Annotated in this window: 43 protein-coding genes and 1 tRNA gene; 22 read left to right on the forward strand and 22 right to left on the reverse strand. The window is 70.1% G+C overall.

All coding sequences use genetic code 11. The features are described from left to right. Positions 1-112: 112 nt before the first annotated feature. The gene (locus ACWGIC_RS18755; RefSeq protein WP_452077202.1) at positions 113-1,471 is read right to left on the reverse strand and encodes an aspartate aminotransferase family protein; all 1,359 of its coding nucleotides are present in this window, start codon (positions 1,469-1,471) and stop codon (positions 113-115) included. After that, a complete protein-coding gene (locus ACWGIC_RS18760; RefSeq protein ID WP_452077203.1) occupies positions 1,468-1,752 on the reverse strand; it encodes a hypothetical protein in 285 nt (94 codons plus the stop codon). Before ACWGIC_RS18760 ends, ACWGIC_RS18755 begins: the two co-directional genes overlap by 4 nt. Before the next feature lie 1,119 nt (positions 1,753-2,871). Between ACWGIC_RS18760 and ACWGIC_RS18765 the strand changes: the two genes are divergently transcribed. Continuing rightward, entirely contained in the window at positions 2,872-3,549 is a 678-nt protein-coding gene (locus ACWGIC_RS18765) for a LysM peptidoglycan-binding domain-containing protein (RefSeq protein WP_452077204.1), read from the forward strand. Positions 3,550-4,097: 548 nt separating this feature from the next. On the opposite strand, the gene ACWGIC_RS18770 is transcribed toward ACWGIC_RS18765, so the two are convergent. Next, complete coding sequence (locus ACWGIC_RS18770) at positions 4,098-4,913, reverse strand: helix-turn-helix transcriptional regulator (protein WP_452077205.1); 816 nt, start codon at positions 4,911-4,913, stop codon at positions 4,098-4,100. A 78-nt stretch (positions 4,914-4,991) separates the two neighbouring features. Here ACWGIC_RS18770 and ACWGIC_RS18775 point away from each other — a divergent pair, with 78 nt between their 5' ends. The 8 genes from ACWGIC_RS18775 (at position 4,992) to ACWGIC_RS18810 (ending at position 10,922) form a co-directional block, all read left to right on the forward strand. Continuing rightward, positions 4,992-5,732 (forward strand): SDR family NAD(P)-dependent oxidoreductase, encoded by a 741-nt coding sequence (locus tag ACWGIC_RS18775; protein WP_452077206.1) that lies wholly within the window; start codon positions 4,992-4,994, stop codon positions 5,730-5,732. A 25-nt stretch (positions 5,733-5,757) separates the two neighbouring features. Then, on the forward strand, positions 5,758-6,498 hold the full coding sequence (locus tag ACWGIC_RS18780) for an SDR family NAD(P)-dependent oxidoreductase (RefSeq protein ID WP_452077207.1): 741 nt from the start codon (positions 5,758-5,760) through the stop codon (positions 6,496-6,498). Positions 6,499-6,556: 58 nt separating this feature from the next. Next, the gene (locus ACWGIC_RS18785) at positions 6,557-7,222 is read left to right on the forward strand and encodes a M23 family metallopeptidase (RefSeq protein WP_452077208.1); all 666 of its coding nucleotides are present in this window, start codon (positions 6,557-6,559) and stop codon (positions 7,220-7,222) included. A gap of 73 nt (positions 7,223-7,295) precedes the next feature. Beyond that, a complete protein-coding gene (locus ACWGIC_RS18790; RefSeq protein WP_452077209.1) occupies positions 7,296-8,243 on the forward strand; it encodes a cation diffusion facilitator family transporter in 948 nt (315 codons plus the stop codon). Positions 8,244-8,258: 15 nt separating this feature from the next. Further along, positions 8,259-8,435: a hypothetical protein gene (locus ACWGIC_RS18795; RefSeq protein WP_452077210.1), complete on the forward strand. Its 177-nt coding sequence runs from the start codon at positions 8,259-8,261 to the stop codon at positions 8,433-8,435. Positions 8,436-8,456: 21 nt separating this feature from the next. Then, entirely contained in the window at positions 8,457-8,804 is a 348-nt protein-coding gene (locus ACWGIC_RS18800) for a BlaI/MecI/CopY family transcriptional regulator (RefSeq protein WP_452077211.1), read from the forward strand. Further along, complete coding sequence (locus ACWGIC_RS18805) at positions 8,801-9,700, forward strand: M56 family metallopeptidase (RefSeq protein WP_452077212.1); 900 nt, start codon at positions 8,801-8,803, stop codon at positions 9,698-9,700. Before ACWGIC_RS18800 ends, ACWGIC_RS18805 begins: the two co-directional genes overlap by 4 nt. A gap of 49 nt (positions 9,701-9,749) precedes the next feature. Further along, positions 9,750-10,922, forward strand: a complete 1,173-nt coding sequence (locus ACWGIC_RS18810) for an Ig-like domain-containing protein (protein WP_452077213.1) — start codon at positions 9,750-9,752, stop codon at positions 10,920-10,922. A gap of 85 nt (positions 10,923-11,007) precedes the next feature. Here ACWGIC_RS18810 and sbnA read toward each other — a convergent pair whose 3' ends face one another. The 8 genes from sbnA to ACWGIC_RS18850 all read right to left on the reverse strand — a co-directional run bounded on the left by sbnA (position 11,008) and on the right by ACWGIC_RS18850 (position 22,944). Then, positions 11,008-11,982 (reverse strand): 2,3-diaminopropionate biosynthesis protein SbnA, encoded by a 975-nt coding sequence (gene sbnA / locus ACWGIC_RS18815; RefSeq protein WP_452077214.1) that lies wholly within the window; start codon positions 11,980-11,982, stop codon positions 11,008-11,010. Between the two features lie 41 nt (positions 11,983-12,023). Continuing rightward, a complete protein-coding gene (sbnB, locus tag ACWGIC_RS18820; RefSeq protein WP_452077215.1) occupies positions 12,024-13,091 on the reverse strand; it encodes a 2,3-diaminopropionate biosynthesis protein SbnB in 1,068 nt (355 codons plus the stop codon). After that, entirely contained in the window at positions 13,088-14,101 is a 1,014-nt protein-coding gene (locus tag ACWGIC_RS18825; RefSeq protein WP_452077216.1) for a TauD/TfdA family dioxygenase, read from the reverse strand. Before ACWGIC_RS18825 ends, sbnB begins: the two co-directional genes overlap by 4 nt. A gap of 44 nt (positions 14,102-14,145) precedes the next feature. After that, a complete protein-coding gene (locus ACWGIC_RS18830; protein WP_452077217.1) occupies positions 14,146-16,623 on the reverse strand; it encodes a non-ribosomal peptide synthetase in 2,478 nt (825 codons plus the stop codon). A gap of 32 nt (positions 16,624-16,655) precedes the next feature. After that, entirely contained in the window at positions 16,656-19,157 is a 2,502-nt protein-coding gene (locus ACWGIC_RS18835; RefSeq protein ID WP_452077218.1) for a Pls/PosA family non-ribosomal peptide synthetase, read from the reverse strand. 1,632 nt (positions 19,158-20,789) lie between these two features. Further along, positions 20,790-21,374, reverse strand: coding sequence for a nitroreductase family protein (locus tag ACWGIC_RS18840; protein ID WP_452077219.1), 585 nt, complete (start codon positions 21,372-21,374; stop codon positions 20,790-20,792). A gap of 338 nt (positions 21,375-21,712) precedes the next feature. Further along, on the reverse strand, positions 21,713-22,099 hold the full coding sequence (locus ACWGIC_RS18845; RefSeq protein ID WP_452077220.1) for a histone-like nucleoid-structuring protein Lsr2: 387 nt from the start codon (positions 22,097-22,099) through the stop codon (positions 21,713-21,715). Beyond that, positions 22,072-22,944, reverse strand: coding sequence for a hypothetical protein (locus ACWGIC_RS18850; RefSeq protein ID WP_452077221.1), 873 nt, complete (start codon positions 22,942-22,944; stop codon positions 22,072-22,074). The genes ACWGIC_RS18845 and ACWGIC_RS18850 overlap by 28 nt, the downstream gene beginning before the upstream one ends. Positions 22,945-23,057: 113 nt before the next feature. Between ACWGIC_RS18850 and ACWGIC_RS18855 the strand changes: the two genes are divergently transcribed. Continuing rightward, the gene (locus ACWGIC_RS18855) at positions 23,058-23,249 is read left to right on the forward strand and encodes a DUF2795 domain-containing protein (RefSeq protein WP_452077222.1); all 192 of its coding nucleotides are present in this window, start codon (positions 23,058-23,060) and stop codon (positions 23,247-23,249) included. A gap of 18 nt (positions 23,250-23,267) precedes the next feature. Here the strand turns inward: ACWGIC_RS18855 and ACWGIC_RS18860 are convergent, their stop codons facing one another. The 8 genes from ACWGIC_RS18860 to selD all read right to left on the reverse strand — a co-directional run bounded on the left by ACWGIC_RS18860 (position 23,268) and on the right by selD (position 28,420). Beyond that, on the reverse strand, positions 23,268-25,049 hold the full coding sequence (locus ACWGIC_RS18860) for a complex I subunit 5 family protein (protein WP_452077223.1): 1,782 nt from the start codon (positions 25,047-25,049) through the stop codon (positions 23,268-23,270). 2 nt (positions 25,050-25,051) lie between these two features. Next, complete coding sequence (locus ACWGIC_RS18865; RefSeq protein ID WP_452077224.1) at positions 25,052-25,405, reverse strand: NADH-quinone oxidoreductase subunit K; 354 nt, start codon at positions 25,403-25,405, stop codon at positions 25,052-25,054. Further along, the gene (locus ACWGIC_RS18870) at positions 25,402-26,118 is read right to left on the reverse strand and encodes an MnhB domain-containing protein (protein ID WP_452077225.1); all 717 of its coding nucleotides are present in this window, start codon (positions 26,116-26,118) and stop codon (positions 25,402-25,404) included. The genes ACWGIC_RS18865 and ACWGIC_RS18870 overlap by 4 nt, the downstream gene beginning before the upstream one ends. Then, the gene (locus ACWGIC_RS18875) at positions 26,115-26,351 is read right to left on the reverse strand and encodes a Na(+)/H(+) antiporter subunit B (RefSeq protein ID WP_452077226.1); all 237 of its coding nucleotides are present in this window, start codon (positions 26,349-26,351) and stop codon (positions 26,115-26,117) included. Before ACWGIC_RS18875 ends, ACWGIC_RS18870 begins: the two co-directional genes overlap by 4 nt. Beyond that, the gene (locus tag ACWGIC_RS18880; RefSeq protein WP_452077227.1) at positions 26,348-26,647 is read right to left on the reverse strand and encodes a cation:proton antiporter; all 300 of its coding nucleotides are present in this window, start codon (positions 26,645-26,647) and stop codon (positions 26,348-26,350) included. Before ACWGIC_RS18880 ends, ACWGIC_RS18875 begins: the two co-directional genes overlap by 4 nt. Next, the gene (locus tag ACWGIC_RS18885; protein WP_452077228.1) at positions 26,644-26,895 is read right to left on the reverse strand and encodes a hypothetical protein; all 252 of its coding nucleotides are present in this window, start codon (positions 26,893-26,895) and stop codon (positions 26,644-26,646) included. Before ACWGIC_RS18885 ends, ACWGIC_RS18880 begins: the two co-directional genes overlap by 4 nt. After that, a complete protein-coding gene (locus tag ACWGIC_RS18890) occupies positions 26,892-27,350 on the reverse strand; it encodes a hypothetical protein (RefSeq protein WP_452077229.1) in 459 nt (152 codons plus the stop codon). The genes ACWGIC_RS18885 and ACWGIC_RS18890 overlap by 4 nt, the downstream gene beginning before the upstream one ends. A gap of 74 nt (positions 27,351-27,424) precedes the next feature. Continuing rightward, positions 27,425-28,420 carry a selenide, water dikinase SelD gene (gene selD / locus ACWGIC_RS18895; RefSeq protein ID WP_452077245.1) on the reverse strand — a complete coding sequence of 332 codons (996 nt, stop codon included), beginning with the start codon at positions 28,418-28,420 and terminating at the stop codon, positions 27,425-27,427. A 45-nt stretch (positions 28,421-28,465) separates the two neighbouring features. On the opposite strand from selD, the gene ACWGIC_RS18900 reads away from it, so the two are divergent. From ACWGIC_RS18900 to nrfD, 6 genes are all read left to right on the forward strand, one after another. Then, positions 28,466-28,560, forward strand: a tRNA-Sec gene (locus tag ACWGIC_RS18900). Next, entirely contained in the window at positions 28,560-29,849 is a 1,290-nt protein-coding gene (gene selA / locus ACWGIC_RS18905; protein WP_452077230.1) for an L-seryl-tRNA(Sec) selenium transferase, read from the forward strand. The genes ACWGIC_RS18900 and selA overlap by 1 nt, the downstream gene beginning before the upstream one ends. A 322-nt stretch (positions 29,850-30,171) precedes the next feature. Further along, positions 30,172-31,935 carry a selenocysteine-specific translation elongation factor gene (selB, locus tag ACWGIC_RS18910; RefSeq protein ID WP_452077231.1) on the forward strand — a complete coding sequence of 588 codons (1,764 nt, stop codon included), beginning with the start codon at positions 30,172-30,174 and terminating at the stop codon, positions 31,933-31,935. 4 nt (positions 31,936-31,939) lie between these two features. Continuing rightward, positions 31,940-35,152, forward strand: coding sequence for a formate dehydrogenase (gene fdh, locus ACWGIC_RS18915; protein ID WP_452077232.1), 3,213 nt, complete (start codon positions 31,940-31,942; stop codon positions 35,150-35,152). Continuing rightward, on the forward strand, positions 35,145-35,972 hold the full coding sequence (locus tag ACWGIC_RS18920; protein ID WP_452077233.1) for a 4Fe-4S dicluster domain-containing protein: 828 nt from the start codon (positions 35,145-35,147) through the stop codon (positions 35,970-35,972). The genes fdh and ACWGIC_RS18920 overlap by 8 nt, the downstream gene beginning before the upstream one ends. Continuing rightward, a complete protein-coding gene (nrfD, locus tag ACWGIC_RS18925; RefSeq protein WP_452077234.1) occupies positions 35,969-36,895 on the forward strand; it encodes an NrfD/PsrC family molybdoenzyme membrane anchor subunit in 927 nt (308 codons plus the stop codon). The genes ACWGIC_RS18920 and nrfD overlap by 4 nt, the downstream gene beginning before the upstream one ends. On the opposite strand, the gene ACWGIC_RS18930 is transcribed toward nrfD, so the two are convergent. From ACWGIC_RS18930 to ACWGIC_RS18940, 3 genes are read right to left on the reverse strand one after another with little or no spacing between them, the layout of a single operon-like run. Then, positions 36,892-37,515: a diguanylate cyclase/phosphodiesterase gene (locus ACWGIC_RS18930; protein WP_452077235.1), complete on the reverse strand. Its 624-nt coding sequence runs from the start codon at positions 37,513-37,515 to the stop codon at positions 36,892-36,894. The two genes, nrfD and ACWGIC_RS18930, sit on opposite strands and share 4 nt — an antisense overlap. After that, positions 37,512-38,702, reverse strand: coding sequence for a zinc-dependent alcohol dehydrogenase (locus ACWGIC_RS18935; RefSeq protein ID WP_452077236.1), 1,191 nt, complete (start codon positions 38,700-38,702; stop codon positions 37,512-37,514). The genes ACWGIC_RS18930 and ACWGIC_RS18935 overlap by 4 nt, the downstream gene beginning before the upstream one ends. Positions 38,703-38,745: 43 nt before the next feature. After that, complete coding sequence (locus ACWGIC_RS18940) at positions 38,746-39,363, reverse strand: UdgX family uracil-DNA binding protein (protein WP_452077237.1); 618 nt, start codon at positions 39,361-39,363, stop codon at positions 38,746-38,748. Positions 39,364-39,440: 77 nt separating this feature from the next. Between ACWGIC_RS18940 and ACWGIC_RS18945 the strand changes: the two genes are divergently transcribed. The 6 genes from ACWGIC_RS18945 to ACWGIC_RS18970 all read left to right on the forward strand — a co-directional run bounded on the left by ACWGIC_RS18945 (position 39,441) and on the right by ACWGIC_RS18970 (position 44,526). Continuing rightward, positions 39,441-39,998, forward strand: coding sequence for a hemerythrin domain-containing protein (locus tag ACWGIC_RS18945; RefSeq protein ID WP_452077238.1), 558 nt, complete (start codon positions 39,441-39,443; stop codon positions 39,996-39,998). A 17-nt stretch (positions 39,999-40,015) separates the two neighbouring features. Then, a complete protein-coding gene (locus ACWGIC_RS18950; RefSeq protein WP_452077239.1) occupies positions 40,016-40,828 on the forward strand; it encodes a family 1 encapsulin nanocompartment shell protein in 813 nt (270 codons plus the stop codon). Positions 40,829-40,905: 77 nt separating this feature from the next. Next, the gene (locus ACWGIC_RS18955) at positions 40,906-42,030 is read left to right on the forward strand and encodes an NAD(P)-dependent malic enzyme (protein ID WP_452077240.1); all 1,125 of its coding nucleotides are present in this window, start codon (positions 40,906-40,908) and stop codon (positions 42,028-42,030) included. Positions 42,031-42,043: 13 nt separating this feature from the next. Further along, positions 42,044-43,489: a CYTH and CHAD domain-containing protein gene (locus tag ACWGIC_RS18960; RefSeq protein WP_452077241.1), complete on the forward strand. Its 1,446-nt coding sequence runs from the start codon at positions 42,044-42,046 to the stop codon at positions 43,487-43,489. A 76-nt stretch (positions 43,490-43,565) separates the two neighbouring features. Continuing rightward, positions 43,566-44,060 (forward strand): hypothetical protein, encoded by a 495-nt coding sequence (locus ACWGIC_RS18965; protein WP_452077242.1) that lies wholly within the window; start codon positions 43,566-43,568, stop codon positions 44,058-44,060. A 31-nt stretch (positions 44,061-44,091) separates the two neighbouring features. Further along, a complete protein-coding gene (locus ACWGIC_RS18970; RefSeq protein WP_452077243.1) occupies positions 44,092-44,526 on the forward strand; it encodes a DUF6292 family protein in 435 nt (144 codons plus the stop codon). Positions 44,527-44,726: the final 200 nt, after the last annotated feature.

Consider the following 44,726-nt stretch of genomic DNA (forward strand, 5'->3'; position numbering starts at 1 on the left):
CCTCCTCCAGTACGTGGGCACGCGGGTTTTTGTTTTCACCAGTGTGTCCGGTTTTTGCTCTCCCACCCCGCCCCACACCCCCGGGCGGTGGCGCAGCCGCGCTTGTTTCCGGTCAGCGCGCCTCGCGGGTCGCCGCGTCGAGCGCGGCCAGCAGGATTCCGGCCGCGGTGCGCACGACTTCCGCGGTGACGTTGAGCGGCGGCAGCAACCGCACGACGCTGTCGCCGCGTCCGCCCAGTTCCACGATGAGCCCGCGGCGCAACGCGTGGTTCTGCACAGCCAGCGCGAGTTCCGACGCCGGAGCCCCGGTGCGCGGGTCGGTCAGCTCGATGCCCCACATCAGCCCGGTGCCGCGCACGTCCGTCACCCACAGATGGCTGGCCAGCGGGGAGAACAGCTCCTCGAACTGGTATCCGCGCTCGACGACGTTCTCCAGCACGCTGTCGCGGTTGACGACCTCGATCGCCCGCGCACCCGCGGCGAAGGCGAGCTGGTTGCCGCGGAAGGCGCTGGTGTGCGCGCGAGGGGCCCAGTCGTCGAGGCGCTCGTCGTAGATGATCAGCGAGACCGGCGAGCCGATTCCGCTGAGCTCCTTGGACGCGACGATCACGTCGGGTTCGATGCCGTAGCGCTCGAAGGCGAACCAGGTCCCGGTCCGGCCGCAGCCGGTCCGCAGTTCGTCGACGATCAGCGGGATGTCCAGCTCCCGGGTCAGCTCGCGCACCCGGTGCACGAAATCCGCCCGCGCCGGGACCACGCCGCCCTCGCCCTGCACCAGTTCGAGCACCACCGCCGCGGGCAGCGGGAGGCTGTCGCCGGAGCCGTGCAGCGACTGTTCGAGCAGCTCCGGGCAGCTCGCCGCGCAGGCGTCCGGATCGTGCCCGGCCGGGCAGCGCGGGCACGAGGAGTACGGCGGGTACTGCGTTCCGGGCAGGGCGCCCGCGCCCGGCCGGCCGGTCAGGCCCAGCGCGGCGTGCGCGCTGCCGTGGAACCGGCCCTGCAGCGACACGACGCCGCCGCGCCCGGTCGCGGTCTTGCACAGCTTCAGCGCGGCCTCGACCGCGTTGGTCCCGGCCGGCCCGCAGAAGTGCAGTTTCATCCTCGGCCGCAGCGCCTCGGGCAGCATCGCGAGCTGGGCCTCGGAGAACTCGTCCTTGACCGGGGTCGCGAAGTCGAGCGCGTGGGTCAGCTTGCTCAGCTGCGCGGTCATGGCCGCGACCAGCTCGGGATGGTTGTGCCCGAGGGAGAGCACGCCCGCCCCGGCGAGGAAGTCGATGAACACGTTGCCGTCGGCGTCGCGCACGAAACTGCCCGAACCCTCGGTGATCGCGATCGGCAGCCGCCGAGGGCCGCCGCGCGCGTTCGGTTCCCGGCGGTCCTGCCGGGCGAGGTACTCGGCCGAACGCGGGCCGGGCAGATCGCAGTAGACGGCGGGACCGGTGAGCGGCGCGGGATGCTCGAGGATGGTCATCTGGACTGTTCTCCCCTGACAGTGGTGGTGGCGCGGCCGGATCCGGCCGCCGGGCGCGCGACGCTGTTCCCGCCGAAACGGACAATGGGGTCCGGGGCGAACAGTTCCTGTTCAGTGCTCGCGGAGAGCCGCCGGGCGCGCTTCCGCACGAATAAACGGAACGGCCGTTCTCCCGGTCGCCGCGGTATTGCGTCGCCCTTCGCGGGAAAGATCGCTCCGGTTCCGGCTCGCGGATGCGTGCCGTCGACGTCGCGCGGCGCGTCCGGCGTCGAGTCCGTCATGCACTCCTCCTTCTTTTTCGCAGGGATTCGCGGGCCGCCGGGAAACGGCCGGCGAGGGGGAAACGGCGAGTCGCGAGCAGACCGGGGAGGGCCGCGCCGGGCGCAGCCCTCCCCGGTTGACCTCGCTGGATTACCGCGGGCCACAGCCTAGCGCAGCCGGTTCCGGCCGACCGGCGCTTCGGCCGGAGGAAGGCCGCGGCCGGCTCCGGAAAGAAAAGAATCGGCCAGGATCGGGCAAGGCAATGCGCCAGGAGAGTGAATGCGGCGATTTCGCGGAGTTCGCTGTACTGGGCTGAACGACTGAAACGGCAACGGCGTTCCCGGCGGCGCGAAACGGAAGGTGAATATTCACGTTTCGTTTCCGGCGTGTGAATCAGCGGAACAAGACCGGATCGCGGGACAGTTTCGCGACGGTTGCCGATGGCGTTCGAGGATATGTCGGATGGGGGAAATGTCGAGGTCGCCATTCGGTTTTGACGTTTTCGCTGCCGGAATCCGGTTTCGGGTGCTGTTTCCGCTGGGGGCGGGGCGCGGACTGCGGTTTCGGCGGCCGGGGCGTGGCGCGGATGGTCCAGACCAAGCCGGTGGTCTGGACCGGTGGTCCAACTGGTCCGGACCACTGGGGCGGGCGGCGGGCGCGGGCGCGTCCGGGGGAGCGGGTTTCCTCCGGCGGGACGCGTGCTGCCGGGCCGGGTGCCGCAGCGCGGGGTGAACGCGGGCGGCGTGTTCGGGTTTATCTCGGCCGTAACCAGTGTAGTGGCAGGCAAGTTACTTACAGTGAGTGCTGGGTGAAAGTTGCCAACTTAGCGATATTTGGCCCCCTAGACTGCTGTTTGATGAGAGAAGAGCTTGCTGTGAAGCTGTTATTTCTTTTCCAAGAAGGACGCAGTGAGCATGACGCACTGTCGTCTCGCTGCTACGCGCCGAGGCGATCTGTGGCCGATCCCACTGCCTCTGTACACCTGCCGTTTCCGTTTCGTAATCTTCTCGCGCTTTTGCGGTGACCTGCGATCTACCCCGAGGATCAGCGACCCGAAGCCGCCGCGCACCGTCGCTGCTCGCGCCTCCCCCGGGCGTGAGGACGGTGGTGCGGCGTGACAGAGAAGGAGCCCACCCGACGTGGGACGGCACAGCAAACCCAGCAAAACGAAGACAGCTCTCCAGCGCACCGGCGCCACCGCGGCTCTCGCGGGTGCCACCCTCGGCGGCATCGGCCTCGCCGGGGCCGGTCCGGCCAACGCCTTCCCGGGGCAGGCCGGCATCGTCAAGTGCGAGAGCAGCGGCAACCCGACGGCGGTCAACAACACCGCGGCGGGCCAGCGCGCGGGCCGCCCGGCCGGCCTGTTCCAGATCGTCACGAAGACCTGGCTCGCGAACGGCGGCGGCCAGTTCGCCCCCACGGCCGACAAGGCCACGCCCGCGCAGCAGCAGGTCGTCGCGGACCGGATCTACGCGGCGCAGGGTTCGGCCCCGTGGCAGTGCCGCGGCGGTTCGGGCCCGGCGAGCTACGCGGACTTCGGCGGCGACACCTCCGGCGGCTCCGCCGAGGTCGAAGCCGCGGCCGCGAAGCCGAAGGCCGAGGTCAAGGCCCAGGCGAAGGTCAAGTCCGCGCCGAAGCACGCCGCGCCCGCCTCGAACCCGGACGGCAGCTACACCGTCGCCGCGGGCGACACCCTGTCCGGCATCGCGAAAAACCTCGGCGTCGAGGGCGGCTGGCAGCACCTGCAGCAGCTGAACGCCCAGTACATCCCGGACGCCAACCTCATCCTGACCGGCCAGAAGATCGTCACGAAGTGACCCGCTGAGGCCCCGGCCGCGCCCGCGTCGCTTTCCCCCGGGCGACGCGGCCGCGGACGGCGGCCGCCGGTGCACGCGCGCGAAAAGTGCGCTCGGGCACCGCGCGCGACCCGGCGGCCGGCGTGCGGAGCGGGCGGGCCCGGCTTGTGGGAACACGGGCTCGTCTGCGCCGCACGCCTTGCCGCGAGGGCGGTGGTGTGGGTCTGTTTCGCGGAGTGAGGGCAGGCTCGCTGCGGAGCGAGCAAACCTGCTTTGCGGGAACACGGGTTCGTCGGCGCTGCACGCCTTGTGGTGAGGGTGCGTAGTGGTGGACGAGTCGTAATAGCTACGCAGGCACCCTCACTGCGGAGCGAGCGCGCCTGGCTTGCAGGAGCACGGGCTCGTCTGCGCCGCACGCCTTGCCGTGAGGATGGTGGCGCGCCTGTTTCGCGGAACGCAGGCAGATGTGCGCGGTTCCGCCCCTCGACGGCCACGAGCGCGCCGCGCAGAACCCAGCCTCGCCCACCTTGCCCGCCCGCGAAACCCGGCGACGACCGGGGCCTCGCCAGCTACCGCCGCGCCCGGAGCGGAACGCTCCTCAACAGCGCGAGCGCGTCCGCGCTGGCACTGCCCGGCTCGGCCTGATAGACGATCAACTGCTGCCCAGGCGCGCTCCGCACGTCGAACGCCTGATAGGTCAGCGTCAACGCCCCGACCGCCGGATGCACCAGATGTTTCGGCTCCTGGGTCTTTCCCCGCACCTGATGGGTTTCCCACAAAGTCCGGAACTGCGCGCTGCCCTCGCTGAGTTCTTCGACCAGCCGGGGCAGGCCGGGGTCGAGGCCCGCGGCCGCGCGCAGGTTCGCCACGGTGGCCTGCGCGGTCCAGTCCCAGCGAGCGAAGAACTGCCGCCCCGCTGGGTCGAGAAAGGTCATGCGGGCCAGGTTGTCCGCGGCGCGGAAGGGGGAGAAAAGCGCGTCGGCGAGGGCATTGGCGGCCAGGATGTCCAGGACGCGGTTGAGCACGAACGCGGGCGCGTGCGGGTAGCTGTCCATGAGCTGCCGCAGTTCGGGGCTCACGGTTTGCGGGGCGGGGACCGGAAGGTCCGGCGGAGCGGCACCGGCGAGGCGGTAGAGGTGTTCGCGGGCGTCCGGGTCCAGGTCCAGTGCGCGGCTGAGGGCGTCGAGCACCTGCGGTGACGGGCGGGTTTCGCGGCCCTGCTCCAAGCGCGCGTAGTAGTCGACGTTCACCCCGGCCAGCACAGCGACTTCCTCGCGGCGCAGCCCGGCGACCTTGCGCTTGCCGGAGTAGCGCACGCCGGCGTCTTCCGGGGACCGTTGTGAGCGGCGCGCTCGAAGGAAATCGCCCAGTTCCGTACTGCCCATGCAAACCAGGGTAGGCGGTGGCTGGGTGGGTGTGGCACGTCCTGCCAACGGGCTCCGTCGCCGCCGAGACTGGGCGTCATGACGGAGGAATTGGCGGGCAAGGTCGCGTTGGTCACCGGTGCGGCGCGCGGGGTCGGCGCGGCGACGGTCGCTTGGCTGCGCGCGCACGGGGCACGGGTGCTGGCGACGGACATTCGGCCCGAGGTGGAGCAGCTTTCTGAAATGGACGGCGTGGCCGTGCTGGTCGGCGATGTGTCCGAAGAGGACGTTGCGGTGCGGTCGGCGGCCATGGCGCTCGATCGGTTCGGCAGCCTGGACATCCTGGTCGCCAACGCCGGTCGTTCGGTGAACAAACCGATCACCGAGACCACTGCAGCCGACTGGGACGAGTTGATTTCCGTCAACGCCCGCGGTGCGTTTTTGCATGCGCGGGAGGCGTTCCGGGTCATGCGCGACAACGGCGGGGGAGCGATCGTCACGGTCGGCTCGTTCGCTTGCACTGTCGGGTTGACCGAAGCGGCCGCGTACAGCGCGTCCAAGGGAGCGTTGGCGCAGTTGACAAAGGTGCTCGCGCTGGAAGGCGGTCCGCACGGGATTCGCGCGAATGTCGTTGCGCCGGGCGTGATCGAGACCGATCTGCTGGACACTTTCCGGGCCGACAGCCGGGAGTACCTGCGGTCCTTCGGCGACGCCCATCCGCTCGGCCGGGTCGCGCAGCCTGAAGAAATCGCCGAGGTGATCGGGTTTCTGGCCTCGCCGCGGTCCGCGTTCATGACCGGAGCCGTCGTCGCCGCGGACGGCGGCTACACCGCGGCTTGATTTCCCGCCGGAGAAAGGAAAATCCATGAGGTTGAACGGAAAAGTCGCGTTGCTCACCGGAGCGACCGGCGGTATCGGGCAAGCCACGGCGGAACTGTTCGCCCGGGAGGGAGCCAGCCTGGTCGTCACTGATGTCGACCGAGAGGCCGTGGAGAAGCTTGCGCTGCGGCTGGACACTGAAGTGCTGGCTGATCGGCTGGACGTCTCGTCGCCGGAAAACTGGCGAGAGACCGTCGAACGGACCCGGCGGCGCTTCGGCCGCCTCGACGTTCTGGTCAACATCGCGGGGATCGTGGACTGGCCGGGGATCGAGGAGACCGCGCCGGACGCCTGGGACCGGGTGATCGCGGTGAACCAGACCGGGACCTGGCTCGGGATGAAGACCGCGATGCCGCTGCTGCGCGCCTCCGGCAACGGCTCGATCGTCAACACTTCCTCGGTGCTGGGCCTGGTCGGCAGCGGCGCGGCCGCCGCGTACCAGGCGTCCAAGGGCGCGGTGCGGCTGCTGACGAAGACCGCCGCCGTCGAGTACGCGACCCGCGGCGTGCGGGTCAATTCGGTGCACCCGGGCGTGATCGCCACGCCGATGATCCAGGACCTGCTCGACGAGCAGGGCGATCAGCAGCCCGACATCGTCCGCACCCCGATGCGCCGTGCGGGCAGCCCGGCCGAGATCGCGCAGGCGATGCTTTTCCTGGCCAGCGACGAATCCTCGTTCGTCACCGGAACCGAACTGGTCGTGGACGGCGGCCTCACCGCGTACTGACACCGCCCTCATCTACTATCCGTCGTAGTAGATGAGGTCCGCGAGGGGGAGCGCTGTGGTGGGTGCCCGCAGGAGGCGTTCGAGCCGGGTTTCCGCCGGTGCCCGCGGCGGGCTGGGCGCGGGGCTCGTCCTGGCCGGATTCACCGGCGGCGCCGCGTTCGCCGCTGCGGCGCGGGCCTCTCCGGCGGAACCCGCCAGGGTGCCGATACCCGTTGCGGGGCATGACGTTCTTCCGGTTTCCGCGCGTCCGCCGGAGGCGGAACTGGCGGTGTTGAAGTCAGCGGTCAAAGTGCGCGACGACAAACGCGCTCGGAAGGAGAAAGCCGAAAGGGCCTGGGCGCCGGTGACCGGCACGATCACTTCGAACTACGGTGCCCGCTGGGGCACGACCCACTACGGCCTGGACGTCGCGAACGTCATCGGCACCCCGGTCCGGGCTCCGCTCGCCGGGACGGTCGTCGAGGCCGGTCCGGCGAGCGGGTTCGGGCTGTGGGTCCGCGTCCGGCACGAGGACGGGACTGTCACGGTGTACGGCCATCTCAACCGCTACTCGGTCTCCGCCGGTCAGCGGGTGGCGGCTGGGCAGGTGATCGCCGAAGTGGGCGACCGGGGACAGTCGACCGGGCCGCATCTGCACTTCGAGGTCTGGTCTGCGGGGGAGCGCAAGACCGATCCGCTGCGCTGGCTGCGCGGGCTCGGCGTGCGGATCGCCCCGGGCGGGTGACCCTGGGTGGACGTTCGCCGGACCGTGCGCCACAATATATGCACGTTTCACTATATGTCAGGGACGGTGCGGGGTGAGCGAGCACAAGACAGGGCACGGCCACGGGCACGGGGTGTCGGCGGGCGCGGACCGCGGGTGGCTGGTGCGGGCGCTGGTGCTGATCGTCGGGTTCATGGCAGTCGAGCTGGTCGTCGGCCTGGTCGCCGGGTCGCTCGCGCTGATCACCGACGCCGGCCACATGCTGACCGACGCCGCGTCGATCGTGCTCGCCCTGGTCGCGATCCGGCTGGCCGCCCGTCCGGCGAAGGGCGGGTTCACCTACGGCCTCAAGCGCGCGGAAATCCTGTCCGCGCAGGCCAACGGGATCACCTTGCTGCTGCTGACCGCGTGGTTCCTCTACGAAGCGGTCACACGGTTGATCGACCCGCCGGAGGTCCAGGGCGCGCTGGTGTTCGTGACCGCGCTGGCCGGGATCGTCGTGAACATCGCGGCGAGCTGGTGCATCAGCCGGGCGAACCGGTCGAGCCTGAACGTCGAGGGCGCGTTCCAGCACATCCTCAACGACCTGTACGCCTTCATCGCGACCGCAGTGGCCGGCGCGGTCGTGTGGTGGACCGGCTTCGCCCGCGCGGACGCGATCGCCGCGCTGGTGGTCGCCGCGCTGATGGCGAAGGCGGGCTGGGGGCTGGTCCGCGAATCCGGCCGGATCTTCCTGGAGGCCGCGCCCGCGGGGATCGACCCCGGGGTCGTCGGCGAACAGGTGGCGTCGATCCCGGACGTGGTGCAGGTGCACGACCTGCACATCTGGCAGATCACCTCGGGCGAACCCGCGCTGTCCGCGCACGTGCTGGTGCGGCCCGCCGCCGACTGCCACGCGGTGCGCGCCGGGATCGAGGAGATCATGCGGTCCCGGCACCGGCTCGACCACACGACGCTGCAGGTGGACCACGTCGACGAGGATCGGGCCGAGCATTGCGAACGGTCCCACGGGCCGACGTACCGCTTCACCGGACGAGGCTGAACGAAGGGAAAACGCATGCGATCCGACCTGGCCGCCGCTTCGGCCGCGGGAGGCTGGACCCTGCTGGCGATTTTCGTGGTGCTCGCGATCCTGCTGACCGCGATCGGCGTCGCGCAGGCCCGCGATCCGGCTCGCCGCCGCCCTCCGCCCGAGCCGGAGAGCAGTGGATCAACCGACGGCGACGCCGAATGAGCGAGCCCTAGGATGCGGGGCGTGCAAGGACTGGGCGAGCTGGAATCGGCGGCGATGGACGTCTTGTGGCGCGCGGGCGAAGCGCGCACAGTCCGCGAAGTGCTCGAGGAGCTGAACCGGGATCTGGCTTACACGACGGTCCTCACCGTGCTCGATCATCTGCACGGCAAAGGCTGGGTGGAACGCGAAAAACGCAGCCGCGCCTACTGCTACACGCCGGTGTTGTCGCGGGAAGAAGCCGCGGCCCGGGCGATGCGGAACCTGCTCGCCGACGTCGGCGATCCCGAAGGGGTGCTGCTGCATTTCGCGCAGTCGGCGTCCGAGGGGGAACGGAAAGCGTTGCGGCGCGGGCTGCGGAAGCGCTCGTGATCGTCTCCGCCGCGCTCGTCGCGACCGCGGCGGCGGTGGGCTTCTGCGGACCGTGGCTGCTGCGCCGGGTGCTGCGGGCCCGGATGCCCGGACCGCTGCGGTTCGGCACGTGGATTCTGTTGCTGGGCAGCATGATCGCCGCGGGAGCCGGTGCGGTGGCGGCGGCGTTCGGGCCGGGGCACGAGGCGGCGCTGCGGTTTGTCGCGTGGCTGCGCCTCGACACCTTGCGCCACCACGAGGTGTGGCACCTGGACGAGGTGCTCGGCGTGTCCGGCGCGGTCCTCGCGGTGGGTGTTGCCGGGGCGTTCGCGCTGGCGGCGATCAGGCGGTACCGGCATCAGCTTCGCTTGCACGACAAGCATTTCGCGGAACTTTCGATGGTGTGCCGGGCCAAGGCGGGAGTGTGGTGGCTGCCGCTGGAGGAGAAACTCGCCTACAGCATCGCGGGCAAACCCGGCCTTGTCGTGCTCTCCGAGGGGCTCGCGAAGGATCTCTCCGGGCCGGAACTCGCCGCGGTGGTCGAGCACGAACGGTCCCATCTGCGCGGACGGCACCACCGGCTGGTCGGGTTCGCGTACGCGGTGGCGGCGGCGTTGCCGTTCGTCCCGCTGGCTCGGCGGTCGCCGGAGTTCGCCGCCGCCGCGGTGGAGTTGAGTGCGGACGCGGCGGCTCGGCGCCGGCACGGACCGGCGACCGTCAGCGCGGCGTTGGACCGGATGCATCCGGTGCCCTCGGCCGACACCGCGCTGAGGCTGAAGCATCTCGCCCGCAGTCACGGCACCGCGATGACCGGTGTTCTCGCCCTGGTAGCCGCTGCGTTGCTCCCGGTGAGCACCGCAGCGGCCCTGATCGTCGCCGGGGCCTGGACGGCGGCTCCCGCTCTCCTCCACGCCTGACCGCTATGACTACTATGTCCGGTAGTAATCGCGAACGGGGGCAGATCAGGTGCTGGGGCGGAAAACGCAGATCATCGCGGGGATCCTCGCCGGGCTGGCGCTGACGGCTGGGTGCACGGCCGCACCGGACCCCGGCCCCGCCGCCGGAAACGACCAGAAGAGCAGTGCAGCGCCGGCGCCCGCGACCCTCGAACTCGGTCCGAAGGACGGTGCGAACGACGTCGCGCCCGGCGAACCCGTCACCGCGACAGCCGGAGGGTCCACGCTCAGCGAGGTCACCCTCGCGGCCGCGGACGGCACTGCGGTTCCGGGCGACCTCGACCCGGCGAAACAGCGCTGGAACACCAGCAAACCCCTGGAATACGGCACGAAATACACACTGACCGCGCGCTCGGTCGGCGCGGACGGCACCCCGGTGACCCGCACCAGCACCTTCACCACGGCGACCGCCAAGGCGCAGGCGTATCCGTCGGTGATTCCGCTCGACGGCGAGACCACCGGCGTCGGCATGCCGATCACGGTCAAGTTCTCCGCGCCGGTCGCGGACAAGGCCGCGGCCGAGAAGATGCTCACCGTCACCTCCGACAAGCCCGCCACCGGGGCGTGGCGCTGGTTCGGCGACGACGAGGTGCATTACCGCACCAAGGAATACTGGCCCGCGTACTCGACGATCACCCTCGACATCAAGATCGCCGGCCGCGCGCTCGGCAACGGGGTGTTCGGCAAGGCCGACCGCAAGATCACCTTCAAGACCGGCCCGTCGATCATCTCGAAGGTGTCCGACCACGAAAAGCAGATGCGGACGTACAAGGACGGCCAGCTGGTCCTGACGTCCCCGGTCAGCCTCGGCAAACCGTCGGCGCGCAGCGTCTCGGGCACGATGCTGATCATGACCGTGCAGTCGCCCTACACCATGGACTCCAGCACGTACGGCGTTCCCACCGACGCGCCGGGCGGCTACCGCACCACGGTCAAGTACGCGCTGCGGCTCACCAACTCGGGACAGTTCCTGCATTCCGCGCCGTGGTCGGTCCGGCAGCAGGGCCGCACCAACACCTCGCACGGCTGCCTCAACGTCAGCGTCGAGAACGCGAAGTGGTTCTACGAGAACTCCCATCGCGGGGACGTCGTGGTCGTCACCGACACCGGCGCGGACCTCAAACCCGGCGACGGCTGGACCGACTGGCGCTTCAGCTGGGACGAATGGCAGCAGAAGGCCTGACGCACCTTCAAGTCCGTGAGGGGAACCCTGAGAGAATCAGATTCCCTCAGGGTTCCCTTCACGGACCGCAAACCGGCAGCGCGGGTCAGACGGACTGCCGGGCCCGGGGCGAAAGCACGTCCTCCCCGTAGATGCCCTGCAGCCAGTTGGTCTGGTAGATCGTGTCGAGATAGCGCTCGCCGAGGTCCGGGGCGACGGCCACCGCGGTCAGATGGTGCGCGTCGTGTTCGGACAGCCAGCTGGTGGCCCCGCTGACCACCGTCCCGGTCGAACCGCCGAACAGGAACCCGTTGCGCGCCAGCCGGTGGCACGCCCGGACCGAATCCGGTTCCTCGACGAGGACCACGTCGTCCACATAGGACTCGTCGAGGATCGCCGGGCGCACGCTCGTGCCCAGCCCGGGCAGCATCCGCCTGCCCGCCGGACCGCCGAAGGTCACCGAGCCGACGCTGTCGATCGCGACGATCCGCACCGGCCGGTGCCACTGCCGGAAGAACCGCGCGCAGCCCATCAGGGTGCCCGTGGTGCCCGCGCCGACGAACAGCACGTCGAGATTCGGGAAAGCGGCGGCGATTTCCGGCCCGGTCCGGTGGAGGTGCGCGCCCCAGTTGTCCGGGTTGGTGTACTGGTTGAGCCAGACGTAGCGCTCGTCCGACGCGCACAGCATGCGCACGTGGTCGATGCGCGCCCCGAGGAAACCGCCCTCGGGACTCGGTTCGGTGATGATGTGCACCTCGTTGCCGAGCGCCTCGATGGCGCGGCGCGTCGCCAGGTTGCAGCGCGAATCGGTGACGCACAGGAACTTGTACCCCCGGCTGGCCGCGATCATGCTCAGCGCGACGCCGAGGTTGCCCGAAGAGGACTCGACGATGATCGAGCCCGGCCGCAGCAGGCCGTCGCGTTCGGCGGCGTCGACCATCTCGGTCGCGGCCTTCAGCTTGATGGAGCCGGCGAAGTTGAACCCCTCGCATTTGAGGTAGAGCGAATAGCCGAAACTCCAGCGGAGGTCGACATACAGCGCCTCCTCGTTGAAAGCTTCGGGAACGGTGATGACTCGCACAGTGTTCTCCTAGTCAGACAAAGCTCAGTGGCGGACGGCGCTCAGCCATACCGGCGCAGTTCGTGGAAAAAGTCCTCGATGACATGCAGTCCGCCGGCGTCGGACACTCTCTCGTGGACGAAGGCCCCGACCGCGAGGTCGAGAACGCCGAGCCCGAACGGGGAGAAGATCAGCGGCTGGCCGGACGGCGGGCTGACCCGGCCGGACAGCACGTCGTCCAGGGTGCCGAGAAGGAAATCCCGGCTGCCCGTGCGCTGTTCGACCAGATGCGGCGAAGTGCTGGCCTTGAGGCAGTGGTCGACGTCGTCGACGATGTTCGCTGACGCCAGCAGGACTTCCGGCGCCAGATCCCGCAAGGAAACGTGCAATACCAGCGGGTTGTGCGAGAACCACGAGGGATCGTGCACGTGCGGTTCGCCGGCGATGGTCGCGAAGACCACCAGATCGCTGTCGCGGATCAGGCCTTCGGCGGTGTCGTGCACGCTGATCTCGCCGCCGAACCCGGACTGCTCCAGGTAGCCGCGGAACCCGGCGGCGCTTTCGGGGCGCAGGTCGTGCACGTTGATCTCGTCGAACTCCCAGCCGGTCCCGGCGAGGAAGGTGTGGATGTAGCGGGCGATCAGGCCGACGCCGAAGAACCCGACGCGCCGGGGGCGCTCCCGGGTCCGGCTGAGCCAGTCCGCGGCGAGCGCGGCGGAGGCCGCCGTCCTGGTCGCGCTGATGATGGAGCTTTCCAGGCAGGCGAACGGATAACCGGTCGCGAGGTCGTTCAGGATCAGCACCGCCGACGCCCTCGGGATCCCGGCCGCCACGTTGCCCGGGAAACTGGAGATCCACTTCAGCCCCGCGACGTTCGTCTTCCCGCCGAGGGAGGCGGGCAGGGCGATGATCCGGTCGGCCGGGCGGTCGGGGAAGCGCAGGAAATAGGAGGGCGGGTTCACCGAATCGCCGGAGCCGTGCACCCGGTAGGCGGTTTCGACGAGATCGACGACCTCCCGTTCGCGCCCGGCCAGCGCCTGCTGGACCTGGGCGCCGGAAATCACCGCGAACGGCGGCACGGCGGCAGGCCCGGCGGACGCCGGTCCGGCGGCGGAAGCTTGCGTGGTCACTGGGTTTCCCCCTCGGAAGCGATCGGGCAATCGGAAAGCCGCACCGGGTCGGCGAGCCCGACGAGCACCTCGCGCGGGCCCTCGTAGGCGTCCCTGCTGTGCGCGGTGCGGACGTTGTCCACCAGCAGCAGGTCTCCCGCCTGCCACGGTTCGCGGACGGTGTGTTCCTCGTACACCTCGTTGAGCAGCTGCACGACGTCCTCGCCGATCGGATCGCCGTTGCCGAACCGGGTGTTGAACGGGAGCCCGTCGGCCCCGTAGACGTCGACGAGGTATTCGTGCACCTCGGGAGCCATCGTCCATTCGTTGAGGAACGCGATCTGGTTGAACCAGCACCGCCGGCCGGTGACCGGATGCCCGACGATGGCGTGGCGGCGCTGGCGCGTGCGCAGGCCGCCGTCGGGCTGCCATTCGAACTCGATCCGGTTGGCGCGGCAGTAGTTCTCGATCGCCGAGCGGTCTTCGGTGCCGAACGCTTCGGCGACCGAAGCCCCGATCTCGTCGTTGAAGCTGCGGGTGAGCAGCCAGCCGTCGCGCTCGAACCGCGTGCGCAGATCGGCGGGAAGCGCGGCCAGCACGGCGGCGGAGTCGCTGACCCCGGTGGCCCCGCCCGAGGACGGCGGGCTGACGCAGGCGAACAGCATCAGGCCGGGGAACTCCAGGGTGTAGCTCAGCTCGTGGTGCATGCACATCGGCTGGTTCGGCGGCCATTCCGTCGAGGAGTGCACCCCGCCGGGATAAGCCGTGCGGGGCGCGAAGGCCTCCCGCTCGGTCGTCAGCAGGTCGGTCAGCCTCCCGAACACGGCCGCGACCGCGGCCCGGTCGGCGAGCCCGAGACCGCGGACGAGCACCGCGCCGTATTCGGCGACGAGTCTTCGCACCGTCTCCCGGTTCGTGCTCGCCCAGCCGGCCGGGTCGCCGCCTGCCTCGGCCCGCAGCACCGCGGGCAGCCCGGGACAGAAATCCGGTCCGGGCGGGGACGTCTCGGGCAGGGATTTGGACAACGACATCGTGGAATCCTTTCGATTTCCGCGTTCCAAGGGGTTCCGGAGAATCACGAGGCCGCGCCGGAGCGGCTGTCGATCAGCGCGGCCAGGTCGGCGAGGACCGGATGCCGGGCGACGTCCTTGATCGAGATCGAGCGGTCGAGCGCGATCGCCAGTTTCACCGCGGACAGCGAGGTGCCGCCCCGGTCGAAGAAGTGGTCCTGGCGGCCGATCTGCCCTGGCCGGACGCCGAGCACCTGCGCCCAAGCCCCGGCGAGCCGTTGTTCGGTGCCGGTGGCCGGCTCGTCGTGCTCGACCTCCGCGGCGTCGAGTTCGGCGGCCAGCGCGGCGAGGTTCTTCTTGTCGATCTTTCCGTTGCCGGTCAACGGCAGCTGCTCCCGCCAGTGGAAAGCCGAGGGCAGCATGTACTCGGGCAGCCCGGCCGCGAGGTGCTCCCGCATCAGGTCGTGGTCGAGCTGCTCCGGGCTGGAGTAGAACGCGACCAGCCGCTTGCCCTGGCCGCCGCGGTCGGCCACGACCACCGCGCCGTCGCGCACCCCGGGCACCCGCAGCAGCGTGTTCTCGATTTCGCCGATCTCGATCCGGAAACCGCGGATCTTGACCTGCGAATCGCGCCGGCCGAGGAAGTCCAGCTTGCCCTCGGGCAGCCACCGGCCGTGGTCGCCGCTGCGGTAGAGCCGGGCGTCCGGACGGTGCGGGTCGGTGGTGAACGCCCGCGCGGTGCGCTCCGGGTCGTTGACGTAGCCCCGGCCGACGCACACCCCGGAGAACACGATCTCGCCGGGCGCGCCGAGCGGGACCGGGTCGAGCCGCTCGTCCACGACGTACACGCGCACGTTCTGCACCGGCGGCCCGAGCGGCACCCGCTCCCGCGTCGGCGCGCGGTCCATCACCTCGTGGTTGGTGTCGTCCGAGGTTTCGGTGAGGCCGTAGGCGTTGACCAGCTTGACGTCCGGCATCGCGGCGAACCAGCGCTGCGCCAGCTCGGTCTTGAGCGCCTCGCCGGTCACCGAAACGCAGCGCAGCTCCGGCAGCGCGACCGGGTTCTTGTCCACCGCGGACAGCACGACCTCGAGATAGGAGGGCACGACCTGCAGCACCGTGACCCCGCCGCGGCTGAGCTTGCCCACGAACCGGTCGGCGTCGAGGATGACGTCCTGCTCGATCAGCAGCGTGGTCCCGCCGGTCAGCAGCGCGGAAACCAGCTGCCACAAAGAGATGTCGAAGCACTGCGGAGCGACCTGCGCCACCACCGAGTCCTCGGTGATGCCGAGGTCGTTGATCTTGGCGTAGAGATGGTTGACCATCCCGGCGTGCTCGCACATCGCGCCCTTCGGCTCTCCGGTGGAGCCGGAGGTGAAGTAGATGTAGGCGAGCTGGCCGGAGTCGACGGCGATGCCGAGATCCTCCTCGGAGTGGTCCTCGTCGTAGGCGGCGTCGACGAACAACGTGCGCACGCCGGGCAGCGATTCGACCGCCTTCCGCAGCGTGGTCGTGCTGCCCGGTTCGGTCAGCACGAGTTCGCAGCCTGCCCGGCGCAGCGTGGTCGCGATGCGGTCGGTGGGGAAATGCGGCTCGACGGGCAGGTAGACGCCGCCCGCCTTGAACACGGCGAGCACGGCGGCCATCCAGTCCAGATTGCGTTCGGTCACCACCGCGACCACGCCTTCGCGCCGCAGCCCGCGCGCGATCAGCGCCCTCGCCAGGCGGTTGGCGTGCGCGTTCAGCTCCCGGTACGTCCACTGCCGGTCGCCGTGCACCGCGGCGATCGCGTCGGGACGCCGGGCGACGCTGCGCTCGAACAGCTCGTGGCACCGCAGATCCGGCACCTCGACATGCGGCCCGGCGAGCCCCTCCAGTTGCAGCTTCAGTTCCGCGGCCGACAGCAGGGTCGTTTCGCGGTGCTGCGCGGTGACGTCGGTGCGGATCAGCGTGAGCGCGTTCAGGTGGTAGCCGAGAATGCGTTCGGCGCTTTCGGAATCCAGCGCCTCGGTGCGGAAACGCAGCCGGAGCGTCGTCAGGTCCGGTGAGACGTCCAGCTGCAGCACGGTGTCCCCGGCGAGGTCCCCCGCGGTGCCGGTCGGGTCGAGGACCGTCTCGAACGGCGGTTCGGCGATGCCGAGTTCGGTGCGCAGTTCGTCGACCGGGAAGTCCCGGAAGGCCAGGGTCTGCGCGTCGATTCCAGCGGTGTGTTCGATCAGTTCGCGCCAGGTGCCGGCTTCGGTGCTCAGCCGGCAGGGCAGCGGCGCCCCGCCGGGCCCGGCGACGTAGCCGGTGCACACTTCGGCTTCGCCCGACAGCGCGGCGAGCACTTTGGCGTGCGCGGCGAGCAGTACTGAACTCAGCGGCACGCGCAGCTGTTCGGCCAGCCGCCGCAGCCCGGCGGCGAGCCCCGGCGGGATCGGCGTTTCGTGGTCGCCGATCGAGGAGCCGGGGTCGAGCGTCCACCGCGGGATGCCGGTGCGGCCTCCCGCGGTCAGTATTTCCCGCCAGTGCTCGAGACCCGCTCCCAGTCCGGTTCTCATGGGTTGTCCTTCCCGTGGTTGTCTTTGCTCCGTCACGATTTCCCCGCCGGAAGACGGCGGCCCGCCCGGATTTCGTGCGCGGGGTTGCCGCCCCAGTGCGCGTGGTCCGGGACCTCAGTGCCCTTCATGAGGAAGGAATCCGGGGCGAGGGTCGAGCCCTCGCCCATCGTCACGCCGTAATGCACCAGTGCTCCGACGCCGACCGTGCAGCCGCTGCCGATGGAGATGCGGTCCATCTTGAAACCGCCGTCCTCCTGCGAATGGCACTGGACGACCGACCCCGCGTTGAGGGTGACGTCGTCTCCTAGGCGCACCAGCGTTTTCTCGATGATGCCCGCGCCGTCGTCGAACAGGCGCTTGCCGACCCTGATGCCCAGCAGCCGCCACAGCACGCTCTTGAACGGGGTGCCGTTGAGCGCTTGCAGGTGCGCGTTCGTCGCGGCCGCTTTCCAGAACCGTTCCTGGCGCCAGAACCGCCGGTCGTAGATCGAGCAGGACACCGGGCGCAGCGGCCGGACGAGGACGGTGATCCGCTCCAGCGCGACGAAATAGGCGATGCCGTAGAGCAGGAAAACTGCGGTGTCGATGACGAACAGCGGGGCGCCGATCCGCTCGTAGTAGACGTCCGAGGCCCAGGTCAGCAGCAGCAGGCCGTAGAAGAACAGCCAGTGGGACAGCGTGTACAGCAGCATGCCCCCGGCGTTGTGCCGGTTTTTGGCGGCGAGCTTGCGCCGGAACTCCTCCGGGGTCTTCGGGTGGTCGAACTGGCTGTCGCGCTCCACCGAGCGCGGGATCTCGAAGCTGGGGGAGCCGAGCAGCCCGACGCCCTCGCGCACCGGGCCGTCGAGCGGCACCAGGACCTTGGTGGCCAGCAGGCAGTTGTCCCCGGTCCTCGCCCCGGCCGGGTAGACGACGTGGTTGCCGAGGAAGTTCTGCGCCCCGACGCGCACCCGGGAAAGCCGGAAGGAGGTGCTGGTGTACTCGGCGTTGACGACCGACAGCCCGTCGGCGACCATCGTGCCCGCGCCGGCCTCGAACAGGTACGGGTTCTCGTATTTCTCTTCGAGCCCGAAGTTGGAGCCGGTCTGCTCTTCCTTGGAGATCTTGCAGCCCGCTGCGCGCAGGTAGTGCACGATGGCCGAGCTGTCGCCGAAGAGAGTCTTGAAGAACCGCAGGTTGGTGAGCACGCGGATGGCGCGGTGCGCGGTGTAGCGGAGGGTGTAGAGGCGGTAGACCTCGCCGGGCTTGAGCGCCAGGTTCAGCAGCCGCGGCACGAGGGCGGCGATCAGGAAACCGGCCAGCCGCAGGCCGAAGTACAGGACGAAGGAGACGATGAGGGCCTTCCAGTAGAACGCCGGGGAGGTGAAGTCCAGTACGGCCGAGCCGAGTCCCATCGCCGGGCTGAGGTTCGGCAGCGTGGTCAGCACGAAGCCGAGCAGGCCGAACACCAGCGGGGCCAGCAGCAGGACCGCGGTCAGCGCCTGGCGCACGGCGAAGAACGCCCGCCGGAAGCCGCCGCAGGCGCGCGGTTCGACCCGCCGGTACTGGACGTCGGCGGGGACGGCGGGGACGCCGTGCCAGCTCTGCCCGTCCGGCACCGCCTGTCCGGCGTGCAGCGACGAAGCGTGCCCGAACTGGGCGTTGTCGCCGATCCGGGTTTCGATGTCGAGGACGGACATCTCGCCGACGTAAGTGTGCGCGCCGATGGCGACCGGACCGGTCTGGATCACGCCGTTCTGCGCGCGATAGGTGGCGAAGTAGGTGTCCTTGCAAATCACCGTGCCGTCCCCGACGGCGAGCAGATCGGTGCAAACCGGGACGTGCCGAGAGAAAATCGTTACGCCTTTGCCGATTTTCGCGCCCAGCGCGCGCAGGTAGAGCGTGTAGAGCGGGGAGCCGACGAACAACGGGACCAGCAGATTCCGCTGGACGAGGGTCTTGACCACCCAGAACCGGACGTAGCCGAGGCTCCACACGCGGATTTCCGCCGCTTTCCAGCGGCCGACGAGAAGCCATTTGAGCACGATCGGAAGGGTGCACAGAATCACCAGCACTATCGCACCGAAACCGACCGCGCGCAGATAGTAGTCGAACACTCCGGCACCGGCCACGATCCAGTCCGTTCCCGCGCCGAGCACCTGGGCCACGAGGAAGGAATAGGCCAGAAAGATCAGCGCCTGCAGAATCCCGCAGCCGACGTATTCGAGCCGGCTCGCCCGCCTCGGCGGCTCCGCGGGGGCGGCGGCGGGCGCTTCGGCCGGTGCTTCCCCGGTCTCGGCCAAAGCGGAGACGAGGCTGGCGATGGTCGGATTCCGGTAAATGTCCTTGATGGAGACGGAGGGAAGATCGGCACGCTTGCGCACTCGTGCGCAGAACTGTGCCATCACGAGCGAGTTCGCCCCGAGATCGGCGAAGAAGTTGCTGTCGACCGACACTTTTTCCTGCCCGGTGACATCGGCCATCACCTGGGCAAATATTTCTTCGGTGTCGGGTGCCGGACCGGGGCGGGCGGTCGGGTACTCGGTGAGATCCATATCCCTAATCATCGGTGGATGTAACGCCGACGTAACCTACGGACGTCGGTGTTGACAATTTCGTGACCTGTTCGATGCGAGTCGCGGTTGACAAATGCGACACAGGCAAAGATTGAGGTCTAGACCACGTAAAGGGACCTTAATCTGGCAAAGAGGACTAATACCGTGAATGCCCTTTATTTTTCAACAAACTGTGGCAGCTGTCGACGGAACCGGGACGGTCCGGCGGAGGGTTCCGGCTCCGACTGTTCGTCGTCGTGCATTTACCGCAAACCGATCCTCCGCCTGGGCGATGTTACCAGGATTTCCCCGCTTTGGGGGTCAGGATTCCCCGGTTGGCGGACGCGGAACTGCTCCGCAGGGGTGAAATCCGTGGCACAACGAGTGGTGTGAAGCCGCGGCGCCGCAGGGCGTCACGCGGCGGTTCGGCCTCGGTTCGGTCTCGCCGGGAGCACCGCGGACCGCCCCGCGGCGGCCGTCAAGTTTCCTTGGTCCTCGAATTCGGTGACATTTCGCGCCCGACCGGAATATGCAAGTGCTGTTTCGCGGGATTGATGGCACTTTCGAGGGAATCGCCGTTTCGCTTCGCGGGCGGGTGCCGTCGAGGTGAGCCGTGCGGCAGACGGCCGGTGCGGCTGGGCTGTCCGGCCGGAGCCGCGTTGCTCCTCCGGGGTTTCGCCGCAGGTGGCCGGGTGCTGGCGGAAGCTCGCACGGAGGGCTTCGCGGGCGAAAACGGCTGTGAACGGTATTTGCCCGCCCAGCGGGCGGGTGTGCCGGGCCGGAGAGGGGAATTAGGGCGCTTCTCGCGGTTTTCCGGCATTTTCGAAATATTTTCGTGTTGGCTGGATTTTTCGGCCGCACTGGGAGAGGAACTGGGGGGAGGGGGCGGAACGGCGGGGTCGTCGGTTCCGTCCCGGGATTCGGGTTGTCCAGTGCGTCCCGGTGACAACGATGACCGCGGCGCTGCTTCGGCGGGCGGCGCACCGGGCCGGACGCGGCATGAGCCGTGACCGGTTCGACGTCGTGACTTGGGCACGGCTTGTCGTGGAAGCTCGCCCGCCACTCGCACGATGGGGTTTTCTCGGTGACGCCGCGTGCAGTAACTCTCCGCCGCCGCGACCGTCCGTGAGGGGGCCCCTGAGGGAATCTGATTCCCTCAGGGGGCCCCTCACGGACCTCTGCATCTTCGGATCAGGCCCCGCGCGCTCGGCGACGCTGCACCCGCTGCGGAGAGGTCCTCAACCTGGCGGTTACGGGTGCCTGTCCCGGCGGAATCGTCGCGGCGGCCATCGGACGCATTCCGGATTTGCCTTGGGCGTGCGGCAGCCTTGCCGTCCTCGACCGGAGGCGGTCTCGGGCGCCGGTGCTGCCACCACCGCCTTGATCGATCACGTTCCGGACGAACGCTCGCCGAAGGACCCGATCTTCGCCCGGGTGATCCCGGCTGCCGCGTTCTCGGTCTCAGGGTGCTTTTCCGAAACCGGTCGCGAGGGGCGGATGCCGTTCCCGCGTCCGGCCGCCGTCACCGCCGTCGAGACGTGGGGACCCGGGCGTCGCTCCGGAGCTGCGGGCGGCCCTGTTTTCAGCGGAACCGTTCTCCCGCATCGCAAAGATCGACTGGCCCGGCCGCGCCTACCACTGTCCGTAGTGGACAGTCTCGCTTTCCGGCTTCCGCTTGCGGGTGGACGGGGAGGCTCCCGCGGAGATCTTGGCGTCGGCGTCGTGGCCGATGGCGATCGCGCCGATCGGCTCGTGCGTGGCCGGTACGCCGAATTCGGCGCGCAGGCTGTCGAAGTCCTCCGCGCCGATGCCGAAGTACACGGCGCCGAGCCCTTCGTCGACCACGGTCTGCAGGATCAGCAGGACGGCCATGCCGGTGTCGATGTACCAGAACGGCACCGGCCAGTGGTCCTCGCTGCGGTCGGTCCACCCCTTGTCCGGCTGCGCGTAGCGGTCGAGGTAGACGTCCTTCACCGCGAACGGGACGACGATCACTGGTGCGGTCATGGCGGAGTCGAGCGTCCAGGATTCGAGACTGCCGCCGAATCGCCGCACGTCGTCGCCCTGCAGCACCAGGAACGCTTGGCCCTGCGAGAACCCGGCGGACGGCCCGCGCAGCGCGTTGCGCATGATCCGCCGGAGACTGTCCTCGGACACGGGCTCGTCGGTGAACTTGCGCACCATGCGCCGGCGCCGCACGACTTCCTGAAACTCCATCGTCGCCCCCTCGGGAAGTTTTCGGGCAACTCTAGCGGGTTTCAGCGGTGCGGGGCGCTGCTCGAGGCTCGATCCGGCCGGGGTCCGGCTACTGCCGACGGGGTCGTCCGCGCGCGGGTCGCCGGGGAGGCGAGCAGTGCTCAGCCGCGCACCGGCGCGAGTGCCGGGCGAACCGGTTTTCCCGCGCGAGCGGAAGGCCCCGGATTCCCGCGCTTTCAAAGATCAGCGCGGGCTTCCGGTTCGGCGGCCGCCGCGCGAATCCGCCGTGACTCCGGCGGGGGGATGACGTCTCTTCCGGCGTTTCCCCGAAATGATCGGGCGCCGCCGGAATCGGAACGCTATTTCCGCGCGCCCCTTTTCGCGGTGCGCTTGCGGCGGGGCTTCGCCTCTTCCTTCAGGCTTTCCTCGTAGGCGGCGATCACCTCGCGCGGGATGCGGCCGCGTTCGGCGATGGCCCAGTTGTTGTCGAGGGCCCACGTGCGGATCGCCTTGGAGCGTTCGCGTTCCTCGGCGGTCGGCGCGGCCGAGGCCCGCACGGTCGTCTTGCGTCCGCCGGTGCGGCGGGCGGAGGCGATGAACGCGGCGAGCTGATCGCGCAGCGCGGCCGCGTTCTCGTCGGACAGGTCGATTTCGTACTGGACGCCGTCGAGTCCGAAGGGGACGGTCTGGCCGGCTTCGGATCCGTCGAGGTCGTCGATCATCTCGACGAGGACTTTCTGTGCCATCGCGGTGACTCCTCCTGGAAACGGGACGTGGTCACCGCAGACCATAACAGGAGTCCACTGTGGCTGGTCGGCGGCAATGCGGTCGGTTGCAATTGCACCGGGGCGGGCCGGCGGCGCCGGGCTCGAACGGCGGTCAGGAAGTTTTCTGCCCCGGCGCGGGATCGGCCGAGGTTTCGAAGCGGTGCCCCGTCCGGTCGCGTTTCGTCCGGAGACAGCGGAGTTTCGATCGGGCGCAGCGCGGCCCGCTCCGCGACGTGCAGCCCGTATTCGCCGAGCCCGCGATATTTCTCCGGGTTGTTGGTGATCATGCGCACTCGGCGGGCAACGAGATGTTCGAGGATCTGCGCGCCGGAATCGCAGGAACGGGAATCGGCCGGAAAACCCTGCGCGACGGACACTGAACTCGCCAAAGCCGCGAAGATCGCCGGAAAGGCTCCGGGCCTCCGGCTCGTCGCCGGAATCGACGCCGGGCGGCTGCGGGCGGAGCTGGACCGGGTAAATGCGGACTTCGCGCGGGCGGAGCGGTTGAAGGATTTCCAGGTGCTGCCGCGGCCGTGGGAGATTTCGCGGGGCGAGCGGACGGCGAAGGGGAAGGTGAAGCGCGCGGCGGGCTTGTTTCGCTGCGGCTCGACTTCGTCGGTCTTACTGGGGTTCCGTAAACGACAAGAGTGTTGCCCCCGCGGATCGCGCGCGACCGCCCGGACTTCGTGCGGCCCCTGTTCTGGTGGCCGCACAACAGTTCCGCCGCCAGCCACCAGCGCGGCGAGCGCAGCAGTCACGTCGGGCACCCCGCCGGTGACGTCCTCCTCGGGACCGGCGGCGACGTCGGCGACGGGGTGCAGCACGTTCCCGATCTTGGCCGGGCCGGGTTCCGGGAAGTCGTTCACCCGTCGAGCGCAGCCCGCATGATCCGGGGCTGGACGGGTATGCGGGGGAGGAACCCGAGGAAGGGAGCGCCATGTCCGACGTCCGTGAATACTTGTCGGAAGTCGAATACCCGTGCGAGCGCGGCGAACTCCTCCGCCGGGCCGCCGCGAAAGGCGCGGGCGACGACGTCATCGGCCATCTCGGCAAGCTGCCGGAGCAGCGCTACGAGAACGTGGAAGCGGTGCACCGGCTGCTCGGCGACGACACCGACCCGCATCCGTGAGACCAGCGGCAAACCCTGTCAGAGCCAGACCAGTCCGGCGAGGACGGCGACGCCCGCGAGCAGCCAGGCCACGTAGTCGCCGACCTGGCCGGAATGCGCGCGGTGCAGGACCGTCAACGCTTCGTGCACGGGTTTCGGTGTCCGGTGCCGTGACCACAGCGCGAGCGCTGCGGCACCGAGAGTGAGAAGGGCGGTCACCGCCGCCGACAGCAGTCCGGGGGCGGTCCAGGACAGCTCGAATCCCTCCGCTGGGAGAGGTGTCGGCAGCGTGGGCAGGACGTCGTGCAGGTAGCCCGCGCGGTCGACCGCCTGTGCTCCGGCGGCCACGGCGACCTCACGGAGCCACGGAACGATTCCGGTGGCCAGTGCGAAACCGAGCAGGACGGCGATGGCCGCGAGCATGGGGGTCGGGGTGCGCTCGATCGGCTGGCCGGTCTCGGGTTCTTCGCCGGAGCCGGACGTCGTGTCCGCGGAATCCCCGGCGGGCGGCCTGCCGAGTCCGAAGTAGACCCGCAGCCCGGCGCGCAGGACAGCCGCTGCGGTCAAGGCGGAAATCACCGCGAACACGACCATCAGCCATTCCGGCCCGGCGTGCTCGGCCACGTCTTTGCCCAGGGCCAAGCCGAACGGCGGCAGTCCGGCGAGCGCGGCCGCGGCGATCAGGAACAGCACCGCTTCCGTCCGTGAATGCGTTGCGCGGCCGAAGAGATCGTCCTCGTCGACGCTGCCGTAGCGGTCCTTCAGCACCCCGGTCAGCAGGAACAGCGCGCCCTTGGCTCCGGCGTGCCCGAGCACCGAGAGCAGGAACGCGGCCGTCGCCTCGCCTCCGGTGGCGGCCAGCCCGCACAGGAACAGTCCGATGTGGGCGATGGTCGAGTAGGCCAGCAAACGTTTGAGATGCCGCTGGGTGAAGCAAAGCACCGCGCCGAGCACCGCGCTGGCGATCCCGGCGGTGAGGAAAACCCGGCTGACGGTGGCGTCGTCGAGCACCGTGCCGAACACGGTGGTGCGGACGCGAAGGACGCCGTAGAGACCGAGTTCGACCATGACGCCGGAAAACAGCACGCACACCGGCGTCGGAGCGACCGCGTGCGCGTCGGCGAGCCAGAAATGGAACGGCACGGTCGCGGCTTTGACTAGCAGACCGGTGCACACCAGCACGAACGCGGCGATGACGAGCGCGTCCGCGGGACGTCCGCCGAGCGCGACTCCGAGCTGCGCGAGTCCCAGCTGGCCGCCGCGGGCGTAGAGCAGGCCGATGCCCATCAGGCTGAAGTACGCGCCGAGGGAGTTCACCACGCCGAAGTTCAGCGCGCCCTGTACCGAGTCCGCCTCTTCGATCCGGTACCCGGTCAAGGCGTAGGCGACGCCGCTCATCAGCTCGAAGAACACGAACAGCGTGAACAGGTCGCCGGTGAAGAGGAAGCCGAGCATGCCGGTCAGGAAGAGCAGCATCATCGCGTGATAGCGGGCTTCGACGGCTTCGAAGTAATGCCAGCTGTAGAGCAGCGCGCAGACGGTCAGGAACGCTGCGAGCGCGGCGAATGTCGTATTGAGCCCGTCCGCGACGAGCACGATGCCGACCGAACGGGTGCCTTCCGGGCTCTGCCGGCCCAGCCAGCTGACCACCCGCCCGTGGTGGGCGGCGGTCAGCAGGACCACGCACAGTGCGCACACCGCCGCAGCGGTCACGGTGGCCGTCACGTCGACCACGACGCGGGGGAGTTTGCCGCCGAGGCCGAGCAGCAGGCAGGCGGCCAGCAGCGGGACGGCGATGGCGAGTGCGGGCAAGGTGGTCATGGTCAGCCGCGCAGCGCACGCAGTTCGTCGGGGTCGACCGTGCCGTGGCGGCGCGAGATCTGCAGCGTCAGGGCGAGCAGGAGCGCGGTGATGGTCGCCGAGACGACGATGTCGGTGAGCGTCATGGCCTGCACCATCGGGTCGACCACCGGCTGGCTCTGTCCTGGGGACACGATCGGCGCGGCGGCCTGGTCTTGGTAGCCGATCGCCAGCAGCAGGACGTACGTGCCGGACTGGGCGACCGACAGCGAGACCACGGTGTGCACGAGGTGCCGGCTGCGCATGATCCCGGCGCAGCCGAGCAGCAACAGCCAGGCTGCCACGCCGTAGCAAGCCGCCGAAACGACGCCGGTCACCCGTCCTCCTTGAGTCCGTGCACGAAAAACCGAGACAGCAGGACGACGAACCCGGCGGCGACCTCGATGCCGATCAGCACGCTCAGCACCGGGACGGTTCCGGCGGAAAGCAGCGAGCCGAATTCGCCCAGCGGAAGGATGTTCGCGAGGAACGAGCCGCCGATGGCCAGTCCCAGCAGGCCGGTCACGACGTACAGGCCGGTGGCGGCCGCTTCGGCGTACTCGCACCAGTCGATCGGGCGCAGCCGGGCCAGTGCGCGGTAGCTGCCGGAGAGGTAGAGCAGGTGCCAGCCGGTCGCGAGGACGACGCCGCCCTGGAATCCGCCGCCGGGCGTCAGATGCCCGTGCACGATGATGTCGATGCCCAGCAGCACGGAGACCGGCAGGAGCAGGAACCCGGCGAGCTTCACGGCGGGCAGGACGTAGCCGCTCCCGTCCGTCTTCGGCTCTTTCTCCGGCGGCTGCAGCAAGGCGAGCGTGCCGACCACCGCGGCGGCGACGATCGTTTCCTCGCCGAGGGTGTCGAGGGCGCGGAGGTCGAAGTTGACCGAGGACACCAGATTCGGCGTGGCCTCCCGGAAACCCCAGGGCAGCACCAGATCCCGGTAGAGGTGGCCGGCGGTCCCGGCGGCCGGCATCCGGGTGAACGCGGCGATGAACAGCGCGGCGACCCCGGCCAGCCCGGCGGTGCCGACGACGTCGCGGGTCCTCATCGTTTGCCCGTCTTCCGCAGCGTCAGCAGGACGAGAAGCGGGACGATCGCCGCGCCGACGGCGAGTTCGGACAGCGCGACGTCCGGTGCCTGGAACACGACGAAAAGCACTGTCAGGCACAGGGAAAACACGGTAAGCGTGATCGCCTGCCGTTTCGGGTCGGGCGTCGCGACGACGGCGAACCCGGCCGCCGCGACGAGCGCGAGCGCGACGAGCAGCACGGCGGCCGTCATGTGGGGAGATCCTCGTCGATCTCGCCGCGGCGGCGGGCTTCGAGCCGGGCGGTGGCCGATTGCAGGATCGGGCTGGTGACCGCCAGCAGCACGACCGTCGCGAGGATCGCGCCCGAGCTGAGCTGGACGCCGTTGACCAGGACGAGCCCGACGCCGATGAGCGGCGCGCCCAGGGTGGTCGCCGGGGCGAGCAGGTGCAGGCGGGCCAGCAAGTCCTTCGCGCGAACCAGGCCCGCTGCGGAGGCGAGGACGACGAACACCCCGGCGAAGACGAGAATCTGGGCGGCGACGGTCATCGGGTCCCCATGAGCCGCGCGAAGACGAGCGTTCCGGCGAAGGCGAGCACGGTCAGCGTCAGCGGGAGGATCAGCGCGCTGGACGGGCCGTACGCCTGGACGAGCAGCAGGAGCGTCAGGACGGTGACGGTGCCGGCGAACTGCATCCCGGCCAGGCGTTTGATCGCGGTGCCCCGGGAGACGAGCCACAACGCGGTGCCGAGGCCGCCCGCCATCAGGAGCAGAGCGGCGAGGAGCAGCCAGGTCATCGCGTCACCCGATCGAGAGTGGCAGACGGGCCGGGAAGCAGCCGGTGGACGACGACCCGCGTGCTGTCCGGCGGGCTCGCGACGACCATCGCGCCGGGCGTGCAGCCGACGGCCACCGTCGCGGTGGCGAGCCGCGCTTCGTGTTCCGCACGCGGTGTTTCCGGGACCGTAATCGTCTCGAACTTCCCGGCGGAGGGCTGGTGAAAGACAGTGCGCAACGCGGCGACGGACTCGCTGACCGCGGCCTTGGGCAGCGGTGCCAGCCATCTCAGCCACCTGGTCTTGAGATGCCACGAACCCCGCATCGCCCGGCGCGCGGAACGGGCGGCGAGCGCGCAGACCGCCGCGGCACCGGCGCCCGCGAGCAGTTCCGGTGCCGAGGGAGCGGACAGCGTGAGGGTCCACAGCCCGGTCAGTGCAAGCCACCACAGCAGAATCTCGGTCGCAGCGCGCATCTCTCACCTCGGCCAGGGGCTACCCACTTCGGAGACCGGCCAACCCGCAGTGTCCTTTTTGGGCGGAAAGGGGCTCAGCCCGCGACGATGGTGTGTTCGGTGCGCGGAACGAGTTCGCCGATCACCGGGTGCCCCGGCAGTTCGCCCGCCACCAGCAGCCCGCCGGACGTCTGCGCGTCAGCCAGCAGCAGGGCCTCGTCCTCGGAGATCCGGGACAGGTCGGCGTGCGGGCGGACCCAGTCGAGGTTGCGGCGGGTACCACCGCTGACGTACCCGTCGCGCAAAGCCTCGCGGGCTCCGTCGAGGTACGGAACGGCGGCCGGGTCCAGCCGGGCGGTGACGCCGCTGGCCCGCGCCAGCTTGTGCAGGTGGCCGAGCAGTCCGAAGCCGGTGACGTCGGTCGCGCACACCGCCCCCGCCTCCAGCGCGGCGGCCGACGCGGCGCGGTTGAGCGCGGTCATCGCGGCGATCGCCTCCTCGGAGCGTTCGCCGGTGGCCTTGTGCCGCGAGTTCAGCACGCCGATCCCGAGCGGCTTGGTCAGCGTCAGCGGGACGCCCGGCCGGCCGGAATCGTTGCGCAGCAAGCGTTCCGGGTCCGCGGTGCCGGTGACCGCGAGGCCGTACTTGGGCTCCGGGTCGTCGACGCTGTGCCCGCCGGACAGATGGCACCCGGCCTTCGCGCAGACGTCCAGGCCGCCGCGCAGCACCTCCGCGGCCAGCTCGAACGGCAGCACCTCCCGCGGCCAGCCGAGGAGATTGACCGCGACCACCGGGACCCCGCCCATCGCGTAGACGTCGGACAGCGCGTTCGCGGCGGCGATGCGGCCCCAGTCGTACGGATCGTCGACGACCGGGGTGAAGAAGTCCGTCGTCGCGATCAGCGCGATGTTCCCGGCGATCCGGACGGCCGCCGCGTCGTCGCCGTCGTCGAGGCCGACCAGCAGCTCGCCGGGCGGGTCCGCCGGCGCGGCGCCGGACAGGCCGCGGACGATCGTTTCCAGCTCTCCGGGCGGGATTTTGCACGCGCAGCCGCCGCCGTGGGCGTACTGGGTCAGCCTCATGCTTTTCATCATGCGGGGGCGCGACGGTCTTGGCAGGATGGCGGAATGCCCCAGGGAGGCGTATCCGGCCTGGTGACCGGCGCGGTCTTCAACACCGTTGAGCGGCAGGTCCTGCCGCTGGCGGGTTCGATTCCCGTCCGCCTCCGCCATGGGTGACCCGCGCCGGGCGATCCCGCGCACCGACGCCGTGCTCGGCGAGCCGCGGATCGCGAAAGCCGCCGGGACGCTCGGCCGCGACCTGGTCAAGTCGCTGGTCGCCGCGGCGCAACAGCGGGCCCGGGCCGGGGAGATCGAGCCCGGCGAGGTCGTCGCGGAGGTCGTGGCCCAGTTGCCCGCGACGGTGTCCTCGCTGCGGCCGGTGCTCAACGCGACCGGCGTTCTCGTGCACACCAACCTCGGCCGGGCTCCGTTGTCCGCCGCCGCCGTGGACGCGATCGCCGCCGCGGGCGGCGCCACCGACGTCGAGTTCGCGCTCGAAACGGGGGAACGGGCGAAACGCGGCCGCGGCACCCTGGCCGCGCTGGCGGAAGCGGTGCCGCGCGCGGAGGCGGTGCACGTGGTCAACAACAACGCGGCGGCCTTGCTGCTGTGCGCGCTGACCTTGGCTCCAGGCAAGGAAATCGTGGTCAGCCGCGGCGAACTGGTCGAGATCGGCGACGGTTTCCGCATCCCCGACCTGCTCGCCTCGACCGGGGCCCGGCTGCGCGAAGCCGGCACCACCAACCGGACCTCGGCCGAGGATTACGCGGCGGCCGTCGGCCCGGACACCGGATTCGTGCTCAAAATCCATCCCTCGAACTACCGGGTCACCGGGTTCACGTCGGAAGCGAGCGTCGCCGAACTGGCCGGGCTCGGCGTGCCGGTGGTCTCCGACGTGGGGTCCGGCCTGCTCGCGCCGCATCCGCTGCTGCCGGACGAACCGGACGTGACGACCGCGCTGGCCGACGGCGCGAACGTCGTGACCGCGAGCGGAGACAAGCTTCTCGGCGGTCCGCAGGCGGGCTTGCTTTTCGGCGATGCCGAGCTGGTGCGACGGCTGCGGCGGCATCCCGCGGCGCGGGCGCTGCGGGTCGACAAGCTGACGCTCGCCGCCCTCGAAGCCACCCTCCGCGGCCCGGAACCACCGGTGCGGGCGGCACTTTCGGCGGAGGTCGCCGATCTGCGGGTGCGCGCGGAAGCCTTGGCCGCGTCGCTGCGCTCGGCTGGCGTGGCCGCGGAGGCGGTCGACTCGACGGCGGTCGTGGGCGGCGGGGGTGCGCCGGGAGTCGAGCTGCCGAGCGCGGCGGTCGCGTTGCCTGCCCGGTACGCGGAGGCGTTGCGGCTGGGCGAGCCTGCTGTTGTCGGGCGGACAACGCGGGATCGGTGCTTGCTGGACCTGCGGACGGTTTCCCCGGCGGACGATTCGGTGGTGCGGGAGGCGGTCCGCCGATGCGGGTGATCGGTGCGGCTGGGCGGGTCGATCGCGGGCGGGGTGCGCTGGTTCGCCGCAGTGGCGAGGCGGGGCGAGGGGTTCTGTCGCGTGGGTGCGGGGTGTGGGCGGCCTGCATTGGTGAGTCGGGGCGAAGGGTTCAGCCGCGTCGCGGTGTGCGGGTGGCCTGCCCTGGTGGGGAGGGGCGGCGGTTCGGGCCGGGAGACGGGCAGCTGATTATGCGTGAGTCGGTTCAGGCGATCGCCGCGGTGGGCCGGTGGAGTCGCGAGCGTCGGCACAGCCTGGCCCCCGATCTCACGCCAGAGCCGCCCGCGGCCGTGCGGGAGGCCCGATGCGGGTGATCGCCACCGCCGGGCACGTCGACCACGGGAAGTCCACCCTGATCCGCCGTCTCACCGGCATGGAGCCCGACCGGTGGGCCGAGGAACGCCGCCGCGGGCTGACGCTCGACCTCGGATTCGCTTGGACCCGGCTGGGCGGCGAGGAGATCGCCTTCGTGGACGTCCCCGGGCACCAGCGGTTCGTGCCCACCATGCTCGCGGGCGTCGGCCCGGTCCCGGCCGCGCTGTTCGTCGTGGCCGCGGACGAGGGGTGGATGCCGCAGTCGGCTGAGCACTTGGCGGCACTAGACGCGTTCGGCGTCCGGTACGGCCTGCTCGCCGTCACCAAATCCGACCGCGCGGACCCAGGCCCGGCGACGACGGCGGCGCTCGAGGAAATCGCGGCGACGGCGCTGGGCGAGGTGCCTGCGGTGAGCATCAGCGGCACGACGGGCGAAGGTCTCGAGGAACTGCGCGGTCAGCTTGCCAAGCTGGCCGCCAGGTTGCCGCCGCCGGATCTGGAAGCGGACGTCCGGCTGTGGATCGACCGGGCGTTCACGATCAAAGGCGCGGGCACCGTGGTCACCGGAACCCTCGGCGGCGGAACGCTGCGGGTCGGCGACGAGCTGACGCTCGGCGCGCACAAGGTCCAGATCCGCGGCTTGCAGGCGCTCGGCGAACCGCGCGAAAGCGTCTCCGCGGTGGCTCGGGTCGCGGTGAATTTGCGCGGCGTGCCCAAAGAGTCGGTCGGGCGCGGGGACGTTCTGCTGACTCCGGGCGCGTGGCGTCCAGCGACGGAAGCCGACGTCCGGTTGCGCGGCGCACCGTCCGGCGAACTGCACCGGAATCTCGTGCTGCACTTCGGATCCGCGGCCGTGCCGATCCGGATTCGCCCGCTCGGGCCGGACACCGCGAGGCTGCTGCTCGCGAACCCGTTGCCGCTCCGGACCGGCGACCGAGGGCTGCTGCGCGACCCGGGGGAGCACCGGATCCCGGCCGGGTTCGACGTGCTGGACGTCCGGCCGCCGTCGCTCGCGCGCCGTGGCGCCGCGCGGGCGCGGGGCGAAGAGCTGGCGGCCCCGGAACCGGGCTGGGATTACCTCCGCCGCGAGGGTTTCGTGCGCCACGAAGACTTTCGCGCGCTGGGGCTTCCGGAGGCGGGCGAGCGGCTCGGCGGCTGGCATGCCGACCCGGGACGCCTCAGCCGGTTGCGGGCTGAGGTCGCGGAGGTGGTCGCGGACTGGACCCGCGAACATCCGCTGGCGGCGGGGATTCCGGCCGAGGCGCTCCGGCAGCGGCTCGGCCTGCCGGACGCGGACCTCGTCCCGGCGGTCCTCGGCGGCGGGCTGGTGCTCAAGGACGGTCTCGTCCGCGCACCCGGCGCGGGGCTGACTCCCGAAGTGGCCCGGGCGATCGACGTCCTCGAAAGGCGGTTCGCCGACCATCCGTTCCGCGCCCCGGAAGCGGACGAACTGCGCGAACTCGGCCTGGGCAAACGGGAATTGGCCGCCGCGGTCCGCGTGGGCCGGTTGCGGGCGATCGCCGACGGCGTGGTGCTGGGGCCGGACGCGCCGGAGCGAGCGGCGGAAGTGCTGGCCGCGCTCGGCGAACCGTTCACCGTGTCGCGGGCCCGGCAGGCGCTGGACAGCACCCGCCGGGTGATGATCCCGCTGCTGGAGCGTCTCGACGCCGCCGGGCTCACCGAACCGCTCGGCGACGGGACCCGCCGGACGTGTGCACGGGGCTGCGCGGGCCGGGAGAACGGATTACCGTGACAGCGTGGGCATGCGGCAGTGGATCGAAGGCTGGCCGGTGTACCGGCAGCTGGCCGGTCCCGACCGCACTGCGCGCGCCTCGGCGGCCAAGTCGCGCGGTTCGGAAAACTGGCACGCTCGCACCGAGGACGCCGACAAGGTAGTCCGTTCGGTCTGTCCGTATTGCGCGGTCGGCTGCGGGCAGAAGGTGTACGTCAAGGACGGCGCGGTCACCCAGATCGAGGGCGACCCGGATTCGCCGATCTCCCGGGGCAGGCTGTGCCCGAAGGGGTCGGCCAGCAAACAGCTCGTGACCAGCCCGAGCCGCGTCACCGAAGTCCTCTACCGCCGGCCGTACGGGACCGAATGGGAACGGCTGTCCCTCGACCAGGCGATGGACATGATCGCCGACCGCGTGCTCAAGACGCGCGCCGAAACGTGGCAGGACGCCGACGACCAGGGCCGCAAGCTCAACCGCACGCTCGGTTTCGCGAGCCTCGGCGGCGCGACCCTGGACAACGAAGAGAACTACCTGATGAAGAAGCTGTACACCGCGCTCGGCGCGATACAGATCGAAAATCAGGCCCGTATTTGACACTCCGCCACGGTTCCCGGTCTGGGGACCTCCTTCGGTCGTGGAGGCGCCACGACGTTCCAGCAAGACCTCGCCAACGCCGACTGCATCGTCATCCAGGGCTCGAACATGGCCGAATGCCATCCGGTCGGGTTCCAGTGGGTGATGGAGGCGAAGGCCCGCGGCGCGAAGATCATCCACGTCGATCCGCGGTTCACCCGCACCAGCGCGGTCGCGCACTTGCACGCGTCGGTGCGGGCGGGTTCGGACATCGCGTTCCTCGGCGGGCTGATCAACTACGTCCTGCAGAACGACCTCGACTTCCGCGAGTACGTCGTGGCCTACACGAACGCCGCCGCGATCCTGACCGAACAGTTCGCCGACACCGAGGACCTTGACGGCCTGTTCTCCGGCTTCGACCCGGAGCACCGGCAGTACGACAACTCGACCTGGGCGTACGAGGACGCGGAAGCAACCCCCGCGGCCGGCGCTCGCGACCCCGATCAGCCGGGCGGCCACCACGGCGGCGAGAAGCACCAGACGTCCGCGCGCGCCGAGTCGTACGGCAGCGGCGGCGCAGCGCTGGAAACGAAACCGAAGACCGACGAGACGCTGCGGCATCCGCGGTGCGTTTACCAAGTCCTCAAACGGCATTTCGCCCGCTACACGCCTGAGGCGGTCGCCGACATCTGCGGCCTGCCGGTCGAGCAGTTCACCGAAATCGCCGAGGCGATCACCGCGAACTCCGGCCGCGACCGCACGACGGCCTGGGTGTACTCGGTCGGCTGGACGCACCACACGGTCGGCGCGCAGTACATCCGCACCGCCTCGATCCTGCAGACGCTGCTGGGCAACATCGGCCGCCCGGGCGGCGGTATCCTCGCGCTGCGCGGGCACGCCAGCATCCAGGGCTCCACCGACATCCCGACGCTGTTCAACCTGCTGCCCGGCTACATCCCGATGCCGCACGCGCACCAGCACCTCGACCTCGACAGTTTCGTCGAGGCCGACGCGGGCAAGACCGGCTTCTGGGGCAACATGCGCTCCTACACCGTCAGCCTGCTCAAGGCGTACTGGGGAGACAGCGCCCAGCCGCACAACGATTTCCGCTTCGGCTACCTGCCGCGGCTGACCGGCGACCACGGGACGTACGCGACCGTCCAGAAGCAGATCGCGGGGGAGTGCAAGGGCTACTTCCTGGTCGGCGAGAACCCGGCGGTCGGCTCGGCCAACGGCAAGTTCCAGCGGCTCGGGCTGGCCAATCTCGACTGGCTGGTGGTCCGCGACCTGCAGCTGATCGAGAGCGCGACGTTCTGGAAGAACGGCCCGGAGATCGAGACCGGCGAACTCAAGCCCGAGGAGATCGGCACCGAGGTCTTCTTCCTGCCCGCCGCCGCGCACACCGAAAAGGACGGCAGCTTCACCAACACCCAGCGCCTGCTGCAATGGCACCACAAAGCGGTCGAACCGCCCGGCGACGCCCGCAGCGACCTGTGGTTCTACTACCACCTGGGCAGGCTGATCCGGGAACGCATCGGCAGCGATGCGAAAGATGCCCCGTTGCGCGATCTGGCCTGGAGCTACCCGACCGAAGGGCCGACCGCCGAGCCGAGCGCGGAGTCCGTGCTCGCGGAGATCAACGGCCACGGCCCGAACGGACCGCTCTCGGCCTACACCCAGCTCAAGGACGACGGCTCGACGTCGTGCGGCTGCTGGATCTACTGCGGCGTCCGCGCCGACGGCCACAACCATGCCGCGAACCGGCGGCCGGGCTCCGAACAGGACTGGATCGCGAACGGCTGGGCCTGGGCGTGGCCGGCGAACCGGCGGATCCTGTACAACCGCGCCTCGGCGGACCCGGACGGGAAACCGTGGAGCGAACGCAAAAAGCTGCTCTGCTGGGATGCCGAGCAGCGCAAGTGGACCGGCCCCGACGTCCCGGATTTCGAGCCGAACAAGGCTCCGGATTACGTCCCGCCGGACGGCGCGAGGGCACAGGACGCGCTGAGCGGCCGCGATCCGTTCATCATGCAGACCGACGGCAAAGCCTGGCTTTACGTCCCCGCCGGACTGGCCGACGGACCGCTGCCCACGCACTACGAGCCCTTCGAAAGCCCGGTCGGCAACGCCCTCTACCGCCAGCAGGAGTCGCCGGTGCGCCAGACGCTGGACAGCCCGGTGAACCAGTACAACCCGGCGCGCAGCGAGGTCTACCCGTACGTGTTCACCACCTACCGGCTCACCGAGCACCACACTGCGGGCGGGATGAGCCGGACGCTGCCGTACCTGTCCGAACTCCAGCCGGAGTTCTTCTGCGAGGTCTCGCCCGCGCTGGCGGCCGAACGCGGGCTGGCGCATCTCGGCTGGGCGACCATCGTCTCGGCGCGGACGGCGATCGAGGCCCGCGTCCTGGTCACCGACCGGGTCAAACCGCTCAAGGTGCGCGGCCGCACCGTTCACCAGGTCGGGTTGCCGTACCACTGGGGCCCGAACGGGCTGTCTCGCGGCGACGCGGCCAACGACCTGCTGTCGATCGTGATGGATCCGAACGTGCACATCCAGGAGGCCAAAGCGGCCACCTGCGACATCCGCCCCGGCAGGCGGCCCCGAGGGCCGGAACTGCTGGAATTCGTGGCGGAGTACCGGAGGCGAGCCCATGGCTGAGTACGGCGCCCAGCCCCGGATGGGGTTTTTCACCGACACGTCGGTGTGCATCGGCTGCAAGGCGTGCGAGGTCGCGTGCAAGGAGTGGAACGGCGTCCCGGAGGCGGGCGGGCAGGACCTGCTCGGGCTGTCGTATGACAACACCGGAGACCTCGGTTCGAACACCTGGCGGCACGTGGCGTTCATCGAACAGCCCGCGGTAGACCTGGGGATGCCGACGATCGGAGCGCCGGGACAGCAACCGGAAGAGCCGGGCGTGCGCTGGCTGATGTCCAGCGATGTCTGCAAGCACTGCACGCACGCGGCCTGCCTCGACGTCTGCCCGACCGGCGCGCTGTTCCGCACCGAATTCGACACGGTCGTGGTGCAGCAGGACATCTGCAACGGTTGCGGCTACTGCGTTCCCGCTTGCCCGTACGGGGTCATCGAAAAACGCGAAAGCGACGGCCGCGCGTTCAAGTGCACCCTCTGCTACGACCGGCTCGGCGCCGGGATGGAACCCGCGTGCGCCAAGGCTTGCCCGACCGATTCCATCCAGTTCGGCGAACTGGACGAACTCCGCGAACGCGCCGCCGCGCGAGTGTCGGCGCTGCACGACGACGGCGTTCCGGAGGCGCGGCTCTACGGCCACGATCCCGAGGACGGGGTCGGCGGGGACGGCGCGTTTTTCCTGCTGCTGGACGAACCCGAGGTCTACGGCTTCCCGCCGGATCCGGTGGTGACGACGCGAGATCTGCCGCAGATGTGGAAGCGGGCCGCGACGACCGCCGCCGGGGTGGCGGCGGCGCTGGTCGTGTCGTTCCTGGGACGGCGCCGATGAGCCCCCGCCGCGAACGGGCGATGGTCGAGCCCGCCGAATTCCGTTCGTACTACGGCAGGCCGATCCTCAAAGAGCCCGCCTGGAAGCAGCCGGATGTCCCGCTGTACCTGTTCCTCGGCGGTGCGGCCGGCGCTTCGGCGTCGATGGCCGCGCTCGCCGACGCGACCGGACGGCCGGAGTTGGCGAAGGTCGGCAGGCTGGCGGCGTCGGGCGGGTCGATCGCCAGTGTCGTCGCGCTGATCCACGACCTCGGCAAGCCGACGCGGTTCCTGAACATGCTGCGCGTGCTCAAGCCGACTTCGCCGCTGTCGGTGGGATCCTGGATCCTCTCGCCGTTCTCCGGACTCGCCGCCGGGGCGGCTTTTTCCACGCTGACCGGGCGGTTCCCGCGGCTGGGCCGGTTGGCCGGGGCGGGTGCGGGAGTGCTGGGCCCGGCGATGTGCACCTACACCGCGGTGTTGCTGGCCGACACGGCGACGCCGTCCTGGCACGAAGCGCACGGCACGCTGCCGGTGCTGTTCGCGGGCAGCGCGGTGACCAGCGGGGCCGGAATCGCGCTGATCGCGGTGCCGCGCAAGGAAAACGGCCCGGTCGTGCGGGCCGGGCTCGCCGGTGCCGCGGCGGAGCTGGTCGCCGAGCATCATGTTGAAACCGGCCTGGGGCTGGCTTCGGAGCCTTACCGGACCGGCCGGGCTGGGCGGTTGCTGAAGGCCGCCAAGGTGCTCACTGCTGCGGGTGCGACGTTGTCGCTGGCGGCGCGGAAGCATCGTGCGGCGGGGGTAGCTGCGGGTGTGGCGTATCTGGCGTCGGGGTTGTGTACGCGGTTCGGGGTCTACGCCGCTGGCGTTGAGTCCACAAAGGACCCCAAGTACGTCGTAGTGCCGCAGCGCGAACGACTCGCGCGGCGTGCGGAGAAGCGTTAGCGCGCGGCCCGGACGCACCGCCACAGTTCTTCGCCGTACGGCACGGCGATGAGCCCGGCGATGGCCGCCCCGATCCCGGCGAGGTAGCCGCCCGGCAGCTGGCGGCGTTTGGGCCGCAGCTGCCAGGCGCTGCGCCGGTCGTCGGCGTGCAGCAGTTCCCGGACGTCTTTCCAGTGCAGGCAAGCGATCGCCGCGGTGCCCATGAACGGCAGCGACTCCAGGAAGCTGTGGATGTGCTGCTCGATCGGCTTCACCTCGCGGGCGCTGTCCACCGCGGTCTTGACGTCCCACAGCGCGGTCGCCTCGTGCGCGGCGATGGTGGCGGCCATGATCGTCAGGACGAGCGGGTTGACCTCGCACAGCAGCACGAGCGTGATCGGCAGTCCCACCTCGGCCATCATCAGCAGGTGGATCAGCGATTCCCGCACCCCGGCCGTTTCCTCGATCCGGGTGCGCCGGTGCTGCCACCAGTCGAGCAGCCCGGGCACGAACCACGCCGGGAGGATGCCGTAGAGCAGATACCGCAGGGTGGCGGTTTCGATGTCGGACGCCCGCTCGGGGATCCGCATCCGCGACCGGTCCGTGACCGCCTTGCGCAGCGTTTTCAGCGGAGTTTTCATGCGGCGGGCTCCAGCAGGATCTTCTGTGCTCCGTCGAGCTTCTTCTGGAAGATGTCGTACGCCCGCGGCGCGTCGGCCAGCGGGAGCTTGTGCGTCGCGAAGCCCTCGACGCCGAGGGGGTCGCCGTCCGCGGTGAGCACCGGCAGGATGTCGTCGATCCACCGCCGGACGTTCGCCTGCCCGGTGTGCAGGCGGATCTGCTTGTCGAAGACCTCCATCATCGGGATCGGGTCGGCCATCCCGCCGTACACCCCCGACAGCGAGATCGTGCCGCCGCGCCGGACGCTGTCGATGGCCGCGTACAGCACGCTCAGCCGGTCGACCCCGGCCTTTTCGGTCACCTTGGCTCCCACCGCCTGCGGCAGCAGCGCGACCAGGTTGTGCGCGAGTTTCCCGATCGGGGCGCCGTGGGCTTCCATGCCGACCGCGTCGATCACCGAATCCGCGCCGCGGCCCCCGGTCAGGTCGCGGATCGCGTCGCCGATCCGCCGGTGGTCGCGCAGATCCAGGGTCGTCGCGCCGTGCGCGCGGGCCCGCGCCAGCCGTTCGGGCACGAGATCGACCCCGATCACCTCGCCCGCGCCCTGGTGCAGGGCGACCCTGGCCGCCATCTGGCCGATCGGGCCGAGCCCGAAGACCACGACGGAGCCGCCGTCCGGGACGTCCGCGTACGCCACGGCCTGCCACGCCGTCGGGACCACGTCGGACAGGTAGACGAACCGCTCGTCCGGCGGGCCCTCGGGCACCTTGATCGGCCCGTACTGCGCTTGCGGGACGCGGAGGTATTCGGCCTGCCCGCCGGGCACTTGGCCGTAGAGCTTGGTGTAGCCGAGCAGGGCCGCGCCCTTGCCCTGGTCCTTGACCTGGGTGGTCTCGCACTGCGACTGCAGGCCGCGTTCGCACATCCAGCAGTGGCCGCAGGAGATGTTGAACGGCACCACCACGCGGTCGCCCGGTTTCAGCGTGCTCACGCCGCTGCCGACCTCCTCGACGATTCCCATCGGCTCGTGGCCGAGGACGTCGCCCTCGGTCATGAACGGGCCGAGGACCTCGTACAGGTGCAGGTCCGAGCCGCAGATGCCGGTCGAGGTCACGCGCACGACGGCGTCGGTCGGCTCCTCGATCTTCGGGTCCGGGACGCGCTCGACTCGCACGTCCCGCTTGCCGTGCCAGGTCACTGCTTTCATGGCGGCCGGATTCCCCTTGCCGGGGCGGGCAAACGTCCGCAGGTCACAGGCCGCGCAGATCGGCGACGAACTCGTCGTAGGCGGTGGTCCGGTCGGGGGCGCGCAGCACGGCGGACGGGTGCACGGTGGCGACCGCCGAGGCGAACATCCCGGCGAACTCCTCCGGCGGATCCAGCTGTTCGCCGCGGTGCCGGGTGAGCCGGAAACCGCTGCCGTACACCGATTGCGCCGCCGTCGCGCCCAGCAGCAGCACGAGCCGGGGCTGAACGGCCCGGAGTTCGGCCACCAGCCACGGCCGGCACGCGACGACCTCGGACCGCGCCGGTTTTTCGTGGATCCGGCGTTTGCCGCGGAGCTGGAACTTGAAGTGCTTGACCGCGTTGGTCACGTAGAGGGAATCGCGCTCGACGCCCGCGTCGGCGAGCGCCCGGTCGAGCAGCTTTCCGGCCGGGCCGACGAACGGCTCGCCGCGCTGGTCCTCCTGATCGCCGGGCTGCTCGCCGAGCGCGAAGATCTCCGCCCGTTGAGGGCCCGCACCGAAAACCGTCCCCGTGGCGTCGCGGTACAGACCGCAGCCCCGGCAGTCCCGGGCTGCTCGGCGGAGCGTGTCGAGGCTGGTGGTGTCCGGCGGCTCGGCTCCGGGTTCCTGACGCGCGACCATCGGATCCCGTTACCCGCAACGAGGCTGGCGCAAACACGACGAGCGCACTGCCGCCGGGAGAGCTAACGTCGGGGGCCATGACCGACATCACCAGCCTGATCCTCGACGATCACGAGCGGTTCCGGCGGGCGTTCGCGGCGCTGGACGACCTCACTGGCCCGGAGGAGCTGGCCCGGGCGTGGGAGCCGCTCGCCGCGCTGCTGGACCTGCACGCGGCGGCCGAAGAGGCGGTCTTCTACCCCGAGCTGATCCAGCGCGGCGCCGACGCCGAGGACGAGACGCTCGACGCGGTCGGCGACCACAACGACATCCGCGACGCCGTCGCCGAAACCCGGCGGCACCCGGCGGGCAGCGCGGCCTGGCTCGCGGCGGTCCGGCAAGCCCGCACCGCCAACAGCGAGCACATGGCCGAGGAGGAGGACGACGCGCTCGCCGATTTCCGCCAGCACGCCGATCCGGGCCTGCGCGAGGAACTAGGCCGGAAATTCCTCGCGTTCAAGGCCGAGCACGAGGGCGGCAAGGGCATCGACACCGGGGACGTCGACCCGGAGCGGTACGTCGCGGAGCAGGAGCGCAAAGCCGGGAAGAACCCGCCGGACGACGGTTCGCTGGGCATCGGCGGCCTGAAGGACTGAAGGAAGAGGGGAGCACGATGAACCACCTGATGCGCGAGCTGGCCCCGATCCCGGCCGAGGGCTGGAAGCAGATCGACGACGAGGCGCGGGAACGGCTGGCGGCCCACCTCGCGGCCCGCAAGATGGTCGACGTCGAAGGCCCGCACGGCTGGCGGCATTCGGCCACGTCGCTCGGCCGGACCCAGCGGATCGATCCGCCGGAAACCGCGCGCGAGCGCGAAACCCTCGCGCAGCAGCGCCGGGTGCTTCCGCTGGTGGAGGTGCGCGTGCCGTTCACCGTCGAGCGCAAGGAACTCGAGGACGCCGAACGCGGCGCCGACGACCTGGAGTTCGACGACCTCGACCAGGCCGCCGCCCAGGTGGGCCTGCTGGAGAACCGCGCGGTGTTCCACGGATGGCCGGACGCGGGGATCACCGGGATCGTCGAGGCGAGCCCGTACGACCACGGGATGCTGGGCAACGATCCGGAACGGTATCCGCACGTGGTGGCCAACGCGGTGAACACGTTGCGGTGCAAAGGAATCGAGGGCCCGTACGCGCTGGCGATCAATCCCGAGGGCTACACCGCCATCGTGGAGAGCACCGAGCACGGCGGCCTTCTCGTGCTCGACCACCTCCGCCGGGCGCTCGGCGGCGGCCGGGTGAAGCGGACGCCAGGACTGACCGGCGCTGTCGTGCTGAGCCTGTCCGGCGGGGACTTCGTCCTCGAACTCGGCCAGGACTTGTCGGTCGGCTACCGCCACCACGACGCCGAGACGCTCACTCTGTACCTGGAAGAGAGCTTCAGTTTCCGGGTGACCGAACCGGACGCGGCGTTCGTGCTCGACTGAGCACGCGCGCGGTATCGCGACGGCCGGAGCCGGGGTGAGCACGATTCCTCCGCGCCGCGGCCGGGTATCCGGCTGGCATGAGCAGTCGCGGAAAGATCCAAGTCACCACCCGAGTGCGGCTCGACGACGCCGGCGACCTCGCCGAGCACTACACGCCCGGAGTCGCCGAGCTGGCCAAACGCGTCGCCGAGGACCCGTCGGTGCTCGCGCGGGAAACCGTGCGCAGCAACTCCGTCGCGATCGTCTCCGACGGTTCCGCGCTGCTCGGTCTCGGCGACCAGGGACCGGCCGCCGCGCTGCCGGTGATGGAGGGCAAAGCGGCGCTGCTGAAGCGGTTCGCCGACGTCGACGCGTGGCCGATCTGCCCGGTCAGCCGCGAACCGGAAGACCTGGTGCGCACCGCCAAGGACCTGGCGACGTCCTTCGGCGCGATCAACCTGGAAGACATCGCCGCACCCCGGTGCTTCACCGTGGAGCGGCAGCTGCACGACGAGCTGGACGTGCCCGTTTTCCACGACGACCAGCACGGGACCGCAGTCGCCGTGCTGGCCGCCCTGGACAACGCGCTCAAGCTGACCGACCGCACGCCCGGCGACACCTCGGTGGTGATCTCCGGCGCGGGCGCGGCCGGATCCGCTATCGCCCGGCTGCTGCTGAAGGCGGACTACCGCGCGGAGCGCATCGTGGTCTGCGACAGCCAAGGCACGCTGCACGGCGAACGCGATCTGACCGGCGAGAAGCAATGGCTCGCGGAAAACACCAACCGCGGCGACGCGGTCCGGGGGAGCCTGCAAGACGCGCTGCGCGACGCGGACGTTTTCATCGGCGTCAGCGTCGGCGGCCTGCTCAAGGGCGACGACCTCGCCCGGATGGCCGACCGGGCGATCGTGTTCGCGCTGGCCAATCCGGATCCGGAGGTCGACCCGGAGGTCGCGCACGAGCACGCGGAGATCGTCGCGACCGGGCGCAGCGACCTGCCCAACCAGATCAACAACGTCCTCGTGTTCCCGGGGATGTTCCGGGGGCTGCTCGACTCCGGCGCCCCGAAGGTGACTGGCCGCATGCTGCTCGCCGCCTCGCACGCGCTCGCCGCAACGGTGGGCGGCGACCTCGATCGCGAGCACATCGTGCCCAGCGTCTTCGACGAGGGCTTGGTGCCCGCGATCGCCGAGGGCGTCGGCGGCGCGGCGGAAAACGACTGAACCGGGAGACGGAATGAAAAGCGCAGAGTCCGAACGCAAATACGAGCTGAGCCTGACCGCGCGGGTGCCGCAGCTGGCGGGCAAGGGGATCACGCAGGAAGCTCCCGCCGAGCAGAAGCTGGCGGCCGTTTATTACGACACCAAGGATTTCCGGTTGGCCAGAGCCGGAATCACGCTGCGAAGAAGCAGCGACGCCGGATGGTGCCTGAGATTGCCCTTCGCCACCGGTGCCGGCCCGGAATTGCGGGTTCCGCTCCACTCCGAATCAAAAGTGCCCGGCGAGCTGGTGACGCTGGTCCGCGCGTTCACGCTGGACCGGAAGCTGCGACCGGTGGCGCAGATGCGGACCGACCGGTTCACCCACCGCCTGGCCGACGCCTCCGGCCGCACCCTGGCGACGCTGGCGGACGACCACGTCACCGGTGAAGTCCTCGGGGGACACACGGTCAGGCTGGACCGCTGGCGGGAGCTGGAGGTCGAGGCGGGGCCGGAGCTTCTTGCCAGGGTCGACCGGACCTTGCGCAAGCGCGGGGCGGAAAACGCCTGGTGGCCGTCGAAACTGCAGAGGCTGATGGGTGCGGGAGCTGAGGAAGCGCGCGGTTCGCGCGAGGTCTTGCCCGCGTATCTGAGCGAGCAGTTCGAGCGGTTGCGCCGCGCTGACTTGGGTTTCCGGGTCGGGGCGGACGATTCGGTGCACCAGCTGCGGGTGGCGGCGCGGAAGCTGCGCAGCGTTCTCCAGACGTTCAAACCCTTGGTGGGCAAGAAAAAGGCCGTCGCGGTCGCAGCGGAGCTGAAGTGGCTGGGAGCCGAACTCGCCCCCGCGCGCGACGCCGAAGTCAGCCAAGCCCGCCTCGAAGCCTGTCTGGACGAGGTGCCGCCGGAGCTGGTTTTCGGCCCGCTGCGGCAATACCTGACCCGCGACTTCGCCCGCGCTTCCCGCACGGAACTGGACCGCGCGACGGAAGCGTTGTCCAGCACCCGATACGTCGCCTTGCTGCAGTCGATCGCCGAGCTGCTCGACACGTTGCGTCCAGCGGGCAAGAAGGCATTGCGGAAGCCTCTGCGCAAGACGGCGCGCAAGCTTTACCGGGCCGCCGAGGCGACGGAGGGGCTCAGCGGCACCGAGCTGGAGAAGGCTTTGCACAACGTCCGGAAGAAGGCCAAGCGCGCCCGTTACGCCGCGGACGCCGTCCGGCCGGTGTTCGGCAAGAAGCTGCGCACGTGGCGCAAGAACGTCAAGGCGGTGCAGCAGACGCTCGGCAAGCACCAGGACAGCGTGGTCGACCGCGCGACGTTGCGGCACTTCGCGATCGACGGCTTCAGCGAGAACCAGAACACGTTCACCTTCGGTCTTCTCTACGGCCGCGACGAAGCCGCGGCGAGGATGCTGCGGGACCGGTTCGCCGGCGAATGGCGCGCGCTGCGGAACGGCGCCCGCCCGTCCTGGCTGAAGGGGTGAGCGCCGTTACTGTCCACTGAGGACAGTGTGGTCCTTTTCGCGTTTAACGCGGCCGGATCGGGGAATCCCACGCGAAATGGGATCACAACTGACCGCGACATGGGTATCGGCGATCGGGAGCGCGGGCTCGCTGCTGGGCTTCGCCTCGTACGTCTGGATCATGCTGCTGAACCGGAAGGACCAGGCGGAGATCCGGCAGGAGCAGCAGGCGCAGTCGGTCTCCGCGTGGCTCGACGAGGGAGTCCGGCACGAGCGTGACGAGGATTACGTCGTGTGCGCGCACAACAGCGGCGACGCACCGGTGTTCGACTGCTCGCTGGAAATCCACCGCCCGGACGAGGACGAGCCGCACTGTGTCCGGCTCGCCATCATCCCGCCGGGAGCGACCGCCGTCCGCGCGCTGCCGTTCGGCGACGACGCCATGTCGGCGGACGACTTGTATTCGGCGGCCGCCGTGCCCGGCCTGTCCTTCACCGATTCCCGCGGCGGCCACTGGACCCGCGACACCTCGGGCGTGCTCAACCGCACCGACCGTCGTTCGCTGCGCGGGCGCTGGCTGCCCAGCAGCTGATTCCGCACCCTTACTCCGGAGAAAGGCATCCGTGACCGCCACCCCGCACATCCCGCCCAGCAACCCGCAGGCAGCGTCCACCGCACTGCGCGGCTACCTCGCCGACGTCACGCGCGCGCTCGGGATCGGCCTCGAATCCTGCACCGTCGACCAGGACTCGCCGCTGTCGGCGTACATCGCTCTCGACGATCGCCTGCCGGGCTATCCCGGCCGGGACGTCGCGCTCCTGTGGGACGAGGCGCACGGCTGGTCGGCCGCCGTCGAAACCCATTCCGGCGAAGATCTCATCGTGATCCGCTATCTCGGCGGCGCCAGCGTCGCGCCGCCGCCCGCGCGGCTCCGCCGGTTCGTCGCCGCGTTGCACGAGGACGATCACCGGATCGGGCAGCTCGTCCCGCCCGATCTCCGTTCCGTCGGCAGCCCGGCCGAACTCGCCACCCTGCTGAGCCTGCGCGGTGCGGCTTGAGCCCCCGCCGGGAGGTCCGTGAGGGGCCCCTTCACGGACCTGGATTCCAATGCCTGGGACCTTAAGGTGGTGCTGCGGGTGGGTTAGGAGCGCGTCGGCCCGGGTCGGGAAGGCCGAGCGGGCTGACTGCGGACGGGCCGGTCGGGCGGGAGCGCGGTGTGCGGTCTGTGAGGGGCCCCTTGAGGGAATCTGTTTGCCGG

The sequence above is a fragment of the Amycolatopsis sp. NPDC054798 genome, from assembly GCF_053611505.1.

Coding starts and splice junctions, on each gene's coding strand:
- selD (WP_452077245.1), bottom strand. CDS start 28,420: ATGAAAAGCATGAGGCTGACCCAGTACGCCCACGGCGGCGGCTGCGCG.
- ACWGIC_RS18950 (WP_452077239.1), top strand. CDS start 40,016: ATGAACCACCTGATGCGCGAGCTGGCCCCGATCCCGGCCGAGGGCTGG.
- selB (WP_452077231.1), top strand. CDS start 30,172: ATGCGGGTGATCGCCACCGCCGGGCACGTCGACCACGGGAAGTCCACC.
- ACWGIC_RS18920 (WP_452077233.1), top strand. CDS start 35,145: ATGGCTGAGTACGGCGCCCAGCCCCGGATGGGGTTTTTCACCGACACG.
- ACWGIC_RS18830 (WP_452077217.1), bottom strand. CDS start 16,623: ATGAGAACCGGACTGGGAGCGGGTCTCGAGCACTGGCGGGAAATACTG.
- ACWGIC_RS18880 (WP_452077227.1), bottom strand. CDS start 26,647: ATGACCGTCGCCGCCCAGATTCTCGTCTTCGCCGGGGTGTTCGTCGTC.
- ACWGIC_RS18930 (WP_452077235.1), bottom strand. CDS start 37,515: ATGAAAACTCCGCTGAAAACGCTGCGCAAGGCGGTCACGGACCGGTCG.
- ACWGIC_RS18825 (WP_452077216.1), bottom strand. CDS start 14,101: ATGTCGTTGTCCAAATCCCTGCCCGAGACGTCCCCGCCCGGACCGGAT.
- ACWGIC_RS18855 (WP_452077222.1), top strand. CDS start 23,058: ATGTCCGACGTCCGTGAATACTTGTCGGAAGTCGAATACCCGTGCGAG.
- ACWGIC_RS18935 (WP_452077236.1), bottom strand. CDS start 38,702: ATGAAAGCAGTGACCTGGCACGGCAAGCGGGACGTGCGAGTCGAGCGC.
- ACWGIC_RS18795 (WP_452077210.1), top strand. CDS start 8,259: ATGCGATCCGACCTGGCCGCCGCTTCGGCCGCGGGAGGCTGGACCCTG.
- ACWGIC_RS18845 (WP_452077220.1), bottom strand. CDS start 22,099: ATGGCACAGAAAGTCCTCGTCGAGATGATCGACGACCTCGACGGATCC.
- ACWGIC_RS18960 (WP_452077241.1), top strand. CDS start 42,044: ATGAAAAGCGCAGAGTCCGAACGCAAATACGAGCTGAGCCTGACCGCG.
- ACWGIC_RS18890 (WP_452077229.1), bottom strand. CDS start 27,350: ATGCGCGCTGCGACCGAGATTCTGCTGTGGTGGCTTGCACTGACCGGG.
- ACWGIC_RS18875 (WP_452077226.1), bottom strand. CDS start 26,351: ATGACGGCCGCCGTGCTGCTCGTCGCGCTCGCGCTCGTCGCGGCGGCC.
- selA (WP_452077230.1), top strand. CDS start 28,560: ATGGGTGACCCGCGCCGGGCGATCCCGCGCACCGACGCCGTGCTCGGC.
- ACWGIC_RS18885 (WP_452077228.1), bottom strand. CDS start 26,895: ATGACCTGGCTGCTCCTCGCCGCTCTGCTCCTGATGGCGGGCGGCCTC.
- ACWGIC_RS18860 (WP_452077223.1), bottom strand. CDS start 25,049: ATGACCACCTTGCCCGCACTCGCCATCGCCGTCCCGCTGCTGGCCGCC.
- nrfD (WP_452077234.1), top strand. CDS start 35,969: ATGAGCCCCCGCCGCGAACGGGCGATGGTCGAGCCCGCCGAATTCCGT.
- ACWGIC_RS18945 (WP_452077238.1), top strand. CDS start 39,441: ATGACCGACATCACCAGCCTGATCCTCGACGATCACGAGCGGTTCCGG.
- ACWGIC_RS18775 (WP_452077206.1), top strand. CDS start 4,992: ATGACGGAGGAATTGGCGGGCAAGGTCGCGTTGGTCACCGGTGCGGCG.
- ACWGIC_RS18870 (WP_452077225.1), bottom strand. CDS start 26,118: ATGAGGACCCGCGACGTCGTCGGCACCGCCGGGCTGGCCGGGGTCGCC.
- ACWGIC_RS18835 (WP_452077218.1), bottom strand. CDS start 19,157: ATGGATCTCACCGAGTACCCGACCGCCCGCCCCGGTCCGGCACCCGAC.
- ACWGIC_RS18780 (WP_452077207.1), top strand. CDS start 5,758: ATGAGGTTGAACGGAAAAGTCGCGTTGCTCACCGGAGCGACCGGCGGT.
- ACWGIC_RS18940 (WP_452077237.1), bottom strand. CDS start 39,363: ATGGTCGCGCGTCAGGAACCCGGAGCCGAGCCGCCGGACACCACCAGC.
- ACWGIC_RS18955 (WP_452077240.1), top strand. CDS start 40,906: ATGAGCAGTCGCGGAAAGATCCAAGTCACCACCCGAGTGCGGCTCGAC.
- ACWGIC_RS18965 (WP_452077242.1), top strand. CDS start 43,566: ATGGGATCACAACTGACCGCGACATGGGTATCGGCGATCGGGAGCGCG.
- ACWGIC_RS18760 (WP_452077203.1), bottom strand. CDS start 1,752: ATGACGGACTCGACGCCGGACGCGCCGCGCGACGTCGACGGCACGCAT.
- ACWGIC_RS18755 (WP_452077202.1), bottom strand. CDS start 1,471: ATGACCATCCTCGAGCATCCCGCGCCGCTCACCGGTCCCGCCGTCTAC.
- ACWGIC_RS18840 (WP_452077219.1), bottom strand. CDS start 21,374: ATGGAGTTTCAGGAAGTCGTGCGGCGCCGGCGCATGGTGCGCAAGTTC.
- ACWGIC_RS18770 (WP_452077205.1), bottom strand. CDS start 4,913: ATGGGCAGTACGGAACTGGGCGATTTCCTTCGAGCGCGCCGCTCACAA.